Annotated in this window: 53 protein-coding genes and 1 pseudogene (1 of these 54 running past the window's edge); 30 read left to right on the top strand and 24 right to left on the bottom strand. The window is 70.1% G+C overall.

The features are described from left to right. From LDL49_RS44845 to LDL49_RS44825, 5 genes are all read left to right on the top strand, one after another. Window positions 1-82, top strand: the final stretch of a protein-coding gene (locus tag LDL49_RS44845) for an extracellular solute-binding protein (protein WP_225301039.1). It extends 1199 nt beyond the left edge of the window; the window shows 82 of its 1281 coding nt (coding positions 1200-1281); the start codon falls outside the window, past its left edge; it ends in the stop codon at window positions 80-82. After that, on the top strand, window positions 79-1041 hold the full coding sequence (locus LDL49_RS44840) for a carbohydrate ABC transporter permease (RefSeq protein ID WP_225301038.1): 963 nt from the start codon (window positions 79-81) through the stop codon (window positions 1039-1041). The genes LDL49_RS44845 and LDL49_RS44840 overlap by 4 nt, the downstream gene beginning before the upstream one ends. Then, a complete protein-coding gene (locus tag LDL49_RS44835) occupies window positions 1038-1856 on the top strand; it encodes a carbohydrate ABC transporter permease (RefSeq protein WP_225301037.1) in 819 nt (272 codons plus the stop codon). Before LDL49_RS44840 ends, LDL49_RS44835 begins: the two co-directional genes overlap by 4 nt. Before the next feature lie 2 nt (window positions 1857-1858). Then, complete coding sequence (locus LDL49_RS44830) at window positions 1859-3226, top strand: glycoside hydrolase family 5 protein (protein WP_225301036.1); 1368 nt, start codon at window positions 1859-1861, stop codon at window positions 3224-3226. A gap of 139 nt (window positions 3227-3365) precedes the next feature. Then, window positions 3366-3821 carry a hypothetical protein gene (locus LDL49_RS44825; protein WP_225301035.1) on the top strand — a complete coding sequence of 152 codons (456 nt, stop codon included), beginning with the start codon at window positions 3366-3368 and terminating at the stop codon, window positions 3819-3821. Between the two features lie 12 nt (window positions 3822-3833). Here LDL49_RS44825 and LDL49_RS44820 read toward each other — a convergent pair whose 3' ends face one another. From LDL49_RS44820 to LDL49_RS44795, 6 genes are read right to left on the bottom strand one after another with little or no spacing between them, the layout of a single operon-like run. Beyond that, on the bottom strand, window positions 3834-5636 hold the full coding sequence (locus tag LDL49_RS44820; protein WP_225301034.1) for a GH39 family glycosyl hydrolase: 1803 nt from the start codon (window positions 5634-5636) through the stop codon (window positions 3834-3836). A gap of 27 nt (window positions 5637-5663) precedes the next feature. Then, complete coding sequence (locus tag LDL49_RS44815) at window positions 5664-7187, bottom strand: glucoamylase family protein (protein ID WP_225301033.1); 1524 nt, start codon at window positions 7185-7187, stop codon at window positions 5664-5666. 12 nt (window positions 7188-7199) lie between these two features. After that, window positions 7200-8021 (bottom strand): carbohydrate ABC transporter permease, encoded by an 822-nt coding sequence (locus LDL49_RS44810; RefSeq protein WP_225301032.1) that lies wholly within the window; start codon window positions 8019-8021, stop codon window positions 7200-7202. After that, complete coding sequence (locus tag LDL49_RS44805; protein ID WP_225301031.1) at window positions 8018-8896, bottom strand: carbohydrate ABC transporter permease; 879 nt, start codon at window positions 8894-8896, stop codon at window positions 8018-8020. The genes LDL49_RS44810 and LDL49_RS44805 overlap by 4 nt, the downstream gene beginning before the upstream one ends. Before the next feature lie 2 nt (window positions 8897-8898). Further along, the gene (locus LDL49_RS44800) at window positions 8899-10161 is read right to left on the bottom strand and encodes a sugar ABC transporter substrate-binding protein (protein WP_225301030.1); all 1263 of its coding nucleotides are present in this window, start codon (window positions 10159-10161) and stop codon (window positions 8899-8901) included. Further along, on the bottom strand, window positions 10158-11156 hold the full coding sequence (locus tag LDL49_RS44795; protein ID WP_225301029.1) for a LacI family DNA-binding transcriptional regulator: 999 nt from the start codon (window positions 11154-11156) through the stop codon (window positions 10158-10160). Before LDL49_RS44795 ends, LDL49_RS44800 begins: the two co-directional genes overlap by 4 nt. Window positions 11157-11300: 144 nt before the next feature. Here LDL49_RS44795 and LDL49_RS44790 point away from each other — a divergent pair, with 144 nt between their 5' ends. Both LDL49_RS44790 and LDL49_RS44785 read left to right on the top strand, forming a co-directional pair. After that, complete coding sequence (locus LDL49_RS44790) at window positions 11301-11708, top strand: nitroreductase family deazaflavin-dependent oxidoreductase (protein WP_225301028.1); 408 nt, start codon at window positions 11301-11303, stop codon at window positions 11706-11708. A 73-nt stretch (window positions 11709-11781) separates the two neighbouring features. After that, entirely contained in the window at window positions 11782-12264 is a 483-nt protein-coding gene (locus LDL49_RS44785) for an OsmC family protein (protein WP_225301027.1), read from the top strand. 5 nt (window positions 12265-12269) lie between these two features. Here LDL49_RS44785 and LDL49_RS44780 read toward each other — a convergent pair whose 3' ends face one another. Continuing rightward, the gene (locus LDL49_RS44780) at window positions 12270-13682 is read right to left on the bottom strand and encodes an Nramp family divalent metal transporter (protein ID WP_225301026.1); all 1413 of its coding nucleotides are present in this window, start codon (window positions 13680-13682) and stop codon (window positions 12270-12272) included. Between the two features lie 168 nt (window positions 13683-13850). Here LDL49_RS44780 and LDL49_RS44775 point away from each other — a divergent pair, with 168 nt between their 5' ends. Further along, complete coding sequence (locus LDL49_RS44775) at window positions 13851-14219, top strand: PH domain-containing protein (RefSeq protein WP_225301025.1); 369 nt, start codon at window positions 13851-13853, stop codon at window positions 14217-14219. Window positions 14220-14300: 81 nt separating this feature from the next. Further along, window positions 14301-15638 carry a hypothetical protein gene (locus LDL49_RS44770; RefSeq protein WP_225301024.1) on the top strand — a complete coding sequence of 446 codons (1338 nt, stop codon included), beginning with the start codon at window positions 14301-14303 and terminating at the stop codon, window positions 15636-15638. 73 nt (window positions 15639-15711) lie between these two features. On the opposite strand, the gene glgA is transcribed toward LDL49_RS44770, so the two are convergent. Then, window positions 15712-16887, bottom strand: a complete 1176-nt coding sequence (glgA, locus tag LDL49_RS44765) for a glycogen synthase (RefSeq protein WP_225301023.1) — start codon at window positions 16885-16887, stop codon at window positions 15712-15714. A gap of 153 nt (window positions 16888-17040) precedes the next feature. On the opposite strand from glgA, the gene glgC reads away from it, so the two are divergent. Together glgC and LDL49_RS44755 are read left to right on the top strand one after the other, a co-directional pair. Further along, on the top strand, window positions 17041-18276 hold the full coding sequence (gene glgC, locus LDL49_RS44760) for a glucose-1-phosphate adenylyltransferase (protein ID WP_225301022.1): 1236 nt from the start codon (window positions 17041-17043) through the stop codon (window positions 18274-18276). A 382-nt stretch (window positions 18277-18658) separates the two neighbouring features. Beyond that, on the top strand, window positions 18659-18814 hold the full coding sequence (locus LDL49_RS44755) for a hypothetical protein (RefSeq protein ID WP_225301021.1): 156 nt from the start codon (window positions 18659-18661) through the stop codon (window positions 18812-18814). On the opposite strand, the gene LDL49_RS44750 is transcribed toward LDL49_RS44755, so the two are convergent. Beyond that, the gene (locus LDL49_RS44750) at window positions 18801-20732 is read right to left on the bottom strand and encodes a DUF5107 domain-containing protein (protein WP_225301020.1); all 1932 of its coding nucleotides are present in this window, start codon (window positions 20730-20732) and stop codon (window positions 18801-18803) included. The genes LDL49_RS44755 and LDL49_RS44750 overlap by 14 nt on opposite strands. A 97-nt stretch (window positions 20733-20829) precedes the next feature. Between LDL49_RS44750 and LDL49_RS44745 the strand changes: the two genes are divergently transcribed. Both LDL49_RS44745 and LDL49_RS44740 read left to right on the top strand, forming a co-directional pair. After that, complete coding sequence (locus tag LDL49_RS44745) at window positions 20830-21615, top strand: DeoR/GlpR family DNA-binding transcription regulator (RefSeq protein WP_225301019.1); 786 nt, start codon at window positions 20830-20832, stop codon at window positions 21613-21615. 107 nt (window positions 21616-21722) lie between these two features. Further along, complete coding sequence (locus LDL49_RS44740) at window positions 21723-22622, top strand: hypothetical protein (protein ID WP_225301018.1); 900 nt, start codon at window positions 21723-21725, stop codon at window positions 22620-22622. 53 nt (window positions 22623-22675) lie between these two features. Here the strand turns inward: LDL49_RS44740 and LDL49_RS44735 are convergent, their stop codons facing one another. After that, complete coding sequence (locus LDL49_RS44735; protein WP_225301017.1) at window positions 22676-24358, bottom strand: SMI1/KNR4 family protein; 1683 nt, start codon at window positions 24356-24358, stop codon at window positions 22676-22678. 125 nt (window positions 24359-24483) lie between these two features. Between LDL49_RS44735 and LDL49_RS44730 the strand changes: the two genes are divergently transcribed. The 3 genes from LDL49_RS44730 to LDL49_RS44720 all read left to right on the top strand — a co-directional run bounded on the left by LDL49_RS44730 (window position 24484) and on the right by LDL49_RS44720 (window position 28157). Next, window positions 24484-25164 (top strand): hypothetical protein, encoded by a 681-nt coding sequence (locus tag LDL49_RS44730; protein WP_225301016.1) that lies wholly within the window; start codon window positions 24484-24486, stop codon window positions 25162-25164. Window positions 25165-25275: 111 nt separating this feature from the next. Then, the gene (locus tag LDL49_RS44725) at window positions 25276-26892 is read left to right on the top strand and encodes an FAD-dependent oxidoreductase (protein ID WP_225301015.1); all 1617 of its coding nucleotides are present in this window, start codon (window positions 25276-25278) and stop codon (window positions 26890-26892) included. A gap of 35 nt (window positions 26893-26927) precedes the next feature. Then, complete coding sequence (locus LDL49_RS44720) at window positions 26928-28157, top strand: cytochrome P450 (RefSeq protein WP_225301014.1); 1230 nt, start codon at window positions 26928-26930, stop codon at window positions 28155-28157. A 5-nt stretch (window positions 28158-28162) separates the two neighbouring features. Here LDL49_RS44720 and LDL49_RS44715 read toward each other — a convergent pair whose 3' ends face one another. Next, window positions 28163-30733 (bottom strand): type I polyketide synthase, encoded by a 2571-nt coding sequence (locus LDL49_RS44715; protein WP_308016269.1) that lies wholly within the window; start codon window positions 30731-30733, stop codon window positions 28163-28165. On the opposite strand from LDL49_RS44715, the pseudogene LDL49_RS44710 reads away from it, so the two are divergent. Beyond that, a pseudogene (locus LDL49_RS44710) lies at window positions 30623-31167 on the top strand (dTDP-glucose 4,6-dehydratase); the annotation flags it as partial. The gene LDL49_RS44715 and the pseudogene LDL49_RS44710 sit on opposite strands and share 111 nt — an antisense overlap. Here the strand turns inward: LDL49_RS44710 and LDL49_RS44705 are convergent. Beyond that, complete coding sequence (locus tag LDL49_RS44705) at window positions 31056-31655, bottom strand: DUF1440 domain-containing protein (RefSeq protein ID WP_225301013.1); 600 nt, start codon at window positions 31653-31655, stop codon at window positions 31056-31058. The pseudogene LDL49_RS44710 and the gene LDL49_RS44705 overlap by 112 nt on opposite strands. 121 nt (window positions 31656-31776) lie before the next feature. On the opposite strand from LDL49_RS44705, the gene LDL49_RS44700 reads away from it, so the two are divergent. Then, complete coding sequence (locus LDL49_RS44700) at window positions 31777-32364, top strand: hypothetical protein (RefSeq protein WP_225301012.1); 588 nt, start codon at window positions 31777-31779, stop codon at window positions 32362-32364. A 39-nt stretch (window positions 32365-32403) separates the two neighbouring features. After that, complete coding sequence (locus tag LDL49_RS44695) at window positions 32404-34266, top strand: ABC transporter ATP-binding protein (protein WP_225301011.1); 1863 nt, start codon at window positions 32404-32406, stop codon at window positions 34264-34266. A 68-nt stretch (window positions 34267-34334) separates the two neighbouring features. On the opposite strand, the gene LDL49_RS44690 is transcribed toward LDL49_RS44695, so the two are convergent. Continuing rightward, complete coding sequence (locus LDL49_RS44690) at window positions 34335-35402, bottom strand: SDR family oxidoreductase (protein WP_225301010.1); 1068 nt, start codon at window positions 35400-35402, stop codon at window positions 34335-34337. Between the two features lie 112 nt (window positions 35403-35514). Here LDL49_RS44690 and LDL49_RS44685 point away from each other — a divergent pair, with 112 nt between their 5' ends. Together LDL49_RS44685 and LDL49_RS44680 are read left to right on the top strand one after the other, a co-directional pair. After that, window positions 35515-36012, top strand: coding sequence for a hypothetical protein (locus LDL49_RS44685; protein WP_225301009.1), 498 nt, complete (start codon window positions 35515-35517; stop codon window positions 36010-36012). Between the two features lie 88 nt (window positions 36013-36100). Further along, on the top strand, window positions 36101-36301 hold the full coding sequence (locus tag LDL49_RS44680) for a CsbD family protein (RefSeq protein ID WP_443689900.1): 201 nt from the start codon (window positions 36101-36103) through the stop codon (window positions 36299-36301). Window positions 36302-36377: 76 nt separating this feature from the next. On the opposite strand, the gene LDL49_RS44675 is transcribed toward LDL49_RS44680, so the two are convergent. Then, entirely contained in the window at window positions 36378-36638 is a 261-nt protein-coding gene (locus LDL49_RS44675; protein ID WP_225301008.1) for a hypothetical protein, read from the bottom strand. Between the two features lie 524 nt (window positions 36639-37162). Here LDL49_RS44675 and LDL49_RS44670 point away from each other — a divergent pair. Continuing rightward, window positions 37163-37378 (top strand): hypothetical protein, encoded by a 216-nt coding sequence (locus LDL49_RS44670; protein ID WP_225301007.1) that lies wholly within the window; start codon window positions 37163-37165, stop codon window positions 37376-37378. 532 nt (window positions 37379-37910) lie between these two features. On the opposite strand, the gene LDL49_RS44665 is transcribed toward LDL49_RS44670, so the two are convergent. Beyond that, the gene (locus LDL49_RS44665; protein ID WP_225301006.1) at window positions 37911-38228 is read right to left on the bottom strand and encodes a hypothetical protein; all 318 of its coding nucleotides are present in this window, start codon (window positions 38226-38228) and stop codon (window positions 37911-37913) included. Between LDL49_RS44665 and LDL49_RS44660 the strand changes: the two genes are divergently transcribed. After that, on the top strand, window positions 38221-38397 hold the full coding sequence (locus LDL49_RS44660; RefSeq protein ID WP_225301005.1) for a hypothetical protein: 177 nt from the start codon (window positions 38221-38223) through the stop codon (window positions 38395-38397). The two genes, LDL49_RS44665 and LDL49_RS44660, sit on opposite strands and share 8 nt — an antisense overlap. A gap of 58 nt (window positions 38398-38455) precedes the next feature. Here the strand turns inward: LDL49_RS44660 and LDL49_RS44655 are convergent, their stop codons facing one another. The 8 genes from LDL49_RS44655 to LDL49_RS44620 form a co-directional block, all read right to left on the bottom strand. Beyond that, a complete protein-coding gene (locus LDL49_RS44655) occupies window positions 38456-39532 on the bottom strand; it encodes a glycoside hydrolase family 43 protein (protein ID WP_225301004.1) in 1077 nt (358 codons plus the stop codon). Between the two features lie 10 nt (window positions 39533-39542). After that, window positions 39543-40052 carry a hypothetical protein gene (locus LDL49_RS57620; protein WP_263656325.1) on the bottom strand — a complete coding sequence of 170 codons (510 nt, stop codon included), beginning with the start codon at window positions 40050-40052 and terminating at the stop codon, window positions 39543-39545. 180 nt (window positions 40053-40232) lie between these two features. Continuing rightward, window positions 40233-43709, bottom strand: coding sequence for a ThuA domain-containing protein (locus LDL49_RS44645; RefSeq protein ID WP_225301003.1), 3477 nt, complete (start codon window positions 43707-43709; stop codon window positions 40233-40235). Between the two features lie 398 nt (window positions 43710-44107). Continuing rightward, a complete protein-coding gene (locus tag LDL49_RS44640; RefSeq protein ID WP_225301002.1) occupies window positions 44108-44941 on the bottom strand; it encodes a sugar phosphate isomerase/epimerase family protein in 834 nt (277 codons plus the stop codon). A 38-nt stretch (window positions 44942-44979) separates the two neighbouring features. Next, on the bottom strand, window positions 44980-46176 hold the full coding sequence (locus LDL49_RS44635; protein WP_225301001.1) for an ABC transporter substrate-binding protein: 1197 nt from the start codon (window positions 46174-46176) through the stop codon (window positions 44980-44982). Further along, a complete protein-coding gene (locus LDL49_RS44630) occupies window positions 46163-47113 on the bottom strand; it encodes an ABC transporter permease (protein ID WP_225301000.1) in 951 nt (316 codons plus the stop codon). Before LDL49_RS44630 ends, LDL49_RS44635 begins: the two co-directional genes overlap by 14 nt. Further along, window positions 47110-48123 carry an ABC transporter permease gene (locus LDL49_RS44625; RefSeq protein ID WP_225300999.1) on the bottom strand — a complete coding sequence of 338 codons (1014 nt, stop codon included), beginning with the start codon at window positions 48121-48123 and terminating at the stop codon, window positions 47110-47112. Before LDL49_RS44625 ends, LDL49_RS44630 begins: the two co-directional genes overlap by 4 nt. Continuing rightward, window positions 48124-49554, bottom strand: a complete 1431-nt coding sequence (locus LDL49_RS44620; RefSeq protein WP_225301100.1) for a sugar ABC transporter ATP-binding protein — start codon at window positions 49552-49554, stop codon at window positions 48124-48126. 347 nt (window positions 49555-49901) lie between these two features. Here LDL49_RS44620 and LDL49_RS44615 point away from each other — a divergent pair, with 347 nt between their 5' ends. From LDL49_RS44615 to LDL49_RS44585, 7 genes are read left to right on the top strand one after another with little or no spacing between them, the layout of a single operon-like run. Then, entirely contained in the window at window positions 49902-51035 is a 1134-nt protein-coding gene (locus LDL49_RS44615) for an inositol-3-phosphate synthase (protein ID WP_225300998.1), read from the top strand. After that, complete coding sequence (locus LDL49_RS44610) at window positions 51032-51877, top strand: SCO3242 family prenyltransferase (protein ID WP_225300997.1); 846 nt, start codon at window positions 51032-51034, stop codon at window positions 51875-51877. The genes LDL49_RS44615 and LDL49_RS44610 overlap by 4 nt, the downstream gene beginning before the upstream one ends. Beyond that, on the top strand, window positions 51847-52740 hold the full coding sequence (locus tag LDL49_RS44605) for a sugar phosphate isomerase/epimerase family protein (RefSeq protein WP_225300996.1): 894 nt from the start codon (window positions 51847-51849) through the stop codon (window positions 52738-52740). Before LDL49_RS44610 ends, LDL49_RS44605 begins: the two co-directional genes overlap by 31 nt. Beyond that, window positions 52685-53191: an EboA domain-containing protein gene (locus LDL49_RS44600; protein ID WP_225300995.1), complete on the top strand. Its 507-nt coding sequence runs from the start codon at window positions 52685-52687 to the stop codon at window positions 53189-53191. The genes LDL49_RS44605 and LDL49_RS44600 overlap by 56 nt, the downstream gene beginning before the upstream one ends. Beyond that, window positions 53192-54037, top strand: a complete 846-nt coding sequence (locus tag LDL49_RS44595; protein ID WP_225300994.1) for a TatD family hydrolase — start codon at window positions 53192-53194, stop codon at window positions 54035-54037. It abuts the gene before it with no gap. Between the two features lie 2 nt (window positions 54038-54039). Further along, window positions 54040-55152 carry a metabolite traffic protein EboE gene (gene eboE, locus LDL49_RS44590; protein ID WP_225301099.1) on the top strand — a complete coding sequence of 371 codons (1113 nt, stop codon included), beginning with the start codon at window positions 54040-54042 and terminating at the stop codon, window positions 55150-55152. Next, window positions 55152-56483 (top strand): alkaline phosphatase family protein, encoded by a 1332-nt coding sequence (locus tag LDL49_RS44585; protein ID WP_225300993.1) that lies wholly within the window; start codon window positions 55152-55154, stop codon window positions 56481-56483. Before eboE ends, LDL49_RS44585 begins: the two co-directional genes overlap by 1 nt. Window positions 56484-56513: 30 nt before the next feature. Here LDL49_RS44585 and LDL49_RS44580 read toward each other — a convergent pair. Next, a partial coding sequence (locus tag LDL49_RS44580; protein WP_263656331.1) for a ricin-type beta-trefoil lectin domain protein occupies window positions 56514-56645 on the bottom strand: 132 nt, incomplete at its 5' end.

Raw genomic sequence — 56645 nt, 5'->3', positions numbered from 1 at the left:
CAGCGTGGCGCAGCTCATCGCCGGCACCAAGACACCTCAGCAGGTCGTCGAGGCCATCACGGAAGTGGCCAAGAGCGAATGACGACGCTGACCCGGGGACCGGAGGCGACCGCGCTCCCGGCCCCCGCCTCCCCCTCCCCGGGGCGGCGGCGCGGCTGGGTGACGATCGCGCTGTTCGTCCTGCCCGCGCTGGTGCTGTTCCTGCTGCTCGTCGTGGCGCCGATCCTCATCGCCTTCTACGCCAGCGCCTTCAAGTGGAACGGCTTCGGCGGGCTGCCGACCAACTTCATCGGACTGGACAACTTCACCCGGCTGTTCGGCACGGAGGTCTTCGGGGACGACGTCCGGCACCTGGTGGTCCTCGTCGTCCTGACCGTCGTGGTGCAGCTGCCCATCTCGCTGGGCATCGCCATGCTGCTCAACCAGCGCATCCGCGGGCGGACGCTGTACCGGCTGGTGTTCTTCGCGCCGTACGTGCTCTCCGAAGTGATCACCGGCGTGCTGTTCTCGCTGATCCTGTCGCCGGACGCGGGGGTGGGGAACCGGATCCTGGGCCTGGTCGGGCTGAACTCCGACTGGCTCGCCGACCCTGACACCGTGATGCTGTCGCTCTTCCTGGTCATGACGTGGAAGTACTTCGGCTTCCACATGATGATCTACCTGGCCGGGCGGCAGAACATCCCCGAAGAGCTGATCGAGGCCGCCCAGATCGACGGCGGCACTCCGTGGCGGGTGTTCTGGCACGTCACGCTGCCGTTGCTGGGGCCGACGATCAGGATCAGCGTGTTCCTGTCGGTCATCTACACGATCCAGCTGTTCGACCTGGTCTGGATCCTCACCCAGGGCGGCCCCTCGCACTCCTCGGAGACGATGGCCGTCACGATGCTGGAGTTCGGGTTCAAGCGCGCCCAGGTCGGCTACGCCAGCGCGATCAGCGTGGTGATGTTCGGCCTCAGCCTCGTCTTCGCCCTCGCCTACCAGCGCTTCGTGATGCGCCGCGACCTCGAGGGCGCGACCACCAGGATGGGAGACCGCCGATGAGACGGCCGACACTGCCCCTGCACGTGATCGCGTGGATCGTCGGCGCGTTCATCCTCATCCCGGTCGTCTACGCGCTGCTCGGCGGCTTCAAGAGCACCGCCCAGCTGTCGGTCAACCCGTTCGGGCTGCCCGACCCCTGGGTCCCGTCGAACTACACCGAGGTGTTCACCCAGGGCTCGTTCTGGCGGCAGCTGTGGAACAGCACGTTCATCGCGCTGGCCTCGACCGTGCTCGTCGTCGCGCTGTCGGCGCTGGCCGCCTTCGTCTTCGCCAGGTTCGCCTTCCGCGGCAGGGAGGTGCTGTTCACGCTGTTCACGATGGGGCTGATGTTCCCGTTCGCGGTGGCGATCCTGCCGATCTTCGTGCTGCTGCGTACGTTCGGCCTGCTCGACAGCCCGCTCGGCGTGATCCTCACGCAGGCCGCCTTCGGGCTGCCGCTGACGATCCTCATCCTGCGCGGCTTCTTCAGGAGCATCCCCGGCGAGATCGAGGAGGCGGCCACCATCGACGGCTGCTCGGCCTTCGGCTTCTTCTGGCGCATCCTGCTGCCGATGGCCCGGCCCGCGCTGGCCACGGTCTCCGTCCTGGCGATCGTCGGGAGCTGGAACAACTTCATGCTGCCGCTGGTCGTCTTCAGCGACGAGTCCGGATGGACGCTGCCGCTCGGCATCCAGCAGTTCCAGGGCCAGTACAGCTCCGACACCGCCCGGATCCTCGCCTACCTCGTCCTGGCCATGGTGCCCGCGCTCGGGTTCTACGCCATCGCCGAACGCCACCTGATCGGTGGCCTCACCGCTGGAGCCACGAAAGGGTGAACATGCTGCAGGTTTCCGGAAGCCGGCTCGTCACCGCCGACTCCACTCCGGTACGGCTACGCGGGGTGGGGCTCGGGGGCTGGCTGAACATGGAGAACTTCATCACCGGCTACCCCGCCAACGAGACGGCGATGCGCGAGGCCGTACAGGGGGTGCTGGGCGAGGATCGGGCGGAGCTGTTCTTCGAGCGGCTGCTGACCTCGTTCTTCACCGAACAGGACGCGGCGCTGCTGGCCGGGCTGGGCGTGAACTGCGTGCGCATCCCGGTCAACTACCGCCGCCTCGAGTCCGACCAGCGGCCCTTCGAGGTCATCGAGCGCGGCTTCCGCCACCTCGACCGGGTGGTCGACCTGCTCGGCTCGTACGGCGTGTACAGCGTCATCGGCCTGCACGCCCTGCCCGGCGCGCAGAACCAGCACTGGCACTCCGACAATCCCACCCACGTCGCCGCGTTCTGGAACCATCGCCACTTCCAGGACCGGGCCGTCCACCTGTGGGAGACCATCGCCGACCGCTACCGCGAGCACCCGTGGGTGGCCGGGTACAACCCGGTCAACGAGCCGGGCGATCCGAACGGCAAGGTGGTCGGGCCGTTCTACGACCGGCTGGTCAAGGCGATGCGCGCCGCCGATCCGCGGCACGTGCTGTTCCTCGACGGCAACACCTACGCCACGGACTTCTCGATCTTCCGTGAGGTGTACGGGAACACGGTCTTCGTCTGCCACGACTACGCCCTGGCCGGGTTCGCGCACGGCGGGCCGTACCCCGGCTACACCCGCGGCGAGTGGTGCGACCGGAAAGAGCTGGAGCGGACCTTCCAGAAGCGGTCCCGATTCCAGCGCGAGACGGGGACGCCGCTGTGGGTGGGTGAGTTCGGGCCCGTCTACACCGGTCGTCCCGAGATCGACGAGCAGCGCTACCAGATCCTGCGCGACCAGCTCGACATCTACGACGAGCACGGGGCCGGCTGGTCGCTGTGGACGTACAAGGACGTGGGGCTGCAGGGGCTGGTCCACGCGGCGGGGCCGTACCTCGACAGGTTCGGGGCGTTCATCGCCAAGAAGGGGCGGCTCGGCGCGGACCGGTGGGGCTCCACCATGGAGGAGTCGGCCGACGTCCTGGCGCCGCTGCACACGCTGCTCGACACCGAGGCCCCCGGCTGGGCTCCCTATCCGTGGGGGGCGCGTTACCAGGCCGACGACCTGATCAGGCACATCCTCATCGCGCAGGCGATGCTGCCCGAGTACGCCGAGCTGTTCAGGGGGCTGTCCGACGACGACGTGGTGGAGCTGGCCGACTCCTTCGCGCTGGAGCGGTGCGTACGGCGGCAGCCGCTGCTCGACCTGCTGGCCGCGAACCTGGGCGAGTAGCTGGCGGCGCGGTGTTCCGGCGCGGTCTTCCTGCGTGGCGTTCCGGCGCGCTGTCTTCTTCTGGCGACACGGCTGTGGCGTCACGCGGGATTGTCAGTGGCGCACCCTACGATGAGGCTCCTCACGGAGGGATACCCACATGCTGGACTCGCTGATCGTGCCCCTGTTCGTCACCACGGACCTGCCGCCGCAGGCGGACCTGGCCGAGTTCGGGGAGCTGCTGGCAGAGACGGCGCGGACGCTCGACCATGACGACGTGAGCTACGCCGCGTTCCTGGCGGGCAAGGTGTTCTGGCTCGACCGCCCGGTGCTGCCCCGGCAGCGGCCAGCGGCCGAGGGCGAGCCCAGGTTCGCGGCGCTGCTCGGCTACCTGGCCGCCTCCGGGACCGGGCACACCTCGCGTGACGTGGTGGCCGACGCGCGCCGGGCGATCGACGCCGCCGTCACCTCCCGCTACGGCGACGTGGGGGCGGCGCCCGCCGTGTTCGCGATCCGCGACCGCGACGTGCGGGAGCGCACCCCCGAGACGGCCGTCTACGTCGGCACCCGCGACGCCGCCGCCGACCTGGTCTCCGTCACGCGCCCCTACCTCTGAGGCCGTCGGGCGTCAGCGCGGGGTCAGCTCGACGAACGACACGCCCGGCATCGGCAGGTTGAAGTCCACCGTCACCGCACCGCCCGCGGCCGTGACCACGGTCGCCGGGGTCAGCTCGTCCAGGGTGTTGTCCGAGCGCAGCTTGTCCCACTGGTGCTCCAGGGGCCAGTCGCCACCGCCCATCGCCCGCCAGACCGCCCCGATGTTGGAGTGCCACTCGTCGACGCGGTGGTGGGTGAGCGTGTAGTCCCCGTCGAGGCCCGCGACCGTCAAGGAGACCGCGCGCGACAGCTCGGGGGCCCCGTCGGCCTGCGCCTGGTTGAGCGTGCCGTTCCAGGCCAGCACCCCGACGCGCCCGTCCGCATGGCGCGCCGCCCAGACCTCGACCCCACCGGCGTCGCCTTCGACCACGGTCGCCAGCTCCGCGTCACCCAGGCGGGTGGCCAGCGTGAGCGCGTGGAAGCGGGGCTTGCGCAGGTTGCCGACCGTCAGCAGGCCGAAACCGCCGTGGAAGAGCCGTGGCGGCCGCCCCAGCTCCTCGAAGTGGTCCGAGGCCACCCAGTGCGACACGGCGGCCAGCCGGCCCGCCGCCGACTTCATGCCGTGCAGCAGGAACGTGGCCCCGAACGGCCCGTCCCCGATGCCGTGGAAGTGGGTCGGGGTGGGGCCCCACTCGGTCCACCAGACGGGCGTGTCGGGCCTGCCGTACCTGGCCAGGGCCGGGCGCCAGTCGAGCGGGGCGTTGCCGTAGGTGTGGGTGGAGACGAAGTCGAGCTCCGCGCCCGATTCGGCGACGTGCGCGAGCAGCTCCTCCACCCAGCCGTTGGCCGCCGAGGCGGGCCCGCCGACCCGGAGCGAGGGGTGCACGTTCTTCACGGCGGCGGCGCTGACGTCGTAGAGCAGGAAGTACTCCTCGGGCGTGCCCGTCCAGAAGACGGCGAGGTTGGCCTCGTTCCATACCTCGAAGGCCCAGTTCTCGATGAGCTCCTGGATCCCGTACCTGTCGACCAAGTGCTCGACCAGCGCTCTGACCAGGTCGCTCCACGCCTCGAAGTCCTTGGGCGGGGAGACGATCGCCTCGTAGCCGAACACCGTCCTGGACGGGTCGGCGGCCAGGTCGCGCGGCATGTAGCCGAGCTCGACGATCGGCCGCAGGCCGAGCGCCATGATCGTGTCGTAGACCTCGTCGACCTTGCCGAAGTCGTAGACCGCCTGGCCGTCGACCTCCTTGTAGACCCCGAGGTCGTCGCCGAAGATGGCGTGGGCGCGGACCGTCTCGACCCCGAACTCCGCGCGCACGAGGCGCAGCGCCTCGGTGAGCTCCTCGCCGATGGGCCGGCCGCCCGTCTCGTCCTTGCTCAGCAGGTACGACAGGTGCTCGGAGCCGATCATGTACCGCCACGGCCGGGGCAGGTCGCGGGTCACGGCGGCGGCGTCGACCCGCACGCTGACCGCCGCCGGTCCGCCCGCCAGCGGAGCCGCCGAGACCGCCTCCGAGACGGGCCCGGCGGTCTCCATGGAGGCGATCGCCGCGACCGTGTACGACGCCGCCCCGTGCCCCGTGTCGACATAGCGGCACGCGGGCACGGCGGCCACGTCCACGTCGGGCTGCGACACCGCGACGCCGTCCCTGTGCACCAGGTAGCCGATCGCCTCCGGCACGGGTTCCCACGTCAGCGTCACATGGCCCACGCCGGGAACGGCCCGCAGCCCGGCCGGCGCCCGAAGGCTCGGCTCGGCGGCCGCAACCGCCTGCCCCGACGCCTGGTGGATGCGTTCCCGCCAGTCACGGCGCGCGGCATCAGCCGTACTCATCTGGGATTCCCCGATCTGTTGGAGGGTTCAGTTGGTGGGAGGGACCCCCTGAACGGCCCACTCCTCGATTTCCATCACCGGACGGAGTTTCGCCTCGACGCCCGCGCCGCCGAAGTAACGGTGCAGGCTGCCGCCGGTGAGCACGTTGCCCAGGGCGGCCATGACCATGCCCTGGTCGAGCGCGAGGTACCACTTCGACACGGCGCCCGAGCGGACCGCGACGGAGTCGTAGAAACCGCCGGGCCCGTAGGCGTCGAAGTTCTTGCGGATCTTGGCCAGGTTATCCATCGCCTGGGCCCGCGCGTACGGCAGAGCCAGGAAACTGGCGTGCGGAGTGACGACTCCCTCGCCGTAGGAGGCGGGTTCCGGCTGGGCCGGGCGGCAGCCCTCGTAGCCGGGATCGGTGCTGGTGCGCTCCTCGTCGGAGGTGTAGCCCGGGGTGTCCATGCCGAGCGGGTCCACGCCGTACTCGCGGTAGCCGCCGCGCGGGTCGTTGGACGGAGAGAAGCCCCAGTAGCCGTACTTCGCCTCGCGCAGGCCGTGCTCGATCTGCGCCTTGACGAACACCGGGTGGTTGCGGCCCCAGCTCTTGGGCGCCCACGCCGCCTCGGGCACGACCAGGTCCGGCATCAGCGCCTCGAACATCGAGCCGCCCCAGTTCGGGACGAACCGCATGCCGCGGTAGCCGTACGTGCCCTCCCAGACGTTGACGCCCAGGTACGTCTTCCACGCCCCGACCGGCTTCTGGTCCTGCCAGCCGAAGTCGCAGCCGTTGTCGGGGAAGGTCCGGTAGGGGCCGAAGTAGCTCTGGGGCGGGATCTGGCCGAGCGCGATGCCCACGTACTGGCCGATGCGGGTCTCGGCGGGCGCGCCGTAGTGGTGGCAGGTGGACCAGACCGTGGTGCCGGTGCCCGCGTAGTCGCTCTCGACCGAGCAGCCCTCCGGCTTCTCCGGCCAGAAGCCGCCGCGCAGCAGTCCGGTGCCCGCGTCGGGGCGGGCGGCCGGGTCGTAGTACGACGTGAAGTTCATGGAGGTGACCAGCTTCGACGCCCGCGCGGAGTAGCGGGGCACGGCGGTGCGGACCATCATCAGGGCGGCGGCGAGCCAGCCGTTGTCCACGCTGGAGGCGAACAGCCGCACGGGGTCGCCGTTGTCGGGCCAGGTGCGGACGAGCTGGAGGGTCGCCGGGTCGTACCAGTTGTAGAACTGGCCGGTCGGGGTGTCGCGGTCCATCCGCTCCAGCGCGTCGAGGACCTTGCCGACGCGGGCCGTGGCCTCGCCGGAGGCGATGACGCGCAGGTCCCGGGCGGCGAGCGTGCTCCATAGGTAGGTGCCGATGTTGGTGGGCGAGGTGACCTTGGCCCTGGTCTTCAGGTCGCCGGTGACCTTGTCGGACGGGATGCCGGTGGCGGGGTCGACCATGGCGGCCATCGACCGCCAGGTGTCCTTCGCGTACTGATATAACATGCTGTTTCCCGATGAAGCGCTGGCCGGGCTGGGCACAGCGGCGGCCAGCACCAGCAGGCCGGCGATCAAGGCGGTCTTGCGCATGGGGGTGCTCCTCTACTTGAGCCCGGACGTGGCGATGCCCTGGATGAAGAAGCGCTGCAGGAAGACGAACAGGACGAGGATCGGCGCGACCACGATCATCGCCCCGGCGATGAGCAGGTTGTAGTGGGTGCCTTCGTGGCTGTTGAGGATGTTCAGGGCCACGGGCAGCGTGTAGACGTCCTCCGACTGCGCCACCACGGCCGGCCAGAGGAAGTTGTTCCATGATCCGAGAAAGGTGATCAGGCCCAGCGTGGCCATCGCGGGCTTGCAGAGCGGCAGCACGATCCTGAAGAAGATCCGGAACTCCCCCGCCCCGTCCACCCGCGCCGCGTGGATGAGCTCGTCGGGCAGCTCCGCGATGAACTGCCGCATCATGAACACGCCCAGCGGCGTGATCAGCCCCGGCAGGATGATGCCGAGGAAGGTGTTGACCATGCCGAGCTTCGCGATCAGCACGAACTGCGGGATCATCAGCACGATCGCCGGCACCGCCATCTGCACCAGCACCAGCCCGAAGACGGCGTTCCTGCCACGGAAGCGCATCTTGGCGAAGCCGTAGCCGACCATCGAGGAGAAGAGCAGGTTGCCGGCGACGATGACCAGCGCGACGAACACGCTGTTCGCGAACGCCTGCCCGAGGTGCACCCGCTGCAGCAGTTCGGAGTAGTTGTCCAGCGTGAACGTCTCGGGCCAGAACGTCGGCGGGTCACGCCGGATCTCCGCCTCGGGCTTGAGCGAGCTGAGCCCCGCCCACAAGAACGGCCCGACGACCAGCAGCAGCCCGACGCTCAGGCCGAGATAGGTGATCAGGTTCTGCCTGCGGGTCCGTCTCACCGCGCCCTCCCGATCCTGAGCTGCAGTACGGCCAGCGCGATGATCACCGTGAACAGCACGGTCGCCGCGGCCCCGGCGTAGCCGTAGTTGCCCACGCCGAACTGCTTGAAGATGGCCAGCGAGGCCGACAGCGTGGAGTTCAGCGGTCCGCCCCCGGTCATGATCAGCGGCTCCTCCAGGAACTGCAGGAACCCGGTCGAGCTGTAGACGGTGCAGAACAGGATCACCGGCCGCAGCTGCGGCAGCGTGACCGACCTGAACCGCTTCCACCGCCCGGCCCCGTCCACCTCCGCCGCCTCGTACAGCTCCCGGGGGATCCCCTGCAGCGCCGCGAGGAAGACCACCATGTCGAACCCGAAGCTCCGCCAGGCCGTCATCACGATGATCGACGGCAGCGCGGTGGCCTGATCCTGCAGCCAGGCGGCCCCCGGCAGGCCGGCCAGCCCGAGCAGCCGGTTGACCAGTCCCGCCTCCGGCTCCAGCAGGAACTTCCAGGCGACCGCGACGCCGATGATGCTGGTGATGTGCGGCAGGTAGTAGCCGAGCCGGAAGAACGCGGCGGGCAGCCGGGCGATGCCGGAGTTCAGCGCCACGGCGGCGGCCAGGCCGAGCCCGATGGTCAGCGGCAGCCCGGTGACCACGAAGATCGCGGTGTTCAGCGCCGCCTTGCGCATCGCCTCGTCGCCGGCCAGCCTGATGTAGTTCTCGACGCCGACCGGGTCGACAGCCAGCGGGTCGGCGACGTCCGTACTGCGCATGTCGGTGAAGCTCATGCCCAGCCCGGCCAGCAGCGGCCCGAGGTAGAACACCACGAACATGAGCACGAACGGCAGCATGAACACCCAGCCGAGCCCGCCCCTGCGAAGCAGCGCCATCACTACAGGCCGGTGCCGACCGTGTCGGCCTGCGCCTGGATGGCCTTGGCCGTCTGCTCCGGCGTCTGCTTACCGAGCGCCAGCTTCTCCAGCTCGGTCTCGAACACCTTCGCCACCTGCTCCCAGGTCGGATACGGCGGCGGCGTCTTGGCGTCCTTGAGCTGCTCGCCGAAGACCGCGAGCTGCTTGTCCGAGGCCAGCTCCGGCTCCTGCCAGGCCGACTGGACGCTGGGCAGCGCCTTCACCGTGGTGTACCACTTGGCCTGCACCTTGGGGTCGGTGAGCCACTGGATGAACTTCCAGGAGGCGTCGCGGTTCTTGGCCTGCTTGAAGACCACCAGGTCGGAGCCGCCGACGAAGCTGGTCGCCGAGACCGGGCCCTTCGGGTAGGGCGCGACGTCGAACTTGTCCTTGAAGTCCGCGCCGCCGTCGTTGTTCAGCACGCCGACCATCCAGGGGCCCGAGAAGAAGCCGCCGACCTCGCCCTTGATGAAGTTCTGCGGGAAGGCGCCCTTGGCGGTGTCGTTCGGGGCCAGCTTCTCCTGGAAGAGCGAGGCGTACTGCTTGAGCGCGGTCACCGCCTCGGGGGTGTCGAAGGTGTACTTGCCGTCCTTGACGATCTCGCCGCCGGCCTGCCAGATCAGCGGCACCAGCTCCTGCCAGGAGCCCTCGGTGTAGCCCTGGTTGAAGCCCTTCTCGGCGCCGCCCTTCTCCTTCAGCGCCTTGGCGAACGTCTTGAGCTCGGCCCACGTGGCCGGCGGCTTGACGCCCGCCTTCTCGGCCTGGTCCGTGCGGTAGTACAGGACGCGGGTCTCGACGTACCACGGCACTCCGTACGCGGTGCCGTTCACGTCCACGGTCTGCCAGGCGCCGGGGAAGAACGCGGCCTTGTCGATGAGGTTGCCGGGCGTGGGGTCCAGCACGCCGGTCTTGGACAGCTCACCCGCCCAGGTGGAGCCGATCATGCTGATGTCGGGGGTGGCGCTGCCCGCGATGGCCGAGGTGATCTTGTCGTGGGCGACGTCCCACCCCATCGCCGTCACGTTCACCTTGACGCCCGGGTTGGCGGTCTCGAAGTCCTTGGCGAACGCGCCGAGCGCCTTGCCCTCCTCGCCGATCGCCCAGACCGTGATGTCACCGGCGGCCGCGCCGGTCTTGACGTCCTGTGCCTTCTCGGGCGCCTTGTCGGCACCGCGCCCGCAGCCGGTGATCAGTATCGCGAGAGCGAGCAGACCGGCGGCGGAGCGCCGGGTCGAGGGGTTCACTTGGGTTCCTCCTGGGGGTGGTGACCGCAGCTGGCGCGCAGCACCAGCTCGGTGGTCAGGACGAGGTGGTTCGGGGTGTCGCGGGCGCCGGTGATCAGCTCGTCGAGCGCCCGCGCGGCGCGCGCGCCCAGCTCGCGCATCGGCTGGCGGATGGTGGTCAGCGCCGGGCGGGCGTGGCGGGCGGCCATGATGTCGTCCCACCCGGTCACGGCCAGCTCGTCGGGTACGGCCAGCCCGAGCTCCTCCGCGGCGAGCAGGGCGCCCAGCGCCACTTCATCGTCGGAGCAGACGATCGCCTCGGGCCGCGCCGGAGCGCGCAGCAGGGTCTTGGCGGCCTGGTAGCCGTACTCGACGGTGTAATGCTCCGTCGGCACCGCCTCGATCGCGGTGCCGAGGACGGACCTGACCCCCTGCCAGCGCTCGTCCACGTCGTCACCCGTCGCGATCGGCGCGCCGAGGAAGGTGAACCGCCGGTAGCCGTGCCCCAGCAGGTGCTCGGCCAGCGCGCGGGCCGAGGTGGTGTTCTCGCTGCGCAGCGTGTCGGCCCCCGGGAGCGGCTCGCGGGAGACGAAGACGAGCGGCATCCGCATCCGGACCAGCTCGGCGACCAGGTCGTCCGGAACGGTGTGGCCGAACACCATCAGTCCGTCCACCCGCCCCGCGAGATCCTTGACCAGGTCGTGCACCCGGCTACGGCCCTTGGTGGACAGGATCACCACCGACCGGCCCAGCTCGGAGGCCACCTCCTCGTAGCCGAGAAGCACCTCGGTGTAGTAGGGGCCCGCGAGGTTGGGGAAGACGATGCCGTTGGCGGCGTGGCGGCCCTCGGCCAGGCTGACGCCGAGGCGGCTGGGCGTGAAGCGGAGCTCCTCGACCGCCTTCAGCACCTTCTCGCGCGTCTTGGGCGCGACCGGCCCCGTGCCCCGCAGCGCGCGGGACACGGTCGCGATCGACACGCCCGCGCGGCGCGCCACCTCGTAGATCGTCACGTCCATCCAGGCTGCTCCTCTTTCTGTAAGCGCTTCCACAATCAGTTGTGTAAGCGCTTACAGAAAGGCAGTCTGTCAGGCGTGTCAACATCTCGTACAGACCCCGTCCGGTAACGGTGCGGTTACGGCGATATGGGGTAGGCGGCAGGCATGCTCTATGGCAAGGAACACGTCCAGCGCTATCAGGAGACCGACGGCGCCGAGGGACACGACTGGAACAACACCACGACCCTCCTTCTCACCACCAAGGGCCGTAAGTCCGGCAAGTCGTACACGACGCCGCTCATTTACCAGAAGCACGGAGACGTCTACGTCGTCGTCGCCTCCAAGGGCGGCGACCCGGACCATCCCGAGTGGTACAAGAACCTGCAGGCCAATCCCGAGGTCGAGGTGCAGGTGAAGGACAAGAAGTTCAAGGCGCGGGCCCGCACGGCCACGGACGAGGAGCGGCCCGAACTGTGGCGGCTGATGGCCGCCACCTGGCCCGACTACGACAACTACCAGCAGAAGACCGACCGGAAGATCCCGATCGTCGTCCTCGAACCCATCACCGGCTGACCGCTGAGCCCGCCCCGGCCACCTACGGCGGGGCGGGCGGGCCGCTGGGACCTGAGTGACAGATGATGAACGTATGAGCAGCGAACACCACTACAGCGTCACCGTCACGTGGACCGGCAACCTCGGCGAGGGCACCTCCGGCTACCGCTCCTACGGCCGCGACCACGAGGTGGCGGCCGAGGGCAAGCCCGCCGTGCCCGGCTCGGCCGACCCCGGCTTCCGCGGCGACCCGGCCCGCTGGAACCCGGAGGAGCTGCTGGTGGCGTCGCTGTCGCAGTGCCACATGCTGTGGTACCTCCACCTGTGCTCGGTCAACGGCATCGTCGTGACCTCCTACATCGACGAGCCGGAGGGCACCATGGTCGTGGACCCCGGCAGTGGCGGCGGCCACTTCTCCGAGGTCACCCTGCGCCCCACGGTCATGATCACCACGCCGAGCCTGCACGCCAAGGCCCTGGAGTTGCACGCGGAGGCCAACAAGCTCTGCTTCATCGCCAACTCCACGAACTTCCCGATCCACCACAAGCCGACGATCCTCGACTGCCTGAAGGGCTGATGGCGCTAGAACGTCACGAGCGGATCGCCGAGGAAGTCGGCGATGAAGTTGACGAAGAAGAAGCCGAAGAACAGGAAGTTCAGGATCAGGATCACGTAGTGCCACGGCCGGGGGCGGGCGGGGCGGGGCAGCCTGCTGTTCAGGTACATCAGCAGGAACGGGTAGATGAGCGCGCCCAGGTTCGACATGTTGGCCGACCACTCCACCAGCCCGACCGGCAGCGAGAAGTGGATGACGACCGAGATGATCACTAACAGCACGATCATGAACGGGTAGTAGAACCGGCGCGGGTCGCCCTCGATCAGCCCGCGCAGCCGGGGGCTGGTGGCGTGCGCCGCGTCCGTGGTCACCCGGACCATGGCCTCGAAGATGCCCAGCTGGGTGGAGAACAGGATCAGCACCCCCAGCACCAGCGCCACGTAGAACAGCGCCTGGCCGTACTCGTCGCCGAGCACCCCGGCCACGAACGTCGGCACGTCGGCCCGCGTGGGCTTGTGGCCCGACAGGGTGACCGCCTGCGACATGAGCAGCGTCGGCAGCAGCATGCCGAGGATGGCGCCGACGAAGAACACGCCCCACATGTCGGTGAGCAGCAGCCGATACCACCTGCGCCACAGTCCCCGGTTGATGTCGTCGTCGGGGAAGGTGACGCCGCTGGCCAGGATCTCGCGCCGCTCGCCCCGCATCCCCGACAGGAACCCGGCGCGATAGCCCATGCCGTAGCCCTTGTCGCGGTAGTGGCCCATCACGTACCAGTTCAGGCCGGAGGCAAGGGCGGTGAAGCCGGCCAGGCCGCCGAGCTGGGTCGCGGTGATGCCCGCGGGCGGCGCGGCCGGAGTGACGAAGCCGCGGATGCCCTCCCACCACTGGCTCCACGGCACGATGAGCAGGTCGACGGCGAGCAGCGCGACGAGGATGGCGCCGACCATCACCCAGTTGGCCAGCTCCAGCGCCCGGCTGATCCGCTTGGCGGCCGCGGTGATCAGGAAGACCAGCACCAGCAGCGCGATGGCCCACAACCGCGGTTCTTCGGCGTCCGCGGGCGCGACCACGCCGTGGACGAGCGCGTAGACGCCCTGGCCGGCCGAGGCGGCCCACCCTCCCGCGATGAAGGCGAAGATCACGACGAGCACGGACAGCGGGACCCACAGCTTCCAGCCCGGCGGCACCCGGCCCCAGCCGACCACGGGGGTCTCGCCGGTGGCGACGACGTAGCGGGAGCACTCGACGTTGTAGAACGTCTGGAGGAGGGCGGAGACCAGAATCACCCAGCCGACGCCGACGAAGCCGTACTGTCCCACGTTCAGCGGCCCGAGCAGCCACTCGCCGCTTCCTATCGAGATGCCGAGAGCGATCAGACTGGGCCCGATCGCGTACTTGACCAGCTCTTTCGGGCCGATCCTGGAGACTTTGAACACCTCTTCCGGTGTCGGAAGGTCTGTGACATTGAGATCTGGGCGGCTTACTCCGAGTGGATGCGACATGTCAGGCCTCCTGTGCGTTCAGGGTGATCCCGAACCCCATCGGCTACAAGACCCAATTGGCACCTGCGGAACGTTGTCGCTTGCCCTGTTCGTTGCCCAGACATGGCTGACATCCCCTATGACAGGAAAGAACAGCTCAAGCAGATCGAGAGCGGGCTGATGCCGGGCGAGCAGATCATCGCGGTGTACGACGCCATCGGCGCCGGCACGGGATTCCTCGGGCTGACCGACCGGCGGGTCATCGTGCAGGACAAGTCGTTCGTCGGCAAGCGCATCGCGATCACCAGCATCCCCTACAGCAAGATCTCCGCGGTGAGCGTGGTGAGCAACAAGTCGTTCGCCGGCGGGTTCTTCTCCTCGGGCGCGATCGCCATCCACGTCGGGACGCACACCTACGAAGTCGACTTCCGCGGCGACAACAAGGCGCACCATGTACATAACGTGATCTTGCATCACATATCGCGAACATAACCAGTTCCGTAAGAGGCGCGGCGGCCCGGACTGACCTATCCTGCGGAAATCACGGGGTCACGGGCGAAGGGGGCGGACTGGGTGAGCCGAGTCGCACGCGTCTGTACGGCGGGCCTGACGGTGCTGGCGGTCGCCGCCTGCACCGCCACCCCACCGACGGCGACCAAGGCGCCGGGCACGGGCGCCGCCACCACCACGCGTCCCGGCACGGCGACCCCGGGCGCCTCGACTCCCGGCACCTCCGGCACGGCAACCCCGGGCACGTCGACTCCCGGCACGTCGCTCTCGCCGGTGCCGGTGCTCGGGGGCGGGCGGCCCGCGCTCCCCGCCAAGCCTGCCACCTGCGCCCAGCCACCGGCCGCCACCGACGACATCCGCGCCACGAAGGCTGGCCCCAGCTGGCGCGTCGTGTCCACCGACGAGGGGTACGGCAGGCTGCACGACCTCGCCGTGGGCCGCGACGGCGCCGTCTGGGCCACCCACCTCACCCAGCGCTTGACGGCCGAGTCCGTGGAGACGGCCTTCGCGGGCCTGCGGCGGTGGGACGGCAAGGGGTGGAGGTCGTACCCGCTGCCGAGCGTTCAGGTGACCGCGCTCAGCGCCACCTCCGCCGCCAGCGCGTGGGTGTTCGGCCTGGCGGACGGCAGAACCGGCCTCGTCGGCGCGTTCCAGAACGACACGTGGGCGGCGCGGCGGCTCACCGGCCGGCTCGGCGACACGTTCGGCGCGGGCGGCACCGCGGCTCGCGGGGCGTGGGCGGTCAGCGGCGCATCGGCGCTGTGGTGGACCGGCTCCACCTGGCAGCACCACGACCTCCCGGCCGCGGCCGGCGCGGTGGGCGGCGGCAGCGGGAGCGGCGGCGGTTCGGGGAACAGCGGCGGCGGCAAGCGTGGCGGCGACGTGTGGACGGTCAGCGGTCCGCTGATCGACCAGGGACCGGCCGCCCGCTGGGACGGCGAGGCGTGGCAGCGGGTCGACCTGCCCGCGCTCGGCCCGCCGGCCAAGGCGGAGTCCCCGCGTGTCCGGCTCAACGACGTCGTGGTGCTCGGCCCGGCCGACGTGTGGGTGATCGGCGGGGTGACGTGGCTGGTGCCGGGCGAGTTCACCAAGGATAACGAGCCGCTGGAGCGCTCCCGCCCGGTCGCCCTGCACTGGGACGGCGGCGAGTGGCGGTGCCGGTGGGGCGCGCTCGGGCCGGCGTTCACCCAGGCCGAGCCGGACGGCCGGGACGGGATGTGGGTGCTCGACTCGACGGGGTCGCGGCTGCTGCACTTCAGCCGCGGACGCTGGACGTCGCAGACCGTCGACGGCACGATCGACGCCCTCGCCCAGCGCCCCGGCACCAGCCAGGTCTACGCGGCCGGCTCCTCCAGCCCCGAGAAGGACCTGACCCGCGCCATCCTCTGGCGCACCCGCTGACTTGCCCGCTCAGGCGCGTAAGCCCGCTGACTCGCCCGCTCAGGCGCAAAAGCCCGCTCGACCTTGAGTGACCTCAGGTCAGTGAGGTGTAGAGCTCCATGGTCCGGTGCGCGATGCGTTCCCACGAGAAGTGCTCGACCGCCCTGGCCCGCCCGGCCACCCCCATCGCCGCGGCCCGCGCCGGATCCCCCAGCAGCGCGTTGACCCGCTCGGCGAAGTCGGCGGCGAACCGTTCGGGATCGTGCGGCGTCCCGTCGATCCCCTGGTCGATCGGCACCAGCAGCCCGGTCTCCCCGCCGGCCACCACCTCGGGAATGCCGCCGGTCGCCGTCGCCACCACGGCCGTCTCGCAGGCCATCGCCTCCAGGTTCACGATCCCCATCGGCTCGTACACCGACGGGCACACGAACACCGACGCGTGCGTGAGCAGCTGGATCACCTCCGGCTTGGGCAGCATCTCGGAGATCCAGATCACCCCGTCGCGCTCGCGGCCGAGCTCCCGCACCAGGCTCGTCACCTCGGCCTCGATCTCCGGCGTGTCGGGCGCGCCCGCGCAGAGCACGATCTGCGCGCCGGCGTCGAAGGACCGCGCCGCGTGCAGGAGGTGGACCAGCCCCTTCTGCCGGGTGATGCGCCCGACGAAGATGACGTACGGCCGGGCCGCGTCCACGCCGTGCTTCTTCAGCACGTCGTCGTTGCGGTCGGGGGCGTATTGGGCGGTGTCGATGCCGTTGTGGATGACGCTCACCCGCTCGTGCGGGATCTCGGGATAGGCGGCGAGTACGTCGCGCCGCATCCCCTCCGAGACCGCGATGACCGCGTCGGCACCGGCCAGGGCGGTCCGCTCCGCCCAGGAGGAGACGGTGTAGCCGCCGCCCAGCTGCTCGGCCTTCCACGGCCGGAGCGGCTCCAGGCTGTGCGTGGTGACGACGTGCGGGATGCCGTGCAGCATCTTGGCGACGTGCCCGGCGAAGTTCGCGTACCAGGTGTGGGAGTGAACCACCCCGGCGCCTTCGCACGCGGCGGCCATCTCCAGATCCACCCCGAGCACCTGCAGGGCCGCGTTGGCGTCGGCGAGCCCGGCGGGCACCTGGTAGGCGGAGACACCCGGCTCGTCCCGTGCGGCCCCGAAACACCGCACCCGTACGTCGGCCAGCCGCCGCAGCTCTCTGGCCAGATATTCCATGTGCACCCCGGCACCGCCGTACACGTCCGGCGGGTACTCCCGGGTGAGGAGATCAACGCGCATGACACGACCTTACGATCCATCGGGCCGCCGGGCACAGCCAGACAAGCCGTAGCGGCGGCCGGTCAGACGCCATGTTCAGGAGATCCCAGGCACGAACCACGTTCGGCGGGCGTTTCGTCGATAGATCGGCATTTTGAGGGTAGCGTCACGGATATGAGGTCCAGGAGGGTTCTTGCGGTCGTACTGGCAGGTGGAGAGGGAAAGCGGCTCATGCCGCTCACAGCGGATCGGGCCAAACCGGCCGTTCCGTTCGGCGGGATGTATCGGCTCATCGACTTTGTGCTGTCCAACCTCGCCAACGGCGGATACCTGCAGATCGTCGTACTGACCCAGTACAAGAATCACAGTCTCGACCGCCACATCTCGCGTACGTGGCGGCTGACGGCGATGCTCGGCAACTACGTGACCCCGGTGCCCGCCCAGCAGCGGCTCGGCCCCCGGTGGTTCTCCGGCTCGGCCGACGCGCTGTTCCAGAACCTGAACCTGATCTACGACGAGATGCCCGAGCACGTGATCGTGTTCGGCGCCGACCACATCTACCGTATGGACCCGCGGCAGATGGTCGAGCAGCACGAGGACTCCGGCGCGGACGTGACGGTGGCGGCGATCCGGCAGCCGCTGTCGCTGGCCGACCAGTTCGGCGTCATCGAGACCGACCCGCAGGGACGGCGGATCGTCGCGTTCCGGGAGAAGCCGAAGGACGCGGTGGGGCTCGCCGACTCCCCCGACGAGGTGTACGCCTCGATGGGCAACTACGTGTTCAAGACCCAGGCGATGATCGACGCGCTGCGGGAGGACGCCCTCGACCCCACGAGCAAGCACGACCTGGGCGGCAACATCATCCCGATGCTCGTCAAGTCCGGCGGGGCGGACGTCTACGACTTCGCGAACAACGTGGTGCCGGGTTCGAGCGAGCGCGACCGCGGCTACTGGCGCGACGTGGGCACGCTCGACGCCTACTACGAGGCGCACATGGACCTCATCTCGGCGCACCCGATCTTCAACCTCTACAACGACAAGTGGCCGATCCACACCGGCCACGACCCGCTGCCGCCGGCCAAGTTCGTGCACAACGACGGCGACCGGGTGGGCCGGGCGATCGACTCGCTCGTGTCCCCGGGCGTCATCGTCTCCGGCGGCACGGCGAGCAGGTCGATCCTGTCGCCCAGGGTCGTGCTGCACTCGCACTCGCTGGTCGAGGACTCGGTGCTGATGGACAACGTCAAGGTCGGCAGGGGCGCGATCGTCCGCAAGGCGATCATCGACAAGAACGTGGTGATCCCCGACGGGGCGCGAATCGGCTTCGACCTGGACTACGACCGCACCCGCTTCGCCCTGACGAGGGGCGGGATCGTGGTCATCGGCAAGAACGAGATCGTCGACCGCTGACCCTGCACCCGGTCGGGCGGCGTCGCGCGGATGAGACTGGCCACGAGCCAGCCAAAGGTTCGTCACTTAACGTTAATTACTGGTAACGTTGCGTGACATGCCTTCCCCCGGTGCATGACACACTTAACGCGCTCTTTCGCAACCGTCCGGCATTGGCCGTCGAGATCCTCCACGACGCCTTCAACTTCGATCTGCCCAGAGACACCCTCATAACGGATACCGACTAGCTTCATTCGTCGCTCGGCGCATCATGGAGGAGATCATGTCGTCTACCGCATGACCGGTATACAGCCCCTTCGCCCAAGAGCACTTCGGCAAGGGGAAAGCCGAGGGAAAAGCCGAAGGCAAGGTCGAGGGCAAGGTCGAGGGCGAGGCCATCGCCGTGATCAAGATACTCAAGGCGCGGGGCATAAGCGTCCCCCAAGACGCCCACGACCACATCATCCACTGCACAGACCTCGACCAGATAGACGAGTGGATCGACCGAGCAGTCACCGCGACAACCCTCGACGAGGTCTTCGTCCCTAAAACTGCTTGACGCTGTAGTCATACCGGCAGGGCAGCGGATGCTCCGCGCGCACCCGCGCCCGCCCCGTCGGATTGAGCCGTTCGTGATAGTCCCACCAGAGCTCGTCCAGCGTGTCCTCCCCCTCCCGCAGGTCATCCACCACCAGTCCCGTCTCCAGCACCCGCCCGGCCCGGCCGACATCGCCCGCGTCCAGGGCCGCGCGGCACTCCAGTAGGCGGATCCGGCCGTGCCAGCGGTCCTTGGGGCCGAGCTTGTCGATCAGTACCAGGGCTCCGTCCGGGCGGTCGGCGGCGAGCAGGGCGACGAGGGTCTCGATGGTGAGGGGGCGCAGCCGCGGCGACAGCGCGTGGGCCCGCTCGTACAGGTCCGCGGCGCGCGACGGGGCGAGGACGGCCAGGTTGCGCAGGGCCCAGGCGTTCTCGGCGCAGACCAGGGAGCGTTCCCAAGCGGCCCGGGCGCCCTCGTGGTCGCCGTCGTGATAGAGGTTCACGCCCAGGTGGAGCAGGGTGAACCAGGTGCCGCCCGACTCCTCGACCGACTTCTCCAGCAACGCGCGCCACTCGGGGCCGACGGTGTAGGAGGAAGGCGGCAGAGCGGGGGCGGGTGTGGGGATCGAGCCCTTGCGCACCAGGGCGAGCCACGACTGCTGGTCGCGCCCGATCGTCCAGTCGGCGAACGGGGTGCCCGGCAGGTTGAGCGCCCGGCTGCGCCGCTTGGCCAGGACCCGGCGCTCCAGCGCGCCCCAGCCGCTGCCGACGTGCAGGACCTCCACGGGCACCGCCGAGGCCAGCCCCGCGGCCTGCTCGTGCGCCGCCTGGAGCCGGTCGCGGGAGATCAGCCGGTCCACGGCCCGGCTCGCGTGGCCGAGCGCGTCGGGCCAGGGGCCGTGGGCTCGCGCGGGGTCGGCCTGGAGCAGGCCGTACGCCTCGGTCCAGGACAGGGCGGAGCGGGCGGGCAGACGTACGTGCTCCAGCTGGGTGCGGGTGAGGCCCGCCTGGATCTCCAGGTACGGCCGGTCGGGGCCGGACAGCCAGTCCTGCCAGTTGCGGCCCGCCGCGCCGGTGCCCCAGCGGAAGTGCTTGCGGCCGCGCAGCAGGTCGGTGGAGACCTGCGCGAGCCCGCCGCCATCCGCGTCGAGGGCGGCGATCCAGCGGCGTTCGCCGGGCAGCAGTTCGTAGAAGAAGTCGGCGGCCTGCTCGTTGCGGGCCGGGTAGGACTGGTCGGCCTCGCGCCAGCGCGGCACCGGCACCCGGCGCAGCATCCCGTCGTAGGAGAAGTGGTACGCCTGGCGGGCGGGCGCCAGCACCCGGCTGCCCGGCGTCTGCGGCACCGCCGCGTTCGACCACCAGTAGACCGGGGCATCCACCGCCGAAGGGTTATAAATGCGGACGTGTACGAGGAGCACCGGGGACCCGGGCGGCAGGTGGACATCGAGCTGGTAGACCAGCCGCCGCATCCGTTCCCACTCGTACATCCGCAGCACCGGCACCCCGTCGGGCCCCGCCACCCGGACGGCGTGGACCGGCGCGCAGGCCAGGGCGGTGTGCCCGAACGTACCCAGGTTCCACTCCACTCCCCCCGCGAACCACGCGTTGCGCAGCCCGAGGTTGGCCAGCTGCAGGTGGGGCGGCTTGTGCAGGAGCTCGCGCCCGGTCGGCAGGTGCACCAGCGAGCGCAGCCGCCCGCCGTACTCCAGCAGGAACTCCGCGCGCAGCAGCTCGTTCTCCAGCACCGCCGTCTTCAGCTCCCGCTCCTCCCGCTCGCGGCCGTAGCCGTCCTGGAAGGTGTACGGCAGGAGCGATTCGGCGTGCCCGTAAGCCAGCTGGGCCGCCATCTCGGCGTCGGCGGCGGCCGTCCTCAGCCCGCCGCGCGGATCGGGGAGCGTGCGCAGCGGCGGCAGCGGGTTCTCCGGACCCAGCGGGGACACGGGAAGCACGACTGTGGATGTCCGTAGCATTTGGCGAGTATTTTCCCATAAAACCGACTGATAAGAGCTTCCGTCGGGTTTCGGGCATGATTGGACGGTGAACCGGTACGAACGCTGGAACATGCTGTTAGAGCTCGTCGCCGAGGCCGGCCGCCTGAACGTGTCGGAGACGGCGCGCAAGCTCGGCGTGTCCGCGGCCACGATCAGGCGCGACTTCGACGAGCTCGCCGACCAGCAATTGCTGACCAGGACCAGGGGCGGCGTCATCGCGCACAGCGTCTCGTACGACCTGCCGCAGCGCTACAAGGTCGCCCAGCACGCGCCGGACAACCAGCGCATCGCCGCGGCGGCGGCGACCCTGGTGCCGGTGGGGGCGACGGTCGGGCTCAACGGCGGCACCACGACGACGGAGGTGGCCAGGGTGCTGGCCAACCGCCCCGACCCGCCCTCCGGGCGGCGCGGCCCCGCGTTCACCGTGGTGACCAACGCCCTGAACATCGCCCACGAGCTGGCCGTGCGCCCGCATCTGCATGTGGTCACCACGGGCGGCTCCGCCCGCGCCGAGTCGTACGAGCTGGTGGGCCCGGTGGCGACGGGCATGCTGGCCGGCGTCGCGCTCGACGTGGTAGTGCTGGGCGTCGACGCGCTCGACGTCAAGCACGGCGCCAGCGCCCATGGCGAGGGCGAGGCCGCCGTCAACCGGCTGATGGCCACCAAGGCCCGCCAGGTGATCGTGGTGGCCGAAGGCTCGAAGCTGGGCCGCCGGGCGTTCGCCCTGGTCTGCCCGCTGAGCAGAATCAACGTCCTGGTGACGGACTCCGCCGCCGCGCCGGAGCTGACCGCCGCGTTCGCGGACGCCGGCATCCGGGTCATCCGGGTCTAGAACCTGCGTTTGATCGTTTCCAGTGCTCCGGCGGACCCTCACCGCTAGGCTTCCCGCTCTGTGCTTGACACCAGGAAACGGGATATGTCAGAAAATGGGGGCTCTGGATGTTGATCGGACTCGGCATGCTCGTCGCGCTGATCGTCGGCGTCGCGCTGTGGTGGAAGTTCCGTGACCCGCTCAGAGGTGAGGACTTCTACAAGTTCCACGTCGAGCGTACGTGGGCCTGGGAGCTCGTCCTCACCGAGGAGCAGGAGCGGGCGTTCATGGCGGGGCTGGCGGCCTATGACGACGAGCGGACCGTCTTCCCGCACCGGGAGGCGGGGGCGCTGCACGTCTATGACCCGTCGATGATCGTCTCGTTGTTCCTCCTCACCGAGCAGTTCGCCGCGATGGGCCCGGCGGCGCTCGCGGATCCGGCGGGCGCCGTGCGGCACCTGATCGGCCGCGCCGCGGAGGCGGAGATCGACGGTGTGCTCCACCTCGACGACGAGTGGTTCCAGGAGCCCGTCGACGGCCTGGACAAGGACGACTTCACCCGCGAGATGAGCATGGCCACCCACGCACAGGGCGTCGCCGGCGGCATGGGCGGTTATGGGAACGAGGACTCCGGCTACGGCATGCTCACGGTGCTCACCGAGGTGCCGGAGCATGTGCGGAGAATGTACGACGAAGCGCACAGCCACGCCTCACCCGGTCAGATCCGCAACCGCCTCGACGTCTACAAGGCGGTGATCGAGGAGCCGGAGCCCGAGTTCGTCGCGGGGCTCGAGCGCGCCGACGCCGAGCAGAGCCGCTTCACCAACACGCTGATGTACGACTACGGCCGGGTGCTCGCCGATTACCAGGAGCTTCGCCCGCGCATGCCGCACGCCCAGCCCGTGGACGTCATGTCCGCCGCCCTGGCGCGGATGCTCACCGAGCGACGCGCCGGCATCACGTGGACCCGGCCGCCGTCGCAGCAGCAGCACGACCTCGCCCTGCGGCTGATCTCCACCAGGGGCTGATCTCCGCTCAAAGCGGATCTCCACCAGGGGCTGACGCTCGGCGGGTACGAGTCTCAGCGTCGCCGCCTGGGGAACCGGCCTGTGAAGACCCGTACGTCCGCCGCCTCGCCGGCCAGGTCGCTCGCCCATCTGACCGCCGTCTTCAGTGACGGTTCGGGGGCGTGGTAGGCCCGGTCGACCGACCACCACCAGCTCCTCTCCCGGCGCGGCTCGGCGGCGAGACCGGCCGCCGCCAGCCCCGCCGGGTGACCGGCCCGCTCCCACAGCTCCGTCCACTGCGCCCGGCGCAGGTTGAGGTAGAGCAGGCCCTTCAGCTCGCTCACCGCGCCGATGTCGGCCACGGCGGCGCGGGACAGGTCCAGCGCGTACAACCGCGGGCAGGACAGCAGCGGCGACAGGTCCACGGGCCGCCCGGTGCGCAGGGTCAGCGACCGCAGCGTGGGGTGGCCCGCCAGCGGTGCCAGGTCGATCCCGTCCATGGCCAGGTCGAGCAACTCCACCGGGGTGTCGCGCAGCGGGGTCAGGTCCGCGCCCGGGCAGTTGTCCACCTTCACCTGCCACAGCACCGGCGCTCCGCGCACGGGCCCGAAGTCGACCCAGGGGGCGTTGATCACCGACAGGCGCTGGAACCGCGGCTCCCAGCCCCGGATGGAGGCCGCGTCGGGACCGGCGACCGTCAGCGAGCGGGTCTGCTCGTGGGCATGGCGGTTCGGCTCCTTCATGTCGCCGAGGTCGATCCACAACTCGCCGTGCTCGACCGCGTAGGCCCCGGCCTCCAAGGCGGCGACATGCCGGCGCAGCAGGCTGGTCACGGAGTCGGCGACATAGACAGGGCCTTCGTCGTGGTGCGCGCCCATGCGGATGACCTGGCCCGGCCGACCGTCCGGGCCGGGCGCCAGGTCCACCGCCAGGAAGTCGCCCCCGGTGCTGGTGGCGAACGGGATCCAGCTCGGGTGGTCCGACGCCCGTCGCATCGCCAGCGAGGGGCCCACGCCGGTGATGAGCGGCTGGAACAGATGGTGGCTCCAGCTGCGGCCGGCGGTCCACCAGCGGTTCTCCGGGCGGCTCTGGTCCTCCAGCCGTTCGAGGCCGAACCAGGGGTGCCGGTCCAGGAGGCCCTCACCGCCGTCGCCGTCGACCAGCGCGTAAAGGGCACGCAGGTCCTCGGGGAGCGTCACGCCGTACCGGACCCGGAGCTGGGCCTCCAGCCAGGCGCGGCGCGCTTCGGGGAGGGCGGGGGGCGGCGCGTACTTGTCCGTGCCGGGACCGCCCAGGACCCGGTCACGCTCGCGTAAGTACGCGCCGAGCAGCGCGACGGCCTCACGCGGATCTCCGGCCGGGGCGGCGTCCGGCCGGCCCCTCTGGAACTCCGCGGGCTCGGGCGGCAGCACGCCCCGATCGAGGACGTACAGGAAGCCGTGCTCGCCGTGATCCATGCGGTCCAGCGACTCGCTGACCACCGCTTCGAACCGGCCCCTGGACTCGACCACCAACTCGATGGCGAGGTGGTCGCCGCTCGCGCCGGCCAGGGCGTAGATCTCGCACATCTCCTCGTGCAGGTCGATGTCATCCGCCTCGCCCGGCTCGACCCTCAGCCCGCGGTGGCCGGACCCGTCCGGGCCTGTCGCGAATCCCTGCAGCTCGGCCCGCCGCCACCCCGCGGGCGCTCCGGCCGCGATCTTCACGGCCATGGTACGGAGCACATCGGTGATCTCGGAATCACGATCATGGGTCACAGAACACACCTAACCATCGCGACGCGCCCGCTTCGTACCACGCACGATGATTACCGGGCGTATCCACTGGACACGTAGCGTCGTACAGGCTGTACAGGCTTCAACTCCCTGGGAGGAAAGGCTCCATGCAGGGCATTGCCGGATCGCCGGCGAAGGCGTTGCGGACGCCGCGCGCCGCGGGAGCCGCGGGGATCCTCGCCGCCCTGCCGCTGGGCGGCGCCATGATCCTGGTGCGCGAGGCGGTGCCCGTCCGTCCGGTCGACCTGGCCGCCTATCTCGCCGACACCGCCGGCCATCACGCCCTCCGGGTGGCGCTGGTCCTGCTGCCGTTCGGGGGGATCTTCTTCATGTGGTTCATGGGCGCGGTCCGCGACTCCATCGGGGCGCGGGAGGACCGGTTCTTCGCGACCGTCTTCCTCGGCTCCGGCCTGCTGTTCGTGGCCATGCTCTTCGTCTTCGGCGCGGCGGCGGACGCCTTTCTGACCATGATCGGCACGATGCGGGACCCGTCCCAGCCCATGGCCTTCTGGCACTACGGGCGCCACCTCACCCTGGCCCTGCTGACCGAGTACGCGCCGCGCATGGCCGCGGTGTTCACCCTGACGACCACCACCATCGCCACGCGCCTGCGCATCTTCCCCCGGTGGCTGTCCTGGTTCGGCTACCTCGCCGGGCTGGTGCTCCTCCTGGCCGTCAGCAGCGTCGCCTGGTCGGAAATCGTCTTCCCCGTCTGGATCCTGGCCGTGGGCTGCTTCCTGATCGCCGCCCACTCCCGGATGATCTCCGCCGACCTGCCCAACAAATGACTCTTGGCCGACATATCGGCTACGCGGCGTCGGGTAGGTGCTGGACAGGGGCGGCTCGGCGGCAGGTGGCCGCCCGGTCCCACGGGGAAGTGTGGACAGGGAAGTGTCACTGTGCGAGTTGTCGTCGATCTCACGCGCTGCCAGGGCTACGGGCAGTGCGTCTTCCTGGCGCCGGACGTGTTCTCGATGCACGGCCAGGAAGCACTCATGTACGACACCGGCCCGGACGACGACCAGCGCGAGCGGGTGCTCCAAGCTGCGGCGGCCTGCCCGGTCCAGGCCATTCACCTCGACCGGATGACCACCCAGCACAGAACCCTGCGGCCGGAGCTGGGGCCCTCCCCCACGGGCGACGGCGAGGCGTTCAAGCGCGACGGCCGCATCGTCATCGTCGGCGCCTCCCTGGCCGGCGGGCGGGCCGCCGGGGTGCTGCGCAGAGACGGCTTCACGGGCTCGCTGACCCTGATCGGGGACGAGCCGTACCAGCCGTACGACCGGCCGCCGCTGTCCAAGCAGGTCCTGACCGGCAAGGTGCCCGCCGAGCGCACGCTGCTCCCTCAGCTCCGCGAGGTCGATGTCACCTGGCTGCCGGAGACCCGGGCGACCGGGCTCGACCTGTCCGCCCAGAAGGTACGGCTCGCCGACGGCGGGGAGATCGGCTTCGACAAGGTCCTGATCGCCACCGGCGCGCGGGCCCGGCCGTGGCCGCAGGAGGCGGAGGCCGCGCTCGACGGCGTGTACGTCCTGCGCACGCTCGACGAGGCCAGGCGCCTGCGGGAGCGGCTGGCCGCCGGCGTCACCAGGGTGCTGGTCATCGGGGGCGGATTCACCGGGTCGGAGGTGGCCTCGGTCTGCCGCGAGATGGGCCTGCCGGTGACCCTCGTCGAGCACGGGCCCGTTCCGCTGCGCGGCGCGCTGGGCAACGTGATCGGCGCGGTCGCGGCGGACATGCAGCGCGCGGCCGGGGTGGACCTGCGCTGCGAGGTCACGGTGGCGGCGCTGGAAGGCGACGCGGACGGGCGGCTGCGCGGCGCCCGGCTGTCCGACGGCAGCACCGTGGACGCCGACGTGGCGGTGGTCGCGCTCGGCGCGGTCCGCAACATCGAATGGCTGGAGGGGTCCGGGCTGGCGGCCGGGGTGTGGGGGATCGCCACCGACGCGGGCTGCCGGGCCTTCGACGTCAACGGCGTGGTCACCGACAACGTGTTCGTCGCCGGTGACGTGGCCCGCTTCCCGCATCCGGTCTACCACTACCAGTTCCTCGCGCTGGAGCATTGGGGCAACGCCGTCGCCCAGGCCGAGGTCGCGGCGCACAACATGATCAGCGACCAGGCGCATCGCTGGCCGCATCTGTCACTGCCGGTCTTCTGGTCCAACCAGTTCGGCGTCAACATCAAGTCGGTCGGCGTGCCGAGCTTCGCCGACGAGCTGGTGATCGCGCAGGGCTCGGTGGCCGAGCGCCGGTTCGTCGCCGTCTACGGCTACCGGGGCAGGATCACCGCCGCGGTCACCTTCGACCACGGGATGTGGCTGGACTACTACCGGCACCTGATCGAGCAGGCCGCGCCGTTCCCGCCCGACTCCCGCACGGTCGACCGGCGCGACGGATCACGGCCCGTTCCGGCCGAGGTTCCGGAGCGGATCAAGCCCGCCGAGGGAGCGACCGTGGTGGTGACCGGCCACGATCCGGGCGAACGCCGCGTCACGCTCGTACGCCCTCAGCGGTAAGACCATCTCCAACCACGCGTCCAGGGAGGCACTTCGTGGAGCCGGCAAGCAGCTACCAGCAGATTCTCCAGTTCTCCAACCGGGCCGACCCGTATCCGCTGTACGCCGAGCTGCGCAAGACGCCTGTGGCGCGGCAGGAGGACGGCAGCTACGTCGTCAGCACGTACGAGGAGATCGTGGCGCTGCTGCACGACCCGCGGGTCAGCTCCGATCGCCGCAATCTCACCGATCCGTCCCTTGGCGGGGGGCAGCTGCCCTCCTTCATCTCCACCGATCCGCCCGAGCACGACCGGCTCCGGCGGCTGACGATGCGTCATTTCGGGCCGCCGCATTCGCCGCGCAAGGTCGACAGCCTGCGCGGCGAGCTGATCCAGATCGTGACGGCGCTGATCGACGGCCTCGCGGACCGGACGGAGGCCGACATCGTCGACGACTTCGCCTACCCGTTCCCGGTCACGGTGATCTGCCGCCTGCTCGGCGTGCCGCTGGAGGACGAACCCCGCTTCCACCAATGGGCGGACGAGCTCGTGGAGAACCTCGGCCCCGGTGAGGGCGACATGGCGGAGCGGATCAAGAAACGCCAGGCCACACTGCTCACGCTGGGCGAGTACCTGACCGAGCTGACCGACGCCCACCGCCAGAACCCGGGCGACGACCTCCTGTCCGGGCTGATCACCGACGACGGCCCCGACGGGACGATGTCGCAGCACGAGGTGATCGGGACCGGCGCGCTGTTGCTGATCGCCGGCCACGAGACCACGGTCAACCTCATCACCAACGGCATGCTCACCATGCTGCGCAACCCGTGGCTGCTCGAACGGCTGCGCAAGGAGCCGGACCTGGCCATCCACACCATCGAGGAGCTGCTGCGCTACGAGCCGCCGGTGCACTTCCTGCCCAACCGGGTCGCCCTCGACGACATCACCATCGCGGGCGTCACCATCCCCAAGGGCTCCCCCATCATCCTCGCGCTCGCCTCGGGCAGCCGCGACCCCGCGCACCTGCGCGACCCCGACCGCTTCGACCCCGACCGGCCCTACATCCAGCACCTGGGCTTCGGCGGTGGCGTCCACCACTGCTTCGGCGCTCCGCTGGCGCGGCTGGAGGCCCAGACCGCGCTCCGCGAGCTGGCGCGGCGGCTGGTGAACCCCCGCCTCGTCACCGACCCGCCGCCCTACCGCCCGAGCTCCACGCTGCGGGGTCCGCGCCACCTGGAGATCCAGTACGACGGCGTCAACCCGTACAGTGAGCTGCCGACCACGTAGCCCGGTCAGGAGAGCCAGGTTTCGATGGCGTGCGCCATGGACGGAGCCTGGTCCTCCAGCATCGTGAAGTGATCGCCCTTCACCTCCTGCTCGGTGTGCTCGGTGTGCCACGTGGCGCGCCAGTACGCGGCGACGAGCCCGGCGGTGTCGATGCAGTCGCCGGTCACCGTCGAGATCATCGGCACGTCGCCCGTTTTCGGGGTGATCGGCGCGAGGTCGCGCAGCAGGCGTTCGCGCAGCTCGTCGACCTGAGCGGAGTGCGAGGCGTAGTCGACCGGGATCAGCTTGGCCCGGATCCCCTCGGCGGTGAGCTCCGCGACCAGGTCGCCGAGCGCGCCGGGCGCCCCGGAGACCACGGCCGAGCGTGCGCCGTTGACCGCGGCCAGGGAGTACTCACCCGGTCGCCGGGCAAGGCGCTCGGTCAGCTCCTCGACCGGCAGCCCGACGGACGCCATGCCGCCGCGGCCGGCGAGCACGGCGCCGATGGCCTGGCTGCGTAGGGCGACCACGCGGGCGCCGTCCTCCAGCGACAGGCCGCCCGCCACCGTGGCGGCGGCGATCTCGCCTTGGGCGTGGCCGATCACCGCGTCGGGACGCACGCCGTACGAGCGCCACAGCCCGGCCAGCGCCACCATGACCGCCCAGAGCAACGGCTGGACCACGTCCACCCGCTCCAGCGGCGGCGTGCCCGGCTCGCCGCGCAGCACCTGGGCCGGCGACCAGTCCACGAACGGCTTGAGCGCGCGCTCGCAGGCGGCGAAGTGCTCGGCGAAGGCCGGCGACTCGGCGAGCAGCTCGGTGGCCATGCCCGTCCACTGCGAGCCCTGGCCGGGGAAGACGAACACCGTCTTGCCCGGCGCCCCGGCCACCCCGCCGACCCCCGCGGGCACCTGTTCGCCCGCGGCGAGCGCGCGGACGGCCGCCAGCAGCTCCGCACGATCCCGGCCCACGGCCACGGCGCGATGACGGTAGGCCGTGCGGGTGGTGGCCAGGGAGAGGCCGATGTCGGCGGCGGACTGGCCGGGGTGGCGCTCCACATGGTCGCCGAGCCGTTCGAGCTGGGCATGCAGCGCTGCCGCGCTCTTGGCCGACACGGTCCACGCGACCGCACCCGCGGCCGCTGGAGATTCGAGCCCGCTCGGGGCGGTGTCGTCTGTCGGGGCCTGGTCGAGTATCACGTGCGCGTTCGTGCCGCTGACGCCGAACGCCGACACCCCGGCGCGCCGGGGCCTGCCGCTGTCCGGCCAGTCGACGGCTTCGGTCAGCAGCCGGACGTTCCCGGCGGACCAGTCCACGTGGGACGAGGGCGCGGACACATGCAACGTCTTGGGCAGCAGGCCCGCCCGCATGGCCAGCACCGCCTTGATCACACCGGCGACCCCGGCGGCGGACTGGGTGTGGCCGATGTTGGACTTGATCGACCCCAGCCAGAGCGGCCGGTCGGCCGGGCGATCGGCGCCGTAGGTCGCCAGCAACGCCTGCGCCTCGATGGGATCGCCCAGCGTGGTTCCGGTGCCATGCGCCTCGACGAGGTCCACGTCGGCCGCTGCGACTCCGGCGTCGGCCAGCGCGCGGCGGATGACCCGCTGCTGGGACACCCCGTTCGGGGCGGACAGGCCGTTGCTGGCGCCGTCCTGGTTGATCGCGGAGCCGCGGACGACCGCGAGCACCGGATGACCGTTGCGGCGCGCGTCGGACAGCCGCTCCAGCAGCAGCAGGCCGGCGCCCTCGCCCCAGCCGGTGCCGTCGGCGTCGTCGGAGAAGGCCTTGCACCGCCCGTCGGGCGCCAGGCCGCGCTGGCGGCTGAACTCCACGAAGATGTCGGGGGTGGGCATGACGGTCACCCCGCCGGCCAGCGCGAGCGTGCTCTCTCCGCTGCGCAGCGACTCGCCCGCCCAGTGCAGCGCCACCAGCGACGAGGAGCAGGCCGCGTCGATGGTGGCCGCGGGGCCCTTGAGCCCGAACACGTACGAGATCCGGCCCGAGATCACCGCGGTGGAGTTGCCCGTCAGCAGGTGGCCCTCCGCTCCTTCCGCGGGTGCGCCGAGGCTGCCTCCGTACCCGTCGGCGAAGGCGCCGACGAAGACGCCCACCTGGCTGCCCTTCAGCGAGCGCGGGTCGATGCCACCGCGCTCGAACGCCTCCAGCGCCACCTCCAGCATCAGGCGCTGCTGCGGGTCGGCGGCCAGCGCCTCCCGGGGCGAGATGCCGAAGAACCCGGCATCGAAGTCGGCGGCGTCGTGCAGGAACCCGCCCTCGCGCGTGTACGTGGTGCCCGGACGGGTCAGGTCCGGGTCGTACAGGGTGGACAGCTGCCAGCCCCGGTCGTCGGGGAACAGCGACACACCGTCGCGGCCGTCCGCCACGAGCTGCCAGAGCCCCTCGGGGTCGCGCGCGTCCCCGGGGAACCGGCAGCTCATGGCGACCACCGCGATCGGCTCGTGTTCGCGGGGCTCGGCCTCGTCTCTCCCTACTCCGCCTCGAAAGCGGGCTCCGACCTGCTCGCGCTGGCCTATCACCGCACCCACGGTCTCGACGTACGGGTGACCCGTTGCTCCAACAACTACGGCCACCATCACCACCCCGAGAAGATCATCCCCCTGTTCATCACCAACCTGCTCGACGGCCGGCAGGTGCCGCTGTACGGCGACGGGGGCAACACCCGCGACTGGCTGCACATCGACGATCATGTGCGGGCATCGAGCTGGTCCGCACCGGAGGCCGTCCCGGCGAGATCTACAACATCGGCGGCGGCACCGAGCTCACCAACAGGGAGCTCACCGATCTGCTCCTCAAAGCCTGTGACGCCGGCTGGGATCAGGTCACCTACGTCGAGGACCGCAAGGGCCACGATCTGCGCTACTCGGTCGACTGCACCAAGGCCCGCACCGAGCTGGGCTATCGGCCGCGCAAGGACTTCGACACCGGCCTGGCGGAGACCGTCGCCTGGTACCGGGGCAACCGCGCCTGGTGGGAGCCGCTCCTGCCCGGCCGCACGCCACGCGCGTGACGGGCGCCGCGGTGGCCGGTCCGGCGTTCCGGCGCGTGGTCGTCAGGGGTGTCGTGGTGCGGCCAGGGAGAGGCGGCCACCACGATCCCGTAGAGCACGTGGTCGGCGAGTAGCGTCAGGCGTTCCATGACGGCGGGCTTGTCCTTGTGCGACAGGCCGAGCGCGGGCGCGATGACGGCCTGGAAGCCCGCCCAGACCAGCAGGCCGTAGGCGGGCCCGGCCCACGGGTGCCGGCGCACGGACTCGGGCAGGGCCCCGAAGAGCGCGCCGCCGAACGCCCCGTACGACCAGTGCGCGAGCTCGATGATCGCGGGCCGGCGAGCGGCCGGGACGCGACGGAAGAACCGGGGCGTGGTGTGCTCCAGCACGGCCTCCGGCGGCACCTTCTCCACCAGGCCCATCGACGTGGAGAACTGCCGGAGGCCGGACATCGCCATGGCGGCGATCGCGCCCCTGGCCCCGGAGCGCAGGATCGGCTTCTGTCGCATGGCGTCGGCCCCCGTTCCTCACAGGGTGGACTACCGAAGGGCGCCCAGGCTAAACCTCCTGGTCAGGCGGGCGCCGCCCGGCCACGGGTGCGGGTGACGCCGATTCGGGTGTCAGTCCTCGATGTGGATGGCCAGCGCCGGGCAGACCACCGCGGCCTGGATCGGGATGCGCGGCCTGCACGCCGCGCTGCGCGCGCACGACGGCCGGGCCGGCGGGTCGCCCGCTCTTCTCAAGCGCCTGACGGCTCACTTCGGGCACCCCTCGGAGCTGGTGGCGCTGGTGTACGCGGCGGGGTCGGCGGCTCACCACTTCGCCTCGTTCGCGCCGGCCGTCGGCGAGGCGGCCCGCGACGGGGACCCGGTGGCCAGGCGGATCTGGGCCGAGGCCGGCCGGCAGCTCGGCCAGACCGCGCTGGCCGCCGCCTCCGGGCTCGAACCGGTCTTCTCCTGGGGAGGCCGGCTGTTCGACGCCGCGGACCTCCTGATGGAGCCCTTTCAGAGCACCGTACGGACGCTGCTCCCCGAGGCTCGCTTCGAACCGCCGCGCGGCGACTCCGCCGACGGCGCGCTCGCCCTGGCGCGGGCCGCCGCCGGCGGTTCGGTACGGCCGCACCACCCCTATGTGTACGTCTTCACCGAGGCGTCACAGGATCGGGTGGGCGGCGTACGACCAGGTGGGACTGAACGGCGCCGAGCCGGGAGAAGATGACGTGATGAAACTGTCGGTGCCCGAGCGCACACTGAGCGTATGTCTGATGAGCCTCTCGAACTCGGCGAGATCTCCGTCTCCGAATGGTATGCCCACACCGACAAGATGGCGGAGGTCAGCTTCCTGACCATCGCCCGCCGGCTTCCCTCCCTCGTGCGCCAGGCGCTGCGCATGGCCTGGGGGGCGAGCCCGCGCGACACCCTGGCCACCGTCGCGCTCAACCTGCTCGGCGGGGTGTTCACCGCCTTCGGGCTGCTGGCCACGACCGGCGTGCTCGCCGCCCTGTTCAGCCAGGGTCCCACTCCCGACCGCGTGATGGCCGCGCTGCCCAGCCTCGCCCTCGTCGCCACGGCCGCCGCCCTGCGCACCGCCATGCAGGCGGGCGCCGGCTGGGCGCAGTCCCGCCTCACTCCCCAGATCTCCCGGCACACCGAGGAGCGGCTCTACGGCCTGACCAGCCGCGTCGACCTGGTCGCCTACGACGACCCCGACTTCCACGACTCCCTCGAACGCGCCAGCATGCGGGGCGTGGCGGTGGCCGACTCGGTGGTGTCCTCGGCCATCGACGTGGTGACGGCCGTGGTCGGCCTCACGGCCGTGGCCGGGGTGCTCGGCGTCCTCCACCCGGTGCTGCTGCCGCTGCTCCTGCTGGCGGTGCTGCCCGACGCCTGGGCCGCGGTCCGCAGCGCGCGGATGCGCTACTCGACCATGCACTCCCTCATCCCGGCCCGCCGGCGCAAGTGGATCATCGCCGAGCTGCTGGCCGAGCGCGAGTCCGCCGCCGAGGTCCGCTCGTTCACGATGCGCGGCTTCCTGCTGCGCATGTACGACGCGGTGGCCAAGGCCGAGCAGGAGGTGCTCCTGCTGCTGGCCAGACGGCAGACGGTGGCCCGGCTCGTGGGCGAGGCCTTCGGCGGCCTGGGCACCGGCCTGGTCTACGTCGCGCTCGGCCTCCTGCTGGCCCTCGCCGCGATCCCGCTCGCCGTGGCGGGCACCGCCGTCCTGGCGATCAGGTCCGGTCAGCAGTCCCTGAGCAACCTGATGTACGCCACCAACCGCCTCTATGAGCAGGGCCTCTACTTCACCGACTTCCTGGAGTTCTGCGCCGACTCCGAACGCCGGCTGCCCGGCCCCCGCCCGCTCACGGCGCCCGAGTCCTTCCAGTGCATCGTCGCCGACAAGGTGTCCTTCACCTATCCGGGCGCAGACGAGCCCGCGCTCTGCGAGGTGTCCATCGAGATCAAACGCGGCGAGATCGTCGCCTTCGTCGGCGAGAACGGCTCGGGCAAGACCACGCTCGCCAAGATCCTCTCCGGCCTCTACGCACCCGACAGCGGCACCGTCTCCTGGGACGAGACCGACCTCAACGACGTCAACCCCGAAGACCTCCGGCTGCGCACCGCGGTCATCGCCCAGGACCACACCCGCTGGCCGCTCACCGCCCGCTACAACATCACCATGGGCACCGGCAAGGGCGAGGCGGCCCTGCACGCGGCCGCCGAGGTGGCCGGGGCCGACGAGGTCATCGGCGGCCTCCCCCACGGCTACGGCACGCTGCTCGACCGGCGCTTCAAGGACGGCCACGAGCTGTCCGGCGGCCAGTGGCAGCGCATCGCGGTGGCCCGGGGCTTCCACCGCGACGCGGCGCTGCTCATCTGCGACGAGCCGACCGCCGCCCTCGACGCCCGCGCCGAGCACGCCCTGTTCGAACGCATCCGCAGCCACTCCGACGGCCGCACCGTCCTGCTCATCACGCACCGGCTGGCCAGCGTCCGCTACGCCGACCGCATCTACGTCCTGGAGCACGGCAGGGTGACAGAGCAGGGCAACCACGACACCCTCATGTCCCTGAACGGCCTGTACGCCGACCTCTACACCCTCCAAGCCAGCGCATACCGCTGACCGGGCACCCACCGCCCCACTACCCCACCGCGCGACGTCGCGTGGTGGGGGTGATCTCCAGCGCGGGGTCAGCTCGCTACCAGGCCGAGGCGGACGATGCTGTGCGCGGTGTCGACGATGGCGGCCTCCGGGTCGCGCGGCCGCCAGCCGAGGACATCACGGGCCTTGTCCGCGTGGACGACCGGGATCCGGCCCAGCTGGTCGACGAGCGCCCGTAACTCGGGATTCGTCTCCGCCGCGGCCCTGACCTGCTCGTCGGCGAGCTCCTGCTTCGGCACCTTGGCCGCGATCTCGCCCAGATGGTCGCTCAGGATCCGGGCGGTGTCCAGGAAGCTGATCATCTCGCCACTGCTGGCCAGGAACCGCTCGCCCGCCGCCGCAGGGTGGGTCATGGCCCGCACGTGCAGGTCCGCTACGTCCCGCACGTCCACCACGCCGAAGTAGACGCGGGGCGCGACCGGCATGTCCCCGTCGAGCATCGTCTTGACCAGCATGGTGGAGACCGACAGGTGCGGGCCGAGCAACGGACCGAAGATCCCGGTGGGGTTGATCACGGCCAGTTCGAGGCCATCGGCCTCGGTCCGGACGAAGTCCCAGGCCGCGCGCTCCGCGAGCGTCTTCGCCTTGGTGTAGGCCATGTTGTCGTCGGCGGGGTCGGTCCAGTCGCTCTCGTCGTACTCGTCGCTCGCCTTACGGCTGTACCCCACCGCGGTGAAGGACGAGGTCATCACCACCCGCGCCACACCGGCGTCGCGGGCGGCACGCAGCACGCGCAGCGTCCCGTCCCTGGCCGGGACGATCAGTTCGTCATCGTGCTCCGGCTGACCGGCGGGCAGCGGCGACGCGACGTGGTGAACATAGGCGCAGCCCGCCGTGGCCGCGGCCCAACCGTCGTCCGCGGACAGATCGGCGTGGAAGACGTCGAGCCGATCCCCTGGATCGGCGCCGGCCGCGGCCACCGCCTCGCGGAGGCTGGTTTCGCTGGCGGGCGAGCGGACCGTGGCGCGCACGCGGTGGCCGTCGAGCAGCAGCCGGCTGACCAGGTGCGAGCCGACGTGACCGCTGCCACCGGTGACGAGAACCGGATCGTCGAGCCGGCGGCTGTCCGTTCCTGATGACGATCCCGTGGTCGGCATGTCGTCCTTTCACCATCGTCGTCTGAAGATCCCCGGAGCATCGGTCAAAGCCCCGCCACGCGTGAACTTCGCCCCCCATCCGGCCGTCCAACCGTCCATGACCACACACACGATGACCCGTTCCATACTGGGCACGGCCCTGGCCGCCGGGCTGGTGCTGGGCGGCCTCGCACCAGCAGCGCACGCCGCGACCGCGCCCGCCACCTTCGGCCCTTCCGGATATGGGGGCATCACGCTGGGGATGAGCGCCAAGGCGGCCAAGGCCAGCGGCAAGATCGCGCCCGTCGGCGCGAACGACTCCGCCGCCTGCACCGGCTGGGCTCTGAAGGCTCACCCGATCGGCCGCGACACCATCGGCCTCTACATCTCCAAGAAGCACGGCGTCGCGGTCATCTTCGCGCCCAAGGGCGCCAAGACTCCCGAGGGCATCGGGCTGGGCTCCACGTCCCAGCAGATCAAGAAGGCCTATCCCAAGCTGAAGACGGCCGCCAGCGGCTACCCGTACGTCGACATCCCCGGCAAGTCGCATGCCTATTACTCCTTCCTTCTCAACAAGGGCAAGGTGTACGAGATGGCGCTGGGGCTCCACAAGCAGGACTGCGTCAACTGACCCGTTGCGGAGCCTCGCCTGACCGGTCTCCATGTTTCTAGTCGGCCTGTTCGGAAAGTGGAAGTTTCCGGGAACCGATGAGAAAGGCATGGACATGGGCGCCGATGACAAGATCCGTAACAAGGCGGAGGAGCTCAAGGGCCGGGCGAAGGAGAACATCGGAAAGGCCACCGATGACGAGGACCTGCGGGCCGAAGGGCGTACCGAGCAGGCCGAAGGTGGCCTCCGGCAGGCCGGCGAGAAAGTCAAGGACGCCGGCAAGAAGGTCAAGGACGCCTTCAAGAAGTAACGGCCACGGCGAACACCTCCGGATAGGGGCCGCCCTCGCGCTTGACGGCACGGGGGCGGCCGCGACGCTGTAATGGTCACCACCCCGCTTCAGTGGCGTTGGCGCGGCCACCGCGACCGGCCACGGCCCGCCTGGTGTTCGACACCCGCAGATCGCCCTGGGGCGGGAGGCCCGGGTGCGCCGCCCACACCGCGATTCCGACCGCGGCCGGCGCCGCCAGGGCCGACAGAGCGGTCGCGATCTTGTTCGCGTCGTCCCCTCGCATTCCCACCAGAACCACCGCCGCGACCGCCACCACCACGGCCGTCACGACCAGCACCCACCGTCGCGCACTCATGACGGCATCAATTCACCTTCGGCAGCGCCGAGCAAGTGCCTTCCCCGCGGTCAGGCCACCCGCTATGACGATGACTCGTGCGGAGCATCTCGCCGACTTCGCTCATGACGCGGCCCGCCTCCGGCTGCCAATCCGGCCTGCACGTGCAGATACTTTACGTAGTCATATATTAACGTTCCGTGGATTATGTGCTTCTATGGGACCCAAACGCATCGGTAATTTCTCCCGAGAGGCCGCGCCGGGGGAGGATTGTCATCCCGCAGGGGAGAATCCATATATGCACATGCATCTGCACCTGCGTGGCAGCTCGCGAACCGCCATAATCTAGGGCGGCGATGGACGAGCACCGTCGAAAACGGCGATCCGTCCTGACGCCAGCCTGAGCCTGCCATTCGCCAGCCACTGGATCAGCAGACGAAAGGGGCAGTTCCCGGCTCACCTGTCCGGACATTGACGCCGCCGAGGTCGACCGAGTACCGCACGCTTTCTCCGATCTCGATCCATCGGACCGAAATGAGAAAGAAGTGAGCATCACCCTGCGCATCGCGCTCTGTTTAACCATCGACATGCTTCTCTCGCTGGTGATCGCCCTCATCGCCTTCATCGTGGCGAGGGAGAACGGGGTGCCGATGGTCGGAGCCCTGGGATGGAGCGGGGGTACGTTCATCGCGACAGCCACCCTCGTCACCACGATCATGAACCACACAGGGGCATTCGACCGAGGGCAGAAGAGCCCCTAGCGGGCGATCGATTCGCCCGGCCCTCTCGCTCCAGCCGCTGCACGGCTGCACGCGGGTGGGCCACCGGCCATGCGGTGGCCCACCTACGCCAGGGCGTGGGCTACAGGGCGGCCGCCAGCTTCCTGAGATGGCCGCCTGGGCCGGGGTGAGGGAGCGGCTGATGACAGCGGCGTTCACCTGCATGACATAGGCGTTGATGGCGGCGGCCTTGGCCGTGGTGTTGCCCATGTCTTCAGCGCTCTCGGCGGCATCGAGGACGGCGCACATGGCTATGGCGCGGACCCCGCCCTGTCTGGTGACGAAGCGCTAGGACAGCGTGCACAGGTCGGCATAGGTGACGACCAGCTTGAAGGTGACGGAAGATGCCTGGCCGAGATTGCCCGCGACGTCGGTGGCGGTGGCGGAGAAGGTGTTGCCCGCCGGGTCGAAGTCGTACGCGGGGCGGGAGATGTTCTGGCAGGTGGTGGTGGCGACGCCGGAGAGGTTGTCCGCGACGGTGCAGGTGATGCGACGGTTTCGAGGATGCCGTAGGTCACCAAGCCCGCGAACTCGCCGAATTCCACCGCCAGCCCCGCCAGCCCCCGAGCCAACTCGTCCTGCGCCTCCTCGTCTCCGGCGGCGACGACTTCTTGCACCGCCGCGCCGATCGCGCCATCCGCCGGAGCACTTCGGCGATGTCGCCACGCAGGAGCGCGGCCTGCTCGCCGTCCGCACGGAGGAGCTCTTCGATCTGGTGCTGCAGGTCATCCTCGACCTGGCGCCGCAGGTCGTCATCGATCTCGTGCGGCATGTCCGCTTGGCCGTCCTTGCGCAGCCGGGCGATGGCCGCGGTGAGTACGTCTGTGAGCACGTTGCCGCCGACGGACCCGGCCAGGCCGAGCCTCGCCCGACACCTCGAAGCCCTGACCCTCACCCCGCCCAGCGTGGAACTGTCGGAGCTGGCCGAGGACGCTGTGCTCACCGGCGCGATCCAGATGGCTCTGGACGAGGTGTGGCGCGACACCCTGGCCGTCTGCTGACCGATACGAACGTTCGCGGGGACGCACGGAGACCCTGAGATCAGAGGTCGCGGATGCGTCATTCGAAGAACTTGAGGCTGTACCCGACGTCGGTGTTGGCGCCGGGCACGTTCGCCCGCCGGTAGGTGGTCTTGCCCCACCAGACGGCCGTGCCGGTGTACCAGTACCGGTTGGACCACTCGTACGGCGTGCCCTTGGCGACAGCGTGGTACATGGTCGGGAACCGGTTGCCCGACGGCGGGCTGGCGGCGATGTCCCCGCGTTCCAGCACGAACGTGTGGTGGCCCGGACCGTCCACGTGCAGCGTCGGAGTCCAGCCCGCCATCATGTACGCCGCGTACGAGCCGAACAGGCAACCGTTGCTCTTGTACCAGTCCCACACGTTCGTCGGGTCACCACCGGAGCGCAGCCGCAGATCAGCGAGGCAGTACTTGCTGCTCCAGCTGCCGTTCGCGGAGTACACGACGTGTAACTGCCCGTTCGGGTCGAGGATCGGCTCGGGGGCCTCGTTGATGAACGGGTTGCCGACGACCCGCTCCCACGGTTCGCGCGGCTGGGAGATGATGTAACGGCCGCCGGTGGCCGTGGTCGGGCCGCTCATCCGGGCGATGTAGAGGTTCTGCTCGACGTTGGTGTCGCCCGCCCAGCCGGACCACACGAACCAGCGCTGTCCGTTGAAGGTGAACGGCGCGCCGTCGATGGCCCACTTGTCGCCGGGCAGGGCGACCTTCGCCGCGGCGGAATAGCCGGAGTCGGCGGTGGCGGAGCTGATGTGGTACATCCGGTGGGCGGCGCTGCGGCCCGCCGAGAAGTAGATGTGGTACTGGCCGTCGTGGTGCACGATCTCGGGCGCCCACACCTCACCGAGGTTGCCGGTGTCCTTCCACACCTGGCGCGGGGGCGCGCCGGCGATGCCCTCGAGCGTGGTCGCCGTCCGTACGGCGACGCCGCCGTTCACCGACTTGGCCGCGACGTAGAGGTCGCCGACCCGGATGACGCTGGGGTCGGCACCACCCAGGGTGGTGCGGCCGACGGTTGCGGACTGCTCGGCGGCCGTGGCGGGAGAGGCGGCGGTGCCGCCGATGACGGCCAGGCCGAGGGCGATGACCATCGGTCGAAGAGCATGTCTTTTCATGAGACTCCTTCTACCTGCATTGCTCCTGTCTTAGAACCATGATCGCGGTACCCGGCGCCCGGCCCCGCGCTGCCCTGGCGGGAACGTCTGCTCGGCGCGTTGACCGAATACCGAAGGCTGCTGCTCGCCCACCGCGACGCCGCCCGGATCCTGACGCCCTGCCCTCGACGTCGTTCTCCCGCAGCGTGAAGTAGACCTTCCTGCCGACCGGGTCGAACAGCCGGAATTTGCCGAAACTCACGCTCTGCGTGGGTAACCCGTCATAGCCGAAGTCGCCGCTGCTGGAGCCGCCCTCGCCGGCGGCCGTGATCTCCATCTTGAGCACGGTGAGGTCGCGGTTGGTCTCAAGCGCTTTGACCTCCACCTTGAACGGGTTGGAGCTGTGCAGGCCGACCAGCCCTTCCCGTACGAGGGTCCCGGCAGGGGCCGCGTTCGCCGAGGGCGAGACCGGCGGGGACGCGGTTGGCTGCGTGAGCGTCGTCGCAGTCTTGCCTCCCGTGTTGGGGAGGAGGTTTCGCACGCGCAGAGCACCGCGGCCACGAGCAGGAGGGCCGTCGTCCGGAATACGGCTTCCGGGGAAACGACGTGTACCGCTCTGGGAACCGCACAGAACACCCTGAGCAATTGCCCCCGCCGTCCAAACCGCTGGAGCCGCCGCAAGAGAGCGGGCCGGCTCCAGGGTTCGGACGTCACATGGCGTTCAGACGCGGGTCCACTTCTGGTTGTTCTGGCCGTTGCACGCCCAGATCTGCACCTTGGTGCCGCTGGCGGTGCCGGCGCCGCTGACGTCCAGGCACTTGTTCGCCCCCACCGCCGTGATGGTGCCATCGGCGTTGAGGCGCCACTTCTGGTTGTTCTGCCCGTTGCAGTCCCAGATGATCGCGGCAGTGCCGTCCGCCGTCCCGCCCCCGTTCACGTCCAGGCACTTGTTGCCGTACACTCGCAGCTCACCCGCGGCGGTCGACGTCCACTGCTGGCTGGACTGCCCGTTGCAGTCAAAGATCTGCACCTGCGCGCCGTTCGTCGGCGAGGCTCCGTTGAGGCACCGGTTCGACCCCAGACCCCGCAGCGCGCTCGTGCTGCCCGGGGGCGAGCCGTCGCCCTGCCCGACGCCTCTGCCGTTGAGGGTGAACGAGTCCATGTCGAACGAGTTCGTGGACGGCGCCTTGAACACGACGTAGACATTTCGGGTGCCACCGGGATCGGTGACCCGCACCGCGGGCAGGGACGCGTAGGTGTTCCATCCGCCGGTGGCCGTCACGGGACTGGAGGCGATGAGCGCCCCGGTCGGCGAGTCGGCGTGCAGTTCGATGGACGCCCCGGTGTTGGACGGCGCCGAGACGCGGAAGGACACCGTGTCGATCCCGGACAGGTTGATCGGGCTGAAGGAAGTCCAGTCGTTGTTGGAGATGTCGCCGATGCGCCTGCCGCCTTCGGCTCCGGGCTCGTCGACGATCCGGATTCCGGACGAGCCGGTGAAGTGCTCGGCCTGCTTGTGCTTGGGCTGCAGGGTGATGCCGGCGCTGCCCTTCAGACCGCCCTTGTCGGTGTAATCGGCGGACAGGACGTAGTAGACGTTGGCGGCCTCGTCATGGCCGGACGCGGTGGTCGTGACCGTCCCGGAGCAACCGGTGTACTGGCCGGTGTCGTGGGCGTGCTGGTCATGGCCGAGCGCCGTGATCACGTTGACCTTGGTGCAGTCGACGGCGCCGTCCTCGGGGTCGGTGACGTTCACCGTGTAGGTCACCTTGTCGCCGAAGTCGATGAACCCGCCGTCGGGCGGAGCCGAGAAGACGACCTTGGGACGGCTGTTGCCGACGACGATGGGCAACGTGACGCTGCCCGTCTTCCCGCCGGAGTCCCGTACGGTCAGCTTGACGGTGTAGGTCCCGTTGGCGCTGTAGGTGTGGGACGGGTTGGCGCTGGTGGAGGTCCCGCCGTCGCCGAAGTCCCACGCGTAGGTGATCGCGTCGCCGTCGGGGTCGGATGAGCCGGCCGAGGAGAACGCCACCGTCAGCGGCGCCGCGCCCGAGTCGGGGTTGGCGCTCGCCTTGGCCAGGGGCACGCGGTTTCCAGCAACGTAGTCGACCCGGTAGACGCTGTCATCGGTGTTCGTGTGGCCGAATCCGTTGCCCCAGTCGGCCATGTACAGGGCGCCGTCCGGACCGAACTTCATGTCGATCGGCGCATGCGGGGCGAGCTGTGCCACAAAGGGGTTGATCTTCAGGAGGTTGCCCGAGGAGTCCAGCCGGAACTCCTTGACGACGTTGCGGCTCCATTCATAGAGGAACGGCGTGCCGTCGAAATACTCGGGGAACTTGCGGTCAGAGCCACTGGCCGGGTCATAGCGGTAGAAGGGGCCGCCCATCGGGGCGGCACCGCCGCAGCAGTCGATCTCGGGAAACTCGGCCGAGGCATGGTAGTTGTACCACACCGTCGCGGGCTTGGCCGCGGGCAGATTGGTCACGCCGGTGTTGTTGGGCGAGTCGTTGACCGGTGCCGAGCAGTTGAACTTCGCGCCGGAGGTGTTGGTGGCGAAGTTGTAGTCGTTGAACGGGATGTTGTTGCCGACGCAGTACGGCCAGCCGTAGAAGCCCGGCTGCTTGATCAGGTTCCACTCGACGGTGCCCTCGGGACCACGACTGGGGTTCGCGGCGCCGGCGTCGGGGCCGTAGTCACCCAGCGAGATCCAGCCCGTCACCTTGTCGACCGAGAAGCGGAACGGGTTGCGGAAGCCCATCGCGTAGATCTCCGGCCGCGTCTTGGCGGTGCCGGACGTGAACAGGTTGCCGGACGGAATCGTGTAGGTGCCGTCAGGCTCGGGGTGGATGCGCAGGATCTTGCCGCGCAGGTCGTTGGTGTTGGCCGCGGACCGCTGGGCGTCGTAATGCTCCCGGCCCGACCGCTCGTCGATCGGGGCGTAGCCGCTGGACCCGTTGGGATTGGTGTCGTCACCAGGGCCGATGTACAGGTTCCCGCCCGGCCCGAACGCGAGGTAGCCGCCGGTGTGGCCCGGCTCGTCGACGTTGCGGTACGCCGGAACCTCGATGATCTTCTTCTCACTCGCCAGGTCGAGGCTGGTGCCGTTGAAGGTGAACCTCGACACCCGGTTCACCTCACCGCCATTGGACGGCGAATAGTTGACGTAGATCCAGCCGTTGGTGGCGAAGTCCGGATCCAGCGCCAGCCCGATGCCACCGTCCTCGCCGCCGTCGTACACCGACAGGGTGGCGATGACGCGCGTGCCCCCGCCATTGGCGGGGATCAGATTCACCTTGCCCGAGCGCGAAATGTAGAAGACCCTGCCGTCGCCGGCCACGTCGAGTTCCATCGGCTGGTCCGGTGCGCCGTCGAGGGTCACCTTCTGGAACCGGGCCGTGACGGTGCCGCCGCAGTCACCCGGCGCCGCACCCGCCGCCCATTTCACCCCACCCAGCAGGTGCTGCTTGAACAGCGGCTCCGAATAGGAGGACGCCTGGTGGCCCATCGCGGTGGCCCACACCCGGCCGCCCTCCGGGTTGTGGCACCAGGAGATCGGGTGATCGGCGCCCATCTTGTTCGGCCCCGCGTCATAGGTGGTCTCGTCCGCGCTCACCAGCACGTGCACCGAGCCCCGCAGGTTCTTGTCGAAGTTGTACCACTCCTCCGAGCGCACCCACCGATCCGGCAGCCCTTTCGTGGAAGGGTGAACCTTGTCGGCCACCTTGGCCGTGCCCTGCAGGATCGCCGAATGCGCGGTCATGTGCGCGCCGGCCAGGGCAACCTGGTCCCACCAGGGAAACTGCGCCTCGATGTTCATATCGGTGGCGTTGTGGATCGCGACGACGCCGTGGCCGCTGCGCACGTACGCCTGGAAGGCCTGACGCTGGGCGTCGTTGTCCCACACCATGCCGCTGGTCTGCAACATGATCACCGCGTCGTAGGTGTTCAGGGTCGCGGTCGTGAAGACGGCGGAGTCTTCGCTCTGGTCGAGCTGGAAGTTGTTGTCGGCCGCCATCTGCTGGAACATCGCGACACCGGCGGGGATGGAGTCATGCCGGTAGGCGCCGCTCGCGGTCTTGCTGAACAGCAGCACCCTGAACTGCGGAGCGGCCGCGTGCGCCACCAGCGGCACCGCGGACAGCCAGAGCCCCAATAAGGCTGCGGCGAGGGCGGAAAGCAGGCGTGATCTTCGCATGAAGGATCTCCTGGGGGGTTACCGGCAACGGGCGGAGCTGAAAGGTGGGAAGGCATGCGTCGTCTCGGCCGATGCCGGTCGTCTTCAGCAGCGGCCCACCCATCGATCCGGGCGGCGGGGCCTGACCATGCGCCAAGCTATCGAATCGATTCGAAACGAAAATAGGTCGGGCCAACATACGTGTCAAGCATGCTTATCCGACCGGCGAATCCAGGACCACCTTTCCGCCTCCACTGGGCCAGGGCCTCACTGCCTTTATCGGGAATCTGCAGTTGCAAGCGGTATTGCCGGTGCCGCGCTGTCCCACCGACACCCCATTGGCAAGGGAAGGTCGTTCAATAAGTATGAAACTTTCAAGGCCGGCTGCCGCCGGCTCGCCAAATGAGTCACTGCCTTGATCAAAGGGTGCGCAGGTAGGCAAGGCCGTCCACGGCGAGCGCGTCCTGGCTTCGCGCGAGGGGCCGCCAGATGGAGGCCGCAGTGGCGATGGTCTGGTTGTATGCGGTGAACGACTCGATGACGAGCGGCCCTTGATAGCCGACGTCGTGCAGGGCCCCGGTGAAGCCGGGCCAGTCGAAGCGGTCGGCACCCGGCGTGCCGCGATCGGTGCCGCACACCTGCACGTGCGCGATCCGATCCGCCGCGGACCGCACCGCCTGGGCGGGGTCTTTCTCCTCGATGTTCATGTGGTAGGTGTCGAGCGCCAGGTGGCAGTCCTCGGGCAGCGCGTCGAGGGCCTGCTCGACGGTGTTGATGAGGCTGGTCTCGTACCGGTTGAGCGGCTCGACCGCGAGCCTCACCCCATGCTCGGCCGCGTGGTCCAGGACGGGCCGCAGCCGCTCACGCAACTCGGCGTAGACCTGCCGGCGCTCGTCCGGTGACAGCCGCCACGTACGGCCGACCGAGGCGTACGCCGGCCCCCCGATCACCGGAGAGCCGACGGTCACCGCTACGTCGACGCAGTACCGCAGATAGTCCTGGGTGTCGCGGACGGTCTCCGGAGGGGCGGCCACGAGCTCGCGCCCCGGCGGCATGACGAGCACCACGGACGCGGCCAGCCCGTGCTCGGCCAGCACCGCCGCGGCCTTGTCCGGGTTCCACTCGCCGGGTTGCTCGACGGGCAGCTCGATGACGTCGAAGCCCCACCCGGCGATGCGGGGCGCAAGCCGCGCCAGATCGTCGTCGGTCAGCGGGGAGACCCAGACCCAGGTGTTCACTCCGATGGAGAACATGGCGTCCCTCTTCGTCGTCGGTTCCCGGATGGAGCCGATCAGCTCTTCTTCCCGCCCCAGGCCTCCGGGAACCCGGGCAGGTCCTCACAACCGCACAGCGCGTAGTGCAGCGGCGGCATGTTGGGCTTGAGGTAGGTCGACAGGTTCTCGCTGGTGACCTCCGGCTGTGGCAGGTTCCACATCTTGGGCACCTCCTCGCCCTTGAGGATCTTCAGCGCGGCGATGAGCGGGGTGCGCCACTGGTAGGTCGGGTACGTGGGCGCTACGGCGGTGAGGCCGGCATCCTTCCACTTCTGCAGGAAGTCCTGCTGGTCCTCGCCGTTGATCGGCGGCACCGGCACGCCCGCGTCCTCGAACGCCTCGATCGCCGCCACCGCCGTGGCGCCCGAGTCCATCCAGACGCCGTCGATCTTGCCGTGCCGCTGGATGTAGTCACTGACGATGCTCTTGGTCTTGGCGGCGTCGCCGTCGGTGAACTCCACCCCCACCACCTGGAGCCGGCTCTTGTCGAAGACCACCTTCGCCGCCGACCAGCGGGTCTCCAGCACGTCCACGCCGGGCAGGATGCGCAGCGCCAGCACCTTCCCACCCGCCGGCACCTTCTCGACCAGGAATTCGGCGGCGTCGGCGCCGAAGGCGTAGCCGCCGATGGGCTTGATGAACGTCACCGGGCAGTCCGTCTCCACGCCCCGGTCGAACACAATGACGGGCACCTTCCCGCAGGCGGCCCTCACGGCGGGGGTGAGCGTGGCCGTGGTGTTCGGCGAGACGATCAGCGCGTCGCAGTCCTTGGCCTGCAGCTCGGCGATGTCGGAGATCTGCTTGTCGTCCTTGCCCTCGGCGTCGAGGGCCGTGAACTTCTCGATCTCCTTGTGCAGGCCGGCCTCTGCCTGCATCGTCTTCCAGCCGACCTGGCGCCAGGGGTTGTTGACCGCGGCGTTGGAGAAGCACAGGTGGTACGGCCCGTCCTTCTTGTACTTCGCCGTGTCGACCATCTTCGGGGCGATGACCTGCTCCCAGGGCTTGTCCGTGGGACCCTGCGGCGTCTGGGAGCGCATCGCCAGCTGAGCGTCGAAGTCCGCCTGTACGAAGAACTTCGACTGCGCGCCCGTGCCCGAACCCTGAGCGCTCGCGGCCGGCGCCGCGGGTTGTGTGGTGGCCGCCGGCTTGTCGGTGGTGCAGCCGGCGAGGACGAGCGCGGTGACCGCGGCGACTGCGGCCTTATGACGCGGCATGTGCGTCTCCTCTTCGGGGGGTGAACTTCCGGGGAAGTCGGATGGCTCCCGCCGCGACCGCGGCGATGATGATGACGCCCTGCACGGTGAACTCCAGCGCCCCCGAGATTCCGTACAGGTTGAGCAGGGTGAACAACGCCTCCAGCGTGAAGGCACCGGCCATGGCGGCGAGCACGGAGCCGCGGCCGCCACCGAGCACCACGCCGCCGAGCACGACCGCGGTGATGGCCGAGAACTCCAGTCCCTGGCCCACCTGGGCCGAGACGCCGGCGAAGCCGCCGAGCAGGATCGCGGCGACGGCCGCGGCCAGACCGGAGAACATGAAGGCGAAGATCTTGGCCCGGTCGACCCGGACCCCGGACAGTGCCGCGGCACGCACGTTGTCGCCGGTGGCGATGAGGGTCTTGCCGAAATCGGCACGCATGAGCCAGATCGCCACCGCGCCCACGGCCAGCAGGATCAGCACCGACCACGGCAGTGGCCCGAGGCCGCCGCGGCCGAACATCCGGAAGCCCTGCGACAGCGCGCCACGCGGCGCGCCGCCGGTCCAGAGGAAGACCGCCCCGCTGAGGACGAGCAGCATGCCGAGCGTCACGATGAACGACGGCACTCGCAGCTTGGTGGTGACCACGCCGTTGACCAGTCCGACGAAGAGCCCGACGACGATCAGCAGGGCGAGGACCGGCCCGGTGGCGGACTCGTCGCCGTCGATGAGCCGCGCGGCGATCACCACTTCGGCCGTCACCAGTGAGCCGACCGACAGGTCGAACTCGCCGGAGACGATGACGAAATACTGTCCCGCGGCGAGGATCACCAGCGGCGCGGCCCGTTTGAGGAACGCCAGGAACCCGGCGGGCTCCAGGAAGAAGGGGTTGACGACCGCGATCGCGGCCAGCAGCACCATGAGGACCGCGAGGATGGGAAGTGCCCGCCTCATGCCGACCGCCTTGTCCCGCGCCGGGCGTAGACGGCCACCGCGATGACGATGACCACGCCGCGGACCACGTCCTTGCCGAAGGAGTTGATCTCGAGCTGGTTGAAGATGGTGTCCAGGACGGCCAGCAACAGGACCCCGCCCACGGTTCCTGCGACCCCGCCCTTGCCCCCAGCCAGCGCGGTCCCGCCGAGCACGACCGCGGCGATGGACTCCAGGTCGTAGCCCCCGTCCGTGCCGACTGTGGGCGCCCCCGCCCCGAGCCGGCCGGCCAGCAGCAGGCCCGCGATGCCGGCGCAGACCGAGCAGAGCACGTGGGTGATCACGATGACGCGGCCCGTACGGATCCCCGACAGCCGGGCGACGTCCTCGTTCCCGCCCACCGCGTAGATCCGGTATCCCAGCCGGGTCCTGCTCAGCAGGAACCAGGCCACGACGGCCACGCTGGCCCAGAGCATGGCGGAGACGGGGATCGGCCCGATGCGGGAGTAGCCGAGGAGCTGGAACGACTCGGGCACCTTGCCCGCCGGGCCGTCGTACAGGTGGTCCACGATGCCCTTGATGATCAGGGCGACGCCGAGCGTGGCGATGAAGGCGTGGACCCGGAGCCTGGTGATGACCAGCCCGTTCACCAGCCCCACCAGCGCGCTGATGGCCAGCACCGCGGCGACCGCAGCCACGACTTTCCCGTCCTGGCCCGCCATGATCTCCGCCGCGACAAGCGAGGCCAGGCTGATCAGGTACGCCACGGACAGGTCGAGCGACCCGGCGAGGATCGCCAGCGTCTGCCCGATCGCCACGATGCCGAGGGCCGCCGAACGCTGCTGGATCCCGACGACGCTCTCCATGGTGAGGAACTGGCCGCCATCGAGCGCGACGAGGGCCCAGCCGACCGCGACCAGGCCGAGCAGCGCGAGGAACACCACCTGCGTGGGTTCGCGCAACCGCGCCGCCAGGCCGCCGTGCGCCTCGCCCCGGCGGGCGGGACGGCGGCCGCGCGCGAGCAGGTTCATTCAGGCCACCTCTCCGGCGGCCAGGCGCATGATGGCCTCCTCGGAGGCCCCGGCCGGCAACGTGCCCGCGATGCGGCCGTCGCGCAGGACGACGACGCGATCGCTCATGACGATGAGCTCGGGCAACTCGGAAGAGATCATCATGATGGCCATTCCGTCATTCGCCAGTTCGCGCATCAGGTCGTGGATCGCGGCCTTGGCGCCGACGTCGACGCCCCGGGTCGGTTCGTCGAAGAGCAGCACCCGCGGCGCCATCGTCATCCATTTGGCGAGCACGACCTTCTGCTGGTTGCCTCCGGACAGGTAGCGGACCTCTTGCTCCTGGCGCGGAGGCGAGAGGCGTACCCGTTGGAGCAGGTCGCGGAGGCCGTTGCGGTGCCTGGCGCCGACCGCGCGGGCGACGAGCAGGGCGTTGTCGCGCACGGACTGGCGCAATGCGAGCCCTTCGGCCTTGCGGTCCTCGGTCACCAGCCCGATGCCCATGGCCACGCCTTCCCGGACCGAGCGCGGGCGCGACGGGGTCATCTCGCCCGTGGTGAACGGCTCCGCGCCGAAGATCGCTTTGGCGAGTTCCGATCTGCCGGATCCCTGCAGGCCCGCGATGCCGACGATCTCCCCGGCACGCAGTTCCAGATCGATGTCGCGAAGCTTGAGGTTGCCTGCTCCGCGCAGGCTGAGGCGCACCTCGCCGGCGCCCGCCGAGCGAGGCGGGAAGTAGGTGCCGAGGTCGCGCCCCACCATCAGGCGGATCAGCTCGTCAGGGGTCACCTCGCTGATCGGGCACGTGGTGACGCGCGAGCCGTCCTTGAGCACGGTGATCCGGTCGGCGAGATCGAACACCTCGCGTAATCGGTGGGAGATGTACACGACGGCGACGCCGCGTTCCCTCAGCCGCCCGATCAGCCGGTAGAGCAGCTCGACCTCGTGCTCGGCGAGCGCCGCGCTGGGCTCGTCCATGACGACGAGCCGGGCCTTCACCGACAACGCCTTGACGATCTCGACGATCTGCTGCTGTGCCACCGACAGGCGCTTGACCGCGTCGCGGGGGCCGAAGGCGTCCTCACCCAGCTCGTCGAGGAGCCGCGCGGTCGCCGTCTCCATGGCGGTCCGGTCGACCAGGCCGCGCCTGACGGGCTCACGCCCGAGGAAGACGTTCTCGGCGACGGTGCGCTCGGGCAGCAGGTTGAACTCCTGGTGGATGATCGCGATACCGGAGCGCTGCGCCTCGAGCGGATGGCCGAAGGAGACGGGGCGACCGTCGATCTCGATCGTGCCCTCGTCCGGCGCGTGAATCCCGCAGATGATCTTCATTAGGGTGGACTTGCCGGCGCCGTTCTCGCCGACGACGGCGTGGACCTCGCCGCCCATCACGTCCAGGTCCACTCCGGACAGCACCCGCACGCCCAGGAAGCTCTTGCCGATGCCGCGCATCCTCAGCACGCGGCCCACCGGCTTTCGACAAGCTTCGGGCTTATATTCCTCATCCTGCGGGATGCTAAGCGGGCTTATATCGACGGTCAAGCAAAAGCTCGCACCTGTACGACATAATCGCGCGGTGATCCGACGGGCGTCCCATCACCCGCGCGGCGTTGATGGTGCTCGAACACGTACCGGCGCCCGAGGCGGACCAAGCGGCGATGCCCATAAGCGGAGCAGGATAAGACAGCGATAAGCCTGCTTATGCTTGACCATTGACAAAACTAACTCATACCATCGCAGATACTTACATACCGGATGCCTTCCGCATCCGGGGCTAGTCCCGACACGATGGAGCTTTCATGGACAAGCTCGGTGTGTGGCTTATCGGGGCACGGGGATCCGTGGCGACCACTGCCATCGTGGGCGCTGCGGCCATCAGGTCAGGAGCAGCGACCCCGCAAGGATGCGTGAGCGAGTCCCCCGGCTTTCCCGGGCACCTGGTTCCGCTGACCGGCCTGGCCTTCGGCGGCCATGACATCACCGAGATCTCCTTGCGCAAGCGCGCCGAACAGCTGGGCAGAGCAGGGGTCATATCCCCGGACCTCCCTGGGCTGCTCGCGTCCGATCTGGACGCCGCCGACGCCGAGATCCGGCCGGGTCACGTCCCCGGCGACGGCGGCCGGGCCGCGACCCGGCTGATCGACGACATCGCCGGCTTCCGCGCCCGGCACGGGCTGGCCCGGGTGGTCGTCGTCAACGTGTCGTCGACCGAGCCCCCGGTGGATTCGCGCCCGGAGTTCAAGAGGCTGGCCGACCTCGAGGAGCGGCTCGCCGCGGGGGACGACGTCCTGCCGCCGAGTTCGCTGTACGCCTATGCGGCCTTCCACGCCGGGTGCGGCTATGTGGAGTTCACCCCCTCCACCGGGCCGACCCTGCCCGCCCTGGCGGAACTCGCCGCCCGGCGGGGCGTACCGTACGCGGGACGCGACGGCAAGACCGGCGAGACCCTGGTCAAGAGCGCCCTGGCACCCATGTTCGCCGACCGGGCACTTCGGATCCGCTCCTGGTCCGGGCTCAACCTGCTCGGCGGCGGCGACGGGGCGACACTCGCCGATCCGGCCGCCAGGTCCAGCAAGCAGCTCTCCAAGGACCAGGTTGTCGCGAAGGTCGTGGGGGAACCCGTCGAGGGTGAGACGCACATCGACTACGTCCCGGATCTCGGAGAATGGAAGACCGCCTGGGACCACGTGAGCTTCGACGGCTTTCTGGGCGTGCGGATGACGCTGCAGTTCACCTGGCAGGGCTGCGATTCGGCGCTGGCCGCTCCGCTCGTCCTGGACCTGGCCCGGCTGGTCGCCCGTGCGCACGAGAAAGGGCGGCACGGCGTCCTGCCCGAGCTCGGCTACTTCTTCAAGAGCCCGCTGGGGACGGACGAGCACGCCCTGGCCGCCCAGTACGCCCGGCTGCGCGCCTTCGCCGAGGAGCTGTCATGAGGGCGCTGCTCGAATTGGTCCGCGCACCGGCCGCACTGTCGGTGCCGGGGGACACCATGGCGGGGGCCGCCGCTGCTGGACGGCGTCCGGCACCCGGCCTGGCCCTGGCGTCGGTGCTCATGTACTGGTCGGGAATGGCGCTCAACGACTGGGCAGACCGTGAAGCGGACGCCGTCGAGCGTCCTGAGCGCCCGATCCCGTCAGGCCGGGTCCGCCCGGGCGCCGCGCTCGGGCTCGCGGCCGCCCTGACCTGCGCGGGCCTGGCCACCGCCGCCGTCGCCGGCGGCCGGCGCGCTCTCACCGTCGCCGGTCTGCTGGCCGGCGCGGTGTGGGCCTACGACCTCGGCCTCAAACGGACGGCGGCGGGACCGGCGTCGATGGCGGCCTGCCGTGTGCTGGACGTGCTGCTGGGCGCCGGCGAGCAGGCCGGGGCCGCCGTGCCGGCGGCGCTGGCGATAGGCGCGCACACCTACGGGATCAGCGTCCTGGGCCGGGCCGAGGTGGCGGGTGCGGCACCCGGGACGGCCGAGCGCGCGCTCGTGGCCAGCACCGTGGCGGCCGGGCTCGCGGCGGCCTCCTGTGTGCGCAACGGAGCCGCCGCCCGGGCCGGAGCCGGCGTCCTCATCGCCGGCTATCTCGCCTCCACCCTTCCGGTCCAGGCCGGGTTACGGGCCCATCCCGACCCCGAGAACGTACGGCAGGCCGTCCGCCTGAGCATCCTCGGCCTGATCCCGCTCCAGGCGGCGGCGGTCGCCGGTGGCGGACGGTTCACGACGGCAAGCGCGCTGCTGTGCTCGCTGCCCTTGGGAAGGTGGCTCTCATCCCGGCTGGCGACATCGTGAACTGGGCCTACTGCACCAACGGCTTCGCCGGCCACCGGCTCCCCGAGGCGCTGGCGGTCCTGGCCGATCTGGGGTACACCGGTGCGGCGATCACGCTCGACCATGGTCATCTCGACCCCCACTCCCCCGGCCTGGCCGCGGAGGTGTCGCGAATCGCCGGGCTCCTCGAACGCCTGGGCCTCGATGCCGTCGTCGAGACGGGCGGGCGTTACACCCTCGATCCCCTGCGCAAACACCATCCGACCCTCATCAGCGACAACGCCGAGCGCAGAGTGGAGTTCCTGACCACGGCGATGCGGGTCGCCGCCGACCTGGGCGCCCCCGTTATGCACCTGTGGAGCGGGGTCCGGCCCGACGGCATGCCGGAGGCGGAGGCGTACACGCGGCTGGTTCGCCAGTGCGCACGACTGCTCGACGAGGCCGACCAGTTGGGCGTCACGCTGGGATTCGAACCCGAACCCGGGATGCTCGTCGCCGACCTGGACGGGTTCGAGCGGCTGCGTACGATGCTCGGCGCCCATACCCGGTTCGGTCTCACCCTCGACATCGGGCACTGCCACTGCGTGGAGCTGGAGGACCTGGACACCTGTGTCCGCCGGGCGCTGCCGTACACCGTGCACGTGCAGATCGAGGACATGCGCCGGGGAGTCCACGAGCACCTGGAATTCGGCGAGGGTGAGATCGACTTCGCGCCGGTGCTCGCCGCTCTGCGCGGCTACCCGGGTCTGGTGGCGGTGGAGCTGGCCCGGCACAGCCATGCGGCCCCGCAGGTCGCCCGCCGCTCGATCGACTTCTTGAGGAGGGCACATGAACGAGCCGGCACAGGAGTGGTCGGCACAGGCCGTCCGGCAGGTCGAGGCTGACCCGTACGCGATCCACCGGCTCTTCCCGCAGGCCGAACGGCGGGGCGGCCCTGGCGCCCGGCGCGCGCTGCTCGGCGCGCTGCACGGCGACCACGCGGTGATCCGCGGCCTGTACGAGGCCGGCGACAGCGGCGAGCGACTGGCGATCCTGACCGCTCTGCACGAGCTCGACCTGGGAGGGACGGCGGTCGGGCTGGTGGAGGACGCGCTGCGCACCAATGACGCGCGGCTGGTCGCCGCGGCCCTCGGCCCGTACGGCTCGGCGTGGCTGGACGACCACTCTTTCCGGCAGGGGGTGCTCAAGTGCGTCTTCATGTCGATCCCGCTGGCGGCGGTGGCCGAGCTGGACCGCCGCTTCGACGCCGAACTGGCCCGGATGCTGTCGGACTACGCGGCGGAGCTGCGGGCGGCCGGTCGGCCCGTCCCGAGCGACGTCCTGGAGAGGAGCTGAATGCGCATCTTCGACCCCCACATCCACATGACCTCCCGGACCACCGACGACTACCAGCGCATGCGCGCCGCGGGAGTCCGGGCCGTCGTCGAACCCGCCTTCTGGCTGGGGCAGCCCCGTACCAACGTGGGCAGCTTCCTCGACTACTTCGACACGCTGCTCGGCTGGGAGCCGTACCGCGCCGCGCAGTACGGCATCCACCACCACTGCGCGCTCGCGCTCAACCCGAAGGAGGCGAACGATCAGCGGTGCGCGGGGGTGCTGGCCGAGTTGCCGCGATACCTGCTGAAGGACTCCGTCGTCGCGGTCGGCGAGATCGGCTACGACTCGATGACGGCAGAGGAGGAACGGGCCTTCGAGGCCCAGCTCGCCCTGGCACAGGAGAATGACCTTCCGGTGCTCGTGCACACCCCGCATCGGGACAAGGCCGCGGGCACCCGCCGGACCCTCCACGTGGTACGGGACGCCGGGATACCCCCCGAACGGGTGCTCATCGACCACCTCAACGAGATGACCGCCGGCATGGTCGCGGACGCGGGCTGCTGGATGGGGTTCTCGATCTACCCCGACACCAAGATGGATCCGGACCGGATGGTGGCCCTGCTCAAGGAGTACGGCACGGACAGGATTCTGGTGAACTCGGCCGCCGACTGGGGACGGAGCGACCCGCTCAAGACGCGCGAGGTGGCCGACGCCATGCTCGCGGCCGGCTTCGGCGAGGACGACGTGGATCGGGTGCTGTGGCGCAACCCGGTCGCCTTCTACGGGCAGAGCGGCCGCCTCGACCTCGAGACCGGCTCGGAAGCCGGCCCCGACCACGCCGGCAACACGATCAAGCGGGGGTGACCATGCGGCTGCGCCATCCGGACGGCTCGACGGTGCACCTGTCCTATTGCACCAACGTCCACGCCGCCGAGGATCTCCCCGGCATCCACGGTCAGCTGTCCGGCGTCGCCGCGCGGGTCAGGCGCCTGCTCGGCGTCGAACGGCTCGGGCTCGGGCTGTGGCTGTCCCAGCACGCCGCCGCGGACCTCCTCGCCCAGCCCGGGGAACTCGCCGGGCTGCGCGAGCGGCTGGCCGCGCTCGGGCTGGAGGTCGTGACCCTCAACGGGTTCCCCTACCGCGGCTTCCACGACGAGATCGTGAAGTACCGTGTCTACACCCCCGACTGGGCCGACGCGGAGCGGCTGCGCTACACGCTCGGGCTCGCCGAGATCCTCGCCGCGCTGCTGCCGGACGACGTCACCGAGGGCACGATCTCAACCCTCCCCCTCGCCTGGCGCACGGGGTGGACGAGAGAGAAAGCGGCGGCGGTCACGGCCAATCTCGACGCGGTCGCCCAGGGCCTGCGCGCGCTGGCCGGCCGTACCGGCAAGGTGATCCGGCTGGGCTTCGAGCCGGAGCCCGGCTGCATCGTCGAGACGACGCCCCAGGCGACCGCCCTGCTGAGTGACGTGGATCACGACCATCTCGGCCTCTGCCTGGACGCCTGTCATATGGCCGTGGGTTTCGAGGAGCCCGGCGCGGGCGCCCGCAGCGGGCTGCCCATCGTGAAGCTCCAGGCGTCGTGCGCCTTGGTGGCCCCGCCGGGGGCGCAGCCGGCGCTGGCCGCGTTCGACGAGCCCCGTTTCCTTCACCAGACCCGCTCCGCCACCGGATACGCCGACGACCTGGGCGAGGCCCTGGCCGGTGGTCTGCCCGCGGACGAGAGCTGGCGCGTGCACTTCCACGTCCCGCTGCACGACACGCCGCCCCCTCCACTCGCCACCAGCGCCCCCTACTTGCGTGACCTGCTGAACGTGCTCCTCGGCGGAGAACGGCCGCTGACCAGGCACGTCGAGGTGGAGACCTACACGTGGAACGTGCTTCCCGGCGCGCCGGCCGACGTCGCGGAAGGCATCGCCGCCGAGCTCGACTGGATGCGGGGACGGCTCGCCGCCCTCGGGCTGAAGGAGACGTGATGGCACCGCTGATCGTGATCAATGTCGTCGGGCTGACCCCGCGCCTGCTCGCGCACATGCCGAACGTGGCGAAGGCGGGCGCGGCGGCCACGCTGCGGCCCGTGCTCCCGGCCGTCACCTGCTCGATGCAGGCCACTCTGCTGACCGGTTCGATGCCCCGCGACCATGGCATCGTCGGCAACGGGTGGTACTTCCGGGATCTCGGCGAGGTGCTGCTGTGGCGCCAGCACAACGCGCTCATCCAGGGCGACCAGCTGTGGACCGCCGCGCCCGGCCTGCGCACCGCCAACGTCTGCTGGTGGTATGCGATGGGCGCGCCGGCCGACCTGCTCGTCACCCCGCGGCCCGTCTACCACGCCGACGGCCGCAAGTCGCCCGACTGCTACACCCGCCCGCCCTCGCTCCACGACGACCTCGAGGCCGCGCTGGGGCCGTTCCCCCTGTTCACCTACTGGGGCCCCAACGCGGGGATCGCCTCCTCCGCATGGATCATCGCCGCGGCCCGCCGCATCCTGGCCCGCGAACGGCCCGATCTGCTGCTGGTCTACGTGCCTCACCTCGACTACGACCTCCAGCGGTACGGCCCCGCCGGCCCCGAGGCGGTGGCGGCGGCCCGCGCGGTCGACGCCGCGCTGGCTCCGCTCCTCGCCGAGAACGCCGAGGTGGTCGTGCTCTCGGAGTACGGCATCACCCCGGCGTCCCGCCCGGTGGACATCAACCGGGCGCTGCGCACCGCGGGTCTTCTGGAGGTCCACACCCAGGCCGGGATGGAGTACCTCGACCCGTGGACGTCCCGGGCCTTCGCCGTCGCCGACCACCAGGTGGCCCACGTTTATGTGCGCGACCCCGCCGACCTCGACCGCACCCGCGCCGTCATCGCCGAGCTGCCCGGCGTGGACGAGGTGCTCGACCAGGCGGGGAAGGCGAAATACGGGCTCGACCACGAACGCGCCGGCGAACTCGTCGCGGTGGCGGAACCCGACGCCTGGTTCACCTACTATTACTGGCTCTCCGACGACCGCGCCCCGGATTTCGCCAGGCTCGTGGACATCCACCGCAAACCCGGTTACGACCCCGCCGAGCTGTTCATGGACCCGAGTGATCCGTTCGTCAAGCTCCGCGCGGCGGCGGCGCTGGCCAGGAAGAAACTGGGCTTCCGGTACACGATGCGGGTGGTGCCGCTCGACCCGGCGCCGGTGCGGGGCAGTCACGGCCGGCTGCCCGACCTCCCCGACGACGGCCCGCTGATCATCGGGCCGTTCGACCGTGACTCCTACGAGGCGACCGAGGTCAAGGACCTCCTGGCCGGCCTGGCCCGGGGAAGCCGCTGACCGCGGACGCCCCGGGCCGCCATATCGGCCTCAGCCGCGGGTCCAGCGCTGGTTGGTTCCTCCGGTGCAGGTCCAGATGCGCGCCTTGGTGCCGTTGGCGGTGCCACCGACGTCCAGGCACTTGTTCGCGCCGACCGCGGTGACGGTGCCGTCGGCGTTGAG

Origin of the sequence: Nonomuraea aurantiaca (assembly GCF_020215705.1) — a bacterium.
Classification (GTDB): Bacteria; Actinomycetota; Actinomycetes; order Streptosporangiales; family Streptosporangiaceae; genus Nonomuraea; species Nonomuraea aurantiaca.
This window is presented reverse-complemented; position numbering and strand designations above follow the sequence as displayed.

Bases quoted from the DNA above. Each gene is read 5' to 3' on its own strand.
- LDL49_RS44840 (WP_225301038.1), top strand. From the start codon at position 79: ATGACGACGCTGACCCGGGGACCGGAGGCGACCGCGCTCCCGGCCCCC.
- LDL49_RS44835 (WP_225301037.1), top strand. From the start codon at position 1,038: ATGAGACGGCCGACACTGCCCCTGCACGTGATCGCGTGGATCGTCGGC.
- LDL49_RS44830 (WP_225301036.1), top strand. From the start codon at position 1,859: ATGCTGCAGGTTTCCGGAAGCCGGCTCGTCACCGCCGACTCCACTCCG.
- LDL49_RS44825 (WP_225301035.1), top strand. From the start codon at position 3,366: ATGCTGGACTCGCTGATCGTGCCCCTGTTCGTCACCACGGACCTGCCG.
- LDL49_RS44820 (WP_225301034.1), bottom strand. From the start codon at position 5,636: ATGAGTACGGCTGATGCCGCGCGCCGTGACTGGCGGGAACGCATCCAC.
- LDL49_RS44815 (WP_225301033.1), bottom strand. From the start codon at position 7,187: ATGCGCAAGACCGCCTTGATCGCCGGCCTGCTGGTGCTGGCCGCCGCT.
- LDL49_RS44805 (WP_225301031.1), bottom strand. From the start codon at position 8,896: ATGGCGCTGCTTCGCAGGGGCGGGCTCGGCTGGGTGTTCATGCTGCCG.
- LDL49_RS44795 (WP_225301029.1), bottom strand. From the start codon at position 11,156: ATGGACGTGACGATCTACGAGGTGGCGCGCCGCGCGGGCGTGTCGATC.
- LDL49_RS44790 (WP_225301028.1), top strand. From the start codon at position 11,301: ATGCTCTATGGCAAGGAACACGTCCAGCGCTATCAGGAGACCGACGGC.
- LDL49_RS44785 (WP_225301027.1), top strand. From the start codon at position 11,782: ATGAGCAGCGAACACCACTACAGCGTCACCGTCACGTGGACCGGCAAC.
- LDL49_RS44775 (WP_225301025.1), top strand. From the start codon at position 13,851: ATGGCTGACATCCCCTATGACAGGAAAGAACAGCTCAAGCAGATCGAG.
- glgA (WP_225301023.1), bottom strand. From the start codon at position 16,887: ATGCGCGTTGATCTCCTCACCCGGGAGTACCCGCCGGACGTGTACGGC.
- glgC (WP_225301022.1), top strand. From the start codon at position 17,041: ATGAGGTCCAGGAGGGTTCTTGCGGTCGTACTGGCAGGTGGAGAGGGA.
- LDL49_RS44740 (WP_225301018.1), top strand. From the start codon at position 21,723: ATGTTGATCGGACTCGGCATGCTCGTCGCGCTGATCGTCGGCGTCGCG.
- LDL49_RS44730 (WP_225301016.1), top strand. From the start codon at position 24,484: ATGCAGGGCATTGCCGGATCGCCGGCGAAGGCGTTGCGGACGCCGCGC.
- LDL49_RS44715 (WP_308016269.1), bottom strand. From the start codon at position 30,733: ATGGTGGCCGTAGTTGTTGGAGCAACGGGTCACCCGTACGTCGAGACC.
- LDL49_RS44705 (WP_225301013.1), bottom strand. From the start codon at position 31,655: ATGCGACAGAAGCCGATCCTGCGCTCCGGGGCCAGGGGCGCGATCGCC.
- LDL49_RS44700 (WP_225301012.1), top strand. From the start codon at position 31,777: ATGTGGATGGCCAGCGCCGGGCAGACCACCGCGGCCTGGATCGGGATG.
- LDL49_RS44695 (WP_225301011.1), top strand. From the start codon at position 32,404: ATGTCTGATGAGCCTCTCGAACTCGGCGAGATCTCCGTCTCCGAATGG.
- LDL49_RS44690 (WP_225301010.1), bottom strand. From the start codon at position 35,402: ATGCCGACCACGGGATCGTCATCAGGAACGGACAGCCGCCGGCTCGAC.
- LDL49_RS44685 (WP_225301009.1), top strand. From the start codon at position 35,515: ATGACCCGTTCCATACTGGGCACGGCCCTGGCCGCCGGGCTGGTGCTG.
- LDL49_RS44680 (WP_443689900.1), top strand. From the start codon at position 36,101: ATGGACATGGGCGCCGATGACAAGATCCGTAACAAGGCGGAGGAGCTC.
- LDL49_RS44675 (WP_225301008.1), bottom strand. From the start codon at position 36,638: ATGAGTGCGCGACGGTGGGTGCTGGTCGTGACGGCCGTGGTGGTGGCG.
- LDL49_RS44655 (WP_225301004.1), bottom strand. From the start codon at position 39,532: ATGAAAAGACATGCTCTTCGACCGATGGTCATCGCCCTCGGCCTGGCC.
- LDL49_RS44645 (WP_225301003.1), bottom strand. From the start codon at position 43,709: ATGCGAAGATCACGCCTGCTTTCCGCCCTCGCCGCAGCCTTATTGGGG.
- LDL49_RS44640 (WP_225301002.1), bottom strand. From the start codon at position 44,941: ATGTTCTCCATCGGAGTGAACACCTGGGTCTGGGTCTCCCCGCTGACC.
- LDL49_RS44635 (WP_225301001.1), bottom strand. From the start codon at position 46,176: ATGCCGCGTCATAAGGCCGCAGTCGCCGCGGTCACCGCGCTCGTCCTC.
- LDL49_RS44630 (WP_225301000.1), bottom strand. From the start codon at position 47,113: ATGAGGCGGGCACTTCCCATCCTCGCGGTCCTCATGGTGCTGCTGGCC.
- LDL49_RS44625 (WP_225300999.1), bottom strand. From the start codon at position 48,123: ATGAACCTGCTCGCGCGCGGCCGCCGTCCCGCCCGCCGGGGCGAGGCG.
- LDL49_RS44620 (WP_225301100.1), bottom strand. From the start codon at position 49,554: ATGCGCGGCATCGGCAAGAGCTTCCTGGGCGTGCGGGTGCTGTCCGGA.
- LDL49_RS44615 (WP_225300998.1), top strand. From the start codon at position 49,902: ATGGACAAGCTCGGTGTGTGGCTTATCGGGGCACGGGGATCCGTGGCG.
- LDL49_RS44610 (WP_225300997.1), top strand. From the start codon at position 51,032: ATGAGGGCGCTGCTCGAATTGGTCCGCGCACCGGCCGCACTGTCGGTG.
- LDL49_RS44600 (WP_225300995.1), top strand. From the start codon at position 52,685: ATGAACGAGCCGGCACAGGAGTGGTCGGCACAGGCCGTCCGGCAGGTC.
- LDL49_RS44595 (WP_225300994.1), top strand. From the start codon at position 53,192: ATGCGCATCTTCGACCCCCACATCCACATGACCTCCCGGACCACCGAC.
- eboE (WP_225301099.1), top strand. From the start codon at position 54,040: ATGCGGCTGCGCCATCCGGACGGCTCGACGGTGCACCTGTCCTATTGC.
- LDL49_RS44585 (WP_225300993.1), top strand. From the start codon at position 55,152: ATGGCACCGCTGATCGTGATCAATGTCGTCGGGCTGACCCCGCGCCTG.